Origin of the sequence: Rhodoferax koreense (assembly GCF_001955695.1) — a bacterium.
Classification (GTDB): Bacteria; Pseudomonadota; Gammaproteobacteria; order Burkholderiales; family Burkholderiaceae_C; genus Rhodoferax_B; species Rhodoferax_B koreensis.
This window is the reverse complement of record NZ_CP019236.1, coordinates 451,119-506,547: the sequence shown is the minus strand read 5'-3', so window position 1 is coordinate 506,547 and position 55,429 is coordinate 451,119. Positions and strand designations below refer to the sequence as shown.

The window sequence follows — 55,429 nt, the reverse complement described above, 5'->3', positions numbered from 1 at the left end:
CGGATCTCAGCAGCCACCTGGCCAACACGTTGGCGGTCAGCACCCTTGATGACGATTTCGGTCGGTGCCGGCGTCGCCACGGTGATGCCAGCCGGCATATCCTTGTTGACCGGGTGCGAATAGCCCACGGTCAGGTTCAGCTTGCTGCCCTGGGCTTGCGCCTTGTAACCCACGCCGATCAGCGTCAGCTTCTTCTCGAAGCCCTTGGTCACACCCACCACCATGTTGTTCACGAGCTGACGCATCGTGCCGGACATGGCATTGGCTTCACGCGACTCGTTGGCCGGCGCGAAAGTCAGCTTGCCAGCGTCGTTGGTGATCGTCACCAGTGCGTTCTGCACCAGGGACAAGGCACCACCACTGCCTTTGACATTGATTTGATCGCCCTTGATCGACACATCCACACCAGCGGGGATGGAGACGGGCATTTTTGCTACGCGAGACATTTGCTATTTCTCCTGCTTAAGCGACGTAGCACAAGACTTCGCCGCCAACGCCGTTCGCGCGGGCCTTGCGGTCGGTCATCACACCTTGGGGCGTGGTGACAATCGCGACACCGAGGCCGTTCATGACCGAGGGAATCGCGTCGCGGCCCTTGTAGACGCGCAGGCCAGGACGGCTCACGCGCTCGATGCGCTCGATGACCGGACGGCCAGCGTAGTACTTCAGCGTGATTTCGAGTTCGGTCTTGCCGGCGTCGGTCTTCACTTGGAATCCGTCGATGTAGCCTTCGTCCTTCAGAACTTGGGCAATCGCAATCTTCACCTTCGAGGAAGGAATCGATACGGTCGTCTTGGCCACCATTTGCGCGTTACGGATACGCGTCAGCAGGTCGGCGATGGGATCACTCATACTCATGTTTGATTACTCCTGCCCTGCTTACCAGCTGGCCTTGACCACGCCGGGGATGTCACCGGCAAAAGCCAGTTCGCGGATCTTGGCGCGAGCCAGGCCGAACTGACGGAAGGTGCCGCGAGGACGACCGGTAATGGCGCAACGGTTACGCTGACGCGTCGGGTTGGCATTACGCGGAAGCTTCTGCAAAGCCAGACGCGCTTCAGCACGTTCCTCTTCGCTCTTCTTGGCATCGTTGGAAACTGCCTTCAGTTCCGCGTGTTTGGTTGCAAACTTGGCGACCAGGCGGTCACGCTTGAGTTCACGTTGAATCAAAGCTTGTTTAGCCACACGTCACCTCAGTTCTTGAACGGAAAACGGAAACCGGCGAGCAGCGCCTTGCACTCTTCGTCGCTCTTGGCCGTCGTCGTGATGCTGATATTCAGGCCACGCAAGGCGTCAACCTTGTCGTACTCGATCTCAGGGAAAATGATCTGTTCCTTGACGCCGATGTTGTAGTTGCCACGGCCGTCGAAAGCACGACCGGAAATACCGCGGAAGTCACGCACGCGCGGCAGGGCCACGGTCACGAAACGATCGAGGAATTCATACATCTGCACGCCGCGCAGGGTCACCATGCAACCAATGGCCTGGCCTTCGCGGATCTTGAAACCGGCGATGGCCTTCTTGGCCTTGGTCACCACAGGCTTCTGGCCTGCGATCTTGGTCAGGTCGCCCACGGCGTTGTCCATGACCTTCTTGTCAGCGACGGCTTCGCTCACACCCATGTTCAGGGTGATCTTGGTCAGACGCGGCACTTGCATCGGCGACGTGTAGCCGAACTTGGCCATCAGATCGGGAGCGATTTTCTCGCGATAGTGTTGTTGCAAACGTGCCATGGTCATGCCGCCTTGATTTCTTCGCCGCTGGACTTGAAGACGCGGGTGCGCTTGCCGTCGGCCAACAATTTGATTCCAACGCGATCGGCCTTGCCGGTTGCCGCATTGAAGATAGCCACATTGGACTGGTGGATCGGCATGCTCTTTTCAACGATGCCACCGGTCGTGCCCTTGAGGGGATTCGGCTTGGTATGCTTCTTGACGAGATTGATGCCGTCGATCACCAGGTAGGAATCATCCTTGCGCAGCGACACCGTGCCGCGCTTGCCCTTGTCGCGCCCTGCGAGCACGATCACCTCGTCGCCTTTGCGAATTTTGTTCATGTCGCGTCCTTACAGAACTTCGGGAGCCAGAGACACGATCTTCATGAACTTTTCAGTGCGCAGTTCGCGGGTCACTGGTCCGAAGATGCGGGTGCCAATGGGCTCCAGCTTTGCGTTGAGCAACACTGCTGCGTTGCCGTCGAATTTGACCAGCGAGCCGTCCGCACGGCGGATGCCCTTGGCCGTGCGCACCACCACTGCGCTGTAGATCTCGCCTTTTTTGACGCGACCACGTGGAGCAGCTTCTTTGACGCTGACTTTGATGACGTCGCCCACACTGGCGTAGCGACGCTTGGAGCCGCCCAGCACCTTGATGCAAAGAACGGACTTCGCGCCGGTGTTGTCGGCCACATCTAACCGGGATTCAGTTTGGATCATTTCAATTTTTTCCCAACTTGCACCAGTTGTCGTTGGCGCTCAACCTGAAGTCGAACGCTGCGGAACACCTGATCAGTCTTGGGCCCGTCGTCCACGCCACGAACCACTCGTGGCGCTTCTTATTGGGCAGAAGCATCGCTTTTTGGAGCGAAGCCTTCGATTATGCATGTGGCTCGAAAAGTTGTCAACTACTGTGTTCGCGCTGACGGCTTGCGTGTGGCTACATGGCACGCCGCGGGCGGAGTTTCGGGAATCCATCGGTCAGACGACCGAGGACTGCTATATTCTTCATAGCTGACTATGCAGAGACCGCCTCTCTTTTCTCATGATCGACTCCAAATCCCGCCCTCCCTCTGGCGTGACGCTGCGTCAGTTGCGTGCCTTCGTCGCCGTGGCGCAGGACGGCAGCATCACCCGCGCCGCGCAACGCCTGCACCTGACGAGCTCCGCGCTGTCGATGCTGATCAGCAGCCTGGAGGGCGAGTTGGCGGTGCGCCTGTTCGAGCGCACGACGCGGCGCATGGCGTTGTCGGACGCCGGTGCGGAACTGCTGCCATCGATCGAGAAAGTGTTCGACAACCTCGATGCCGCGTTCGACGGCCTACGCCAGTTTGCCGACCGGCGCAGCGGCCGTTTCGCCGTGGCCACCTCGCCGCTGCTGGCCGCCACGCTGCTGCCCACGCTGCTGGCGAGCTTCCGCCTGCGCTTTCCCAGCATCGAAGTCAATCTGTTCGACCTGACGCCCGACGGCATCGCCCAGGCCGTGCGCAGCGGCCAGGCCGATTTCGGCGTCTGCACCGCCGACGAGGACATTCCCGACCTCGTAGCCACCGCGCTGTACCAGGATCGCCTGATGCTGGCCTGCACCGCCGGCCATCCGCTGGCCCAACGGCGCGAAGTGCGCTGGACGGAACTCGCTGGCGAGCCTTTGGTCTTGCTGCGCCACGGCAGCGGCCTGCGCACGCTCGTGGAGCGCGGCTTTGCCGAAGTCAACGAAACCCTGCGCCCGGCCTTCGAGGTCGCCCATGTCGGCACGGCGGTGGGCCTGGTCGAGGCCGGACTGGGCATTTCCATCCTGCCCTCCTACGCGCTGCACCGGACACGCGCCGTGGACGTGGTGGCCGTGCCGATGACGGCACCGGTGGTGCAACGCAACATCGTGGCATTGACCGCGCCGCAGCGCCGGCTCTCGGCCCCGTGCGAGGCTTTTCTCGCGCATTTCCGGCAGGGTATGACGGCGGCCGCAGTGCCCGTGGCACCGGCCCGCAAAACTGCGAAGAAGCGATGACCAGCGTTTAGTCGAACAGCGCCCAGGTGGCGCGGGTCATTGGCGCCTTGGGATTCATCCACTCGATGATCACATCGAAATGGTTGCGGCCGGCGATCTCCATCGCTTCGACCGCACAGCCGTGCGTGCGGCAGGCCTCGGCGTATTGCGTCGATTGGCGCTTGAATTCGCCCGTGTCCGCTGCCGCCGCAGCGATCAGCAGTCGTGTGCCGGTCGGTGGCAAGAGATGGATCGGGCTCAAGGCGCGTGCGCGCGCCTCGTCGAGTTGCAGCCACTGGTTGGGCCGCGTCTGCTGCACCGGCGCCAGATCGAACAGGCCGCTGATCAGCGCCCCGCCCTGCACAATCCGGTCGGGTAGCCCCAGGTCGGCCTGCCAACCGGTGGCCAGCAGCATGCCACCGAGGTGGCCACCGGCCGAGCTGCCGGCCACGACGATGCGATTCACGTCCACGCCATGTTGTCCGCCATGGTGATAGAGCCAGGCCATGCCACGCCGGCACTGCGCGACGATCTCTTCAAGAGGCACCTGCGGCGAAAGCCCGTAGTTCAACGAAGCCACGGCGATGCCGCGCTCGGTGAAGCTCTTCGCCATGAACACCGAGTCTTCCTTCGCCAATGCACGCCAGTAGCCGCCGTGAATGAACACGAACAGCGGCGCGTCCGCCCGGCCCGGCACGGGAAACAGGTCGAGCCGTTCATCCGGGCTCGTTCCATACGCCACGTCCCGCACGCAGGGCAGCTGCGCGTACATCGGTGTGGAGGCATCGTGGTACTCCCGGAGGAACACATCCACATCGGCCACCGTGCCGCGTGCGTTGTACTGGCGGTCGAGTTCTTCAGCGTCCATGCGCTGCCAGGGAAATTCAGACACCGAGCGTCTCCTTCATCACGTCCTTCGCCGCCAGCAGGCTCGCCGAACTGCCGCTCCACACCGTACGACCCTTTTCCAGAATGAAATGGCTGTCGGCGATGCGCAGCAGCGGGCCGATGTTCTTGTCGATCACCAGCACGGCCAGGCCGGTGTTCTTCAGCGATTGCAGGCAATCCCAGATCTCGCCGCGCACCAGCGGCGCCAGGCCTTCGGTGGCCTCGTCGAGGATCAACAGGCGTGGATTCGTCATCAACGCGCGGCCGATGGCCAGCATCTGCTGCTCGCCACCGGAAAGGTTCGCACCAAGGTTGCCGGCCCGCTCCTGCAGCCGGGGGAACAGCTTGTAGACGCGCGCCAGCGTCCACGGGTCTTTGCGGTTCAGCCGGTTGTGCGCGGTGGCGACCAGGTTCTCGTAGACCGTGAGATTGGGAAACACCTGGCGCTGCTCCGGTACCAGGCCGATGCCCAGACGCGCGATCTTGTAGGACGGCCAGCGCGACACGTCCTGGCCTGCGAATTCGACCCGGCCCTTGCGCGAGCCCATGATGCCGGTGGCGGCGCGCACCGTGGTCGTCTTGCCCATGCCGTTGCGGCCCAGCAGGGTGACGAATTCGCCCTCGGCCACGGACACGGCCGCGCCGAACAGCGCCTGCGCGTCGCCGTAACAGACCTCGAGATCGCTGATTTGAAGAAGTGAATTCATATGGGCAAGGTCTCGTCACCCAGGTAGGCCGTGCGCACCTCTTCGTTGGCCCGGATCTCGGCCGGGGTGCCGGTGGCGATGATGCGGCCGTAGACCAGCACCGAGATGCGGTCGGCCAGCGCGAACACCGCATCCATGTCATGTTCGACGAGCAGCATGGCGTAACGTCCCTTCAAGCTTTGCAGCAGCGCCACCACCTTGCCCGATTCCTGGTGGCTCATGCCGGCCATGGGCTCGTCGAGCAGCAGCAGCTTGGGCTCGACGACGAGCACCATGGCCAGCTCGAGTTGTCGCCGCTCGCCGTGCGCCAGGTCGGCCACGGGGGATTCGGCGCGGTGCGCGAGCCCGGCCTGCTCGATGGCCCGCAGGGCTGGCGCGGTGAGTTCGGCCTGGCGCAGCATCGGCTTCCAGAAGCCGAAACTGTGGCCGCAATGCGCCTGCATCGCCAGCGCCACGTTCTCGAGCACCGTGAATTCGGGGAACACCGAAGTGATCTGGTAGGAGCGCGACAGGCCACGCAGTGCCCGCTGCGCGGGCATCAGCGCGGTCACGTCCTGGCCGTCGAATTCGATGCTGCCGCTGTCGGGCCGGGCCTCGCCGCCGAGCTGGCCGATCAGCGTGGTCTTGCCGGCACCGTTGGGGCCGATGATCGCGTGCAGCTCACCCCGCCCCAGCGTCAGCGAAACGTGGTCGGTGGCGAGCAAGCCGCCGTAGCGCTTCACGAGACTGTCGATCTTGAGGATCGGGGTCATCGCACCGCCTCCGCCTTGATCGCACGCCGCGCCCGGCGGCCATCCCAATCGAGCAGGTAGCCGTAGACGCCGCGCCGCGCGGTCAGCACCACCAGCACGATGAGCGGGCCGAGCACCATCTGCCAGTGGTCGGTCATGGTCTTCAGCACCTCTTCGCTGAACAGCAGCACCAGCGCGCCAAGCAGCGGGCCGAACACCGTGCCCATGCCGCCGAGCACCACCATCACGATGAGTTCGCCGGACACCGTCCAGGCCATGTACGCCGGCGAGGCGAAACCCGTGAGATTGGCATACAGCAGGCCGGCCACGCCGCTGATGACGCTGGCCAGTACATAGGCCGTGAGTTTGTAGCGCAGCGTCATGAAGCCCATGGCCTTCATGCGCCGCTCGTTGATGCGGCAGCCGCGCAGCACCATGCCGAAGCGGGCGCCCACCAGCCGGTACATGCCGAACAGCACCGCCAGCACCAGCGCCAGCGCCACGTAGTACAGCGTGACCGGCGAGCCCAGGCTGAACAGGCCGAAGTCGCTGCGCAGCGTGACCGACAGGCCGTCATCGCCACCGTACTGCTTCAGGCTCACGAACAGGTAATAGAACATCTGCGCGAAGGCCAGCGTGATCATGATGAAGGCAATGCCCGAGGTGCGCAGTGAGATCAGCCCCGTGACCGCGCCCACCGCCGCGCAGGCCAGCACCGTCACGCCGAGCTGCATCCAGCCGTTGCCAATCTCGTGCTGTGCCAGGATGCCGACCGCATAGGCGCCCAGGCCCATGTAGAGCGCGTGGCCGAAGCTCACCATGCCACCGAAACCGAGCACCAGGTTGAGACTGATGGCGGCCAGCGCAAACACCAGCACGCGGCTCACGAAGGTCAAGGCGAAAGGTTCGCCGGCCAGGCGTGCGTATTGCGGCACGAACAGCAGCAGCAAGACCACGAGCGCCACGAACCATCTGGAATAGGAGACGCTGCGCATCATTGGTTCTTCACCGGAAAAAGACCTTGGGGTTTGAGCGCCAGCACGGCAGCCATGAAGATGCAGATCAGCATCGATGCCAGCGCGGGACCCGCCGCCTGGGCCGTGCTGCGGTCCAGGATGCCGCGCAGCAGCATCGGCAGGAAGGCGCGGCCGGCCGTGTCGATCAGGCCCACGATCAGCGCCGAATAGAACGCCCCGCGCACCGAACCGATGCCGCCGATCACGATGACGATCATCGCGGTGATCAGGATGGGCTCCCCCATGCCGGGCTGCACCGACAGGATCGGCCCGCTCATCAGCCCCGCCACTCCGGCCAATGCGGCGCCGAGCGCGAAGATCGCCGCGTTCAACAGCTTGATGTTGATGCCGAGCGCGGCCACGATGGTGGGGTTGCTCGAACCCGCACGGATCAGCATGCCGACGCGCGTCTTGCTGATCAGCAGGTAACAACCCAGCGCCACCAGCAGCCCCACGGCGATGATGGCGAAGCGGTAGGCCGAATAGGAGATGCCGAAGAGGCTCACCGTGCCCGACAGCGCCTGCGGCACGTTCATGTAATACGGCGACGCGCCCCAGATCCAGCGCGCCAGCTCGTTGAAGAACAGGATCAGGCCGAAGGTGGCCAGCACCTGGTCGAGGTGGTCGCGCGCATACAGCCGCGCGGCCACGATGCGCTCCATCGCGAAGCCCAGCGCCGCGCTGCCGGCGATGCCCACCAGTGCCGCGATGACGAAGGATTCGGACCGCACATACGCCGCCGCGGCGAAGTAGGCGCCCATCATGTAGAGGCTGCCATGCGCGAGGTTGACGAAGTTCATGATGCCGAAGACCAGCGTCAGCCCGGCGGACAGCATGAACAACAACACCCCCAGCTGCAGGCCGTTGAGCATCTGGACGGTGAAAAGGGAAAGGCTCATGGCAGCAGCGAGGGCACGTGAAGGCGGGATGTCGAAGCGACGAAAACGGAGGTGAGACCTGCGCGGTCTCCTACTTCATCGCGCAGTCCTTGAAATACGCGTCCGCATGGTCCTTCAGAACCACGCCCTTGTTCACGAAGGCCGCCTGGCCGCTCGCGTCCTTGGCCACGTCCACGCGGTAGTAGTTGCGCACCGGGAACTGGTTGGTGTTGAACTTGAACGGGCCGGCGACCGACTTGAACTCGGCCGACTTGATGGCTGCACGCAAGGCTTCCTTGTCGTCGGCCTTGCCACCGGTCTTGGTCAGCGCCGCATTGAGCAGCATGGCGGCGTCGTAACTCTGTGCCGCGTACAGCGATGGCACGCGGTTGTACTTCTTCTTGAAGTCTTCCACGAACTTCTTGTTCTGCGGATTGTCGATGTCCGGGCTGTACGGCGAACCCGTGACCACGCCCACGGCGATCTCCTTCAGTGCGGGCAGCGTCGTGCCGTCCACGGTGGAGGTCGACAGCAGCGGCACCTTGCCCAGCAGCCCCGCCTGCTGGTACTGCTTGACGAAGTTCACGCCCATGCCGCCGGGATAGAACACGTACACCGCATCGGGCTTGGCCGCCTGCAGCTGGGCGATCTCGGCCGAGTAGTCGGGCTGGTTGACCTGCGTCATCACCTCGTCGATCACCTGGCCCTTGTAGAAGCGCTTGAAGCCGGAGATGGCGTCCTTGCCGGCCTGGTAGTTGGGCGCCATCATGTAGACCTTCTTGTAGCCCGAATCGGTGGCGTACTGGCCCATGGATTCGTGCAGCGAATCGTTGTTCCAGGAGGTCGAGAAGAACATCGGGCTGCAGCCCTTGCCGGTGAGCGGCGTCGGACCGGCGTTCGAGCCGACCAGCACCACGCCCGCCTCGGTGATCGGCTTGTGCACGGCCATCATCACGTTGGAGAAGGTCACGCCGGTGATGATCGCCACCTTGTCTTTCTCGATGAGCTTCTGGGCCATCTGCACGCCGACGTCGGGCTTGAGCTGATCGTCTTCCTTGATGACCTGCACCGTGGCACCGCCGAACTTGCCGTTCAAGTGCTCCACGCCCAGCATGAAGGCGTCGTACTGGTCCTGGCCCAGCGCGCCCGCCGGGCCCGACAAGGTGCCCAGAAACCCGATCTTGACCGCCTGCTGCGCATGCACCGACAAGCCGCAGGCCGCCAGGCCCAGCAGCACGATCATGCGGTTCAACTTGAATTTCATTTGGCTTTCCTTGGCTGTTAAAGAGAACACGGAAATTGTTTAGTCCTAATTAGTTTAGACATAAACAAATTACTGTCAATAGCGGGTTATCACTCACTCCACCCCGCCCCCCTGCGCCGCTGCGGCCGCCTCGCGCAACGAGTGCCAGGCCTGCCAGTCGCGCCCGGGGTGCACGGTGCCGCAAGCCGGGCACGCACGCAACTTTGGTGCCGACCCGTAAAAATCGGCATAGATGCGCGGCAGGTCTTCGACGATGCTCTGCAACTGCACCTCGCTGCGGTGCACCAGGCCGCCGCATTGCGCGCAGTACCATTCGAAGGCGTCGATCACGCCTTCGGGGCGCGTGCGCTCGATCACGGTGCAAAGGCTGTCCGGATCGGGGCGCTGCGGCGAATGGCGCACGTGCGGCGGCAGCAGGAAGATATCGCCTTCGTGCAGGTCCACCCGTTCGTATTTACCCCTGTCGGCGATCAGCAGATGTGCGCTGCCGCGAAACTGGTGGAAATACTCTTCGTACGGATCGTCGTGGAAATCGGTGCGCTGGTTCGGCCCGCCGACCACGGTCACGATGAAGTCGGTATCGCGCCAGACCTGCTGGTTGCCCACCGGCGGCTTGAGCAGATGCCGGTGCTCGTCGATCCAGCGCGGGAAGTTGATGGGTTTCCTCATGGTGTTCTCCTGAGTGAATGGAATTAGATGACCAGGGATGCGCCGCGGCTCAGGATGCTGCGCACCAGGCTGTGCGCCGTCATCACCGAAGTGCGCGGGTTGCGGGGATCGGGCTGGCCGACGATGCGCAGGGCGATCGAGCCGCCGGACGAACTGGCTTCGATTTCGTGCACGTTGCCTTCGGCCGCGGGGTCGGCCAACATCTGGACCTCGGTCGCTTCGAAGCCCAGGCCGGCCAGCGCCACTGTCGCGGCCACGTTCGCGTTGCGCGGGAACTTCAGCGCGGCCTCGCGCGCCGTGCCGTGGAAGAAGGTGAAGGCGCCGGTCAATGCGCCCAGGTCGCAGGCGGCTTCGGCTGCGCTGCCCGCCCAGGCGGCAGGCGGCTTGCGCGACCGGTACAGCACCCGCTGCAGCCCGGCGCCGCGCGCTGCGGCCAGCCAGTCGATGCCGCCGATCGCGCCCGCGGGCAGCATCAGTTGCCGGCCGGCCCGCCGCGCGGCGTCCAGCAGGCGCTGCTCGCGCGTGGCGTCGGCGAGCGACCCCACCGACGACAGCAGCAGGTCGATACCGGCGCCGAGCACCTCCGCACCGAAAGCATCGACGGCCTGGTGGCCGGCGCATTCCACCACCAGGTCGGGGCGCCGCGCCAGGGCTTCAGCCAGGCTGGTCACGAGCAGGTCGGCCATATCCGGCGCCTGCGCCGCAGCATGCGCACGGTCGCGCACCAGCACCGCGACCACTTCCACCGTCGACGGCAACAGCCGCCGCACAGCCTGGCCGATGGCTCCGTATCCAATCAACACGATGCGTTGAGCCATCACACTTCAGCCTTTGAAACAGAGCCAATAGACCAGGCCCGCGGCCAACGCCACGGCCACCGCGCGGGCCCAGGCCTGGACCGGCGGCCTGGCCGATGCGGCAGGCGCTACGGGCACCTCCGCCACCGGCGAAGGCACATCCGCCTGCGGCGGCCGGGCGGCCAGCTGCGCGGCGAACCGTTCGAAGAAATCCTCGCTCATCTTGCGCACCGTGGCCTCGATGAGCCGGGAGCCGATCTGCGCCAGCCGGCCCCCGATGTGCGCATCGGCCGACCAGTCGAGCCGGGTGTGCGCGCCGCCGTCCTGCGCCGTAAGCAAGACCCTGGCCGAGCCTTTGCCGAAGCCGGCAACGCCGCCCTGTCCCGCGAACTGCAGGGTGCAGCTCTGCGGGGCGACCACTTCGGCCAGCGTCATCGTGCTGGCGAAGCGCGCCGACACCGGGCCAATGCTGATCTTCACCATGCTCTTGTACTCGGATTCGCCCAGGCGCTCGAACCGTTCGCAGCCCGCAATGCAGGCACGTAGCACCTCCGGATCGAGCAATGCCTGCCACACGTCGGCGGCGGGATGGGAAAGTAGTTGGTGGCCTTCGTAGTTCATGGAAGCGTGCTGCTGATGTCTTGGACGGCGCGGCGCGTGAGCACGCCGGCCAGGTGGGCCCGGTATTCGGCGGTGGCGTGGATGTCGCCCGAGGCCTCGGCCGGGTCGATCGCCAGGCCCTGCAATGCAGCGGCCTCGAAACGGCGCGACAGGGCCTGCTCGGCCGCGGCCCAGCGCCAGATGCCGTTGCCCAGGCCTGTCACGGCCACCCGCACGCCATCCACGTGGCGCGCCACGGCCACGCCGGTGAGCGCGAAACGCGAAGCCGGCTGTTCGAACTTGAGGTAGCGGGCCTGCGCCATCGCAGGAAACCGCACGCCGCAGACCACCTCGTCGGCTTCGAGGGCGGTGCCGAACAGGCCGGTGAAGAAGTCGTCGGCGGCGATCTCGCGGCGGTCGGTGCAGACGGTGGCGTTCAGCGCCAGCACGCCCGCGGGCCAGCAGGCAGCCGGGTCGGCGTTGGCGATCGAGCCGCCCAGCGTGCCGCGGTTGCGCACCTGCTGGTCGCCGATGCCACCGGCCAGCGCGGCGAGCACAGGCGCGCGTTCGCGCACCAGCGCTGACGCCGCCACGCTGGCGTGGCAACACATGGCGCCGATCCACAGGCCAGTACCCTCCGCGCGCAACTCTTTCAGCGCCGGCAGGCCCTGCAGATCTATCAGCAACGTCGGTGCGGCAAAACGCAGCTTCATCGCCGCCAGCAGGCTCTGGCCGCCCGCCAGCAGCTTGGCCTCGGCGTCGCCGCGCAGGCCGTCGAGCACCTCGCCCAGCCGGGCCGGCCGCCGGTATTCGAAGCCGTTCATGCGCCCCGCCCTTCCAGTGTGCGCATGTGGCGCAGGCCTTCGCACACCGCGTCCACGATGCCGCGGTAACCCGTGCAGCGGCACAGGTTGCCCGAGAGCGCACAACGCACGGCTTCGGGCTCGGCCGGCACGCCTTCCGCTGCCATGGCGACGCCGCGCATCACCATGCCCGGCGTGCAGTAGCCGCATTGCAGCGCATGGTGCCGGCCGAACGCCTGCTGCATCGGGTGCAGGCCGCCGTCGGTCGCCGCCAGCCCCTCGATGGTCGTGACGGCGCCGCCATCCACCTGCGCCACCAGCAGGTTGCAGGACTTGGTGGCCGCGCCGTCGACGAGCACGGTACATGCGCCGCACTGCGCGGTGTCGCAGCCCTGGTGCGTGCCCGTCAGGCCCTGGTGTTCGCGGATGAAATCCACGAGCAGCGTGGATGGCGGCAGCGTGGCCTCGACCACGCGGCCATTGATCTGCAATGTGACCGGAAGGCGCATGTCGTCCTACTTCGCCAGTCCGCTGCGCGCGAAGGCCTCACGCGTGGCCGCCTTTTCGGCCTCCGTGAGGTTCAGCAACGGCCGGCGCACCGGCCCGCCGACCTGGCCCAGCAGCTCCATCCAGTATTTGGTGTAGGCCTGCGGCGTGCCGCTGGGGCGGGCCGAGCGGAACGCGGCGCGTGCCGGTTCGAGGCTGTTGCGCACCTGGCGTGCCTCGGCGGTCTTGCCTTCGAAGGCCAGCCGCGTGTATTCGTTGATGCGCTGGTCGTTCGCGGTCTGCAGCAGGAAGGGCGGTGTGGAGCACAGGTAGAGCCGCCAGCCGAGTTCGACGATGTTGTCCAGCCATTCCTCTTCCGACGCGGTGCTGACGATGATCTTGTTGCCCGCCAGCTCGGTGAGCCTGGCGTAGAGCGCGCGGTCCACGCTGTACTTGATGGCCACGATGTTCGGCAGCTCGGCGATGCGTGCGCAGAGCTCCGGACTCATGACGTAGCCGCAGTCCGGATGGTTCCACAGGGCGATGCCGATGTCGAGCTGCTCGCTGAGGTGGCGGTAGTATTCGTAGACCGTGGCCTCGGCGTCATGGTGGAAATGCAGCACCGGGCTGTGCACCACGATGTAGTCGGCGCCGATGTCCTGCGAATGCCGCGCCAGGTCGAGCACCACGTCCAGGTTGGTGTCCGAGCACGAGGTCACGATGCCGCAATGCCCGGCCGCTTCTTCCACCGCGAGCTCGAAGGTTCGCTTGCGCTCGGCCACGGACATCGAGAAGAACTCGCCCTGCTTGCCGCACACGAACAGCCCGCCGAGCTGCAGCGTCTGCGCCCAGTGGCGCATGTTGCGGCGGAAGCCGGCCTCGTCGAGCGACAGGTCGTCGCAGAACGGCGTGGCCGTGGCGGCCCAGACGCCGCGGAAGTTTTCGCGCGCATAGCCCTTGGCTTCGGATTTCTTGTATTTCATGGTTCGGACGTCACGGAGTTGTGTTGCATGGCCCGCCACAGGCGTTCGGCCGTGAGCGGGAATTCGAGTTCTGGTTCACCGAGCGGTGACAAGGCGTCGGCCGCGGCGTTCAGCAATGCGGCCGGCACGCCGATGCAGCCGGCCTCGCCCACGCCCTTGGCGCCCAGCAGGTTGGCATCGGTGGGCACGGCCAGGCTTTCGATTTCGATGGGCGGCATGTCGTCGGCACGCGGCACGGCGTAGTCCATCAGCGAACCGGTCACGAGCTGGCCGTCCGCGTCGTAGACGATACGTTCGAGCATGGCCTGGCCCAGGCCCTGCGCCAACCCGCCGAGCAACTGCCCTTCGGCCAGTTGTGGCGAGATGATGCGGCCCGCGTCGTCCACCCAGACGATGCGCTCGATCGTCGGCCGGCCGGTATCGACGTCAATGGCCATGCGCGCGATCACGCAGCCGTAACTCCAGGCCTCGGTGGGCGCGGTGTAGCGGGCATTGGCCACGATGGGCAGCGCCTCGCCCGCCTCGCGCCGCGCCAGGGCCTGACGTGCGGCCTCGACCACGGCACTGCCGCCGATGGCCATGCTGCGGCTGGCCAGCGCGCCGATGCCGTCCGGGCAGGTGGCCGTGTCGCCATGGTCCACCGAGACCAGGGCCGCGTCGATGCCGAGCACTTCGGCGGCGATCACGGCATAACTCGTCTGGTGGCCCTGGCCCTGCGCGGCCGAGCCACTGGCCACGCGCACACGGCCATCGGCCTGCAGCGTGACGCGTGCAGACTCCCAGCCCTGGCCGCAAGGCTCCACATACATCGCGATGCCGACGCCCACCACCTCACCCGCGGCGCGGCGCATGGCCTGGGCCCGGCGTTCGGCCGCATAACCGAAGCGCGCGCAGGCCCGCTCCAGTGCGGCGCGGTAGTCGCCAGCGTCGAAGGATTCGCCGGTGGGCGTGGCATACGGCATGGCCTGGGCCGCCAGCAGGTTGCGCAGGCGCAGCTCGACCGGGTCGATGCCAGCCGCGCGCGCCGCCTTCTCCACCAGGCGCTCCATCAGCAGCGCGGCTTCGGGCCGGCCGGCGCCGCGGTAGATGTTGACCGCCGCCGTGTTCGACTGGGCCGCACCGGCTTCGATGGCGACACTGCCCACCCGGTACGGGCCGGGCAGGATGCGCGCGGCGTTGCGCATCGGCGCCACGGCGCTGAACGGCAACCAGGCGCCGAGCGGGAAACGCAGCTGCGCCGCCAGGTGCACGAAGCGCCCCGCCGCATCGAGCCACAGCGCGCCCTGCAGCTGGGCCCCGCGGCCCTGCGCAGCGGAAGTGAACTCGTCGGAGCGCGACGACACCCACTTCACCGTCGCCTTCAAATGCCGGGCCGCGAAGGCGATCACCAGGTCTTCCGGGCAGACCGAAGCCTTGGCGCCGAACGAGCCGCCGACGTCGGGCGCAATCACGCGCACCTTGTCCTTTGGCAGACCCAGGGTGTGCGCCAGGTCGTCGCGCGCACGGGCGGGCGACTGCGAGGGCAGCCAGACCGTCAGGCTGCCATCGGCCTCGCTCCATGCCGCCACGGCCGCGCGCGGCTCGAGCGACATGGCGACGACACGCGGCTGCTGCTGGCGCACGGCCACGCGGTGCACGGCCAGCGCCTCCGCCGCAACGCGGTCGCCGGCTTCATGACGCACCGTGGTGACCCGCGGCGCGCCGTCGGCCAGGTCGGCCTGGGCCGGCAAGGCTTCGTAGTCGACGAACACCCGTTCCGCTGCCTGCTGCGCGGCCTCGAGGCTGGTCGCGAGGACCAGCACGATGGGCTGGCCGACGGCATCGACACGGTCCATCGGCAGCAGCCAGGATGCGGGTGCGTTCAAGCCAGGCAGCAACGGATTGGGTGGGGGCATCGTGCGCCCCGCGAGTTGCGCGGCACCGAGCACCGCGATCACACCGTCCGACGCTTCTGCCGCGGATGTGTCGATGCCCAGCAGCTTCGCGCTCGGGTGCACGCTGCGCACGAACACGGCATGCAGCATGCCGGGGCGGGACACGTCATGCACGTAGTGGCCACGGCCTGTCAGCAGACGATGATCTTCGACCCGCGCCAGGCCGTCGGGCCTGGTGCCTGCCTGTGTGTGGGCATCGAATGGAGTCATGGAGCGTTGTCTGGAAGAAGATTCACGCTCCGGATTACAGCCGGCCGCAGCCGGGGTCACAAGTGGTATTTATTGAACGATTGTTCAGGTGGGATTGAGAGTCCCGACTCACTCCGGCAAGGTCAGATACAACGCGGCCAGCCGATCAAAGGCCTCGGATTGCGGATCCACGCCGGTCTCCTCTCGCAGGATCCCCGCCACCGCCCCGGCCATCGAGGCCGCGAGCCGGGCATCCAGGAACAGCAACCGGGAGCGCCGCGCCAGCACGTCTTCCACGGTCCGCGCGTACTCGAAACGCGCCGCGAACCGCACCATGCCTTCGGTCAGGCCACCGCCCAGGGCGTTGCCGGAACCCGGCATGGCCTGCACTTCGTCCTGTTCGCTGCCGTAGGCGGCGATGCCGGGTGCGTCGCTGATGCGGCGGTGTACGGGCGCGTCGCCGTCGCGGCCGCCGCCCACCAGGCGCAGGTCGGCCGTCACACTGTCGTGCAGCGGCTGCAGCAACTGGGCGGCCAGGCACTTGTCCAGCACGTCCTCGGCCATGGCGCGGTAGGTGGTCCATTTGCCGCCGGTCACGGTGACCAGGCCGGTCTTGCTGACCAGCACCGTGTGTTCGCGGCTCAAGCCCTTGGTGTTGTCGCCATCATCGTCCTGTGGCTTGACCAAAGGACGCAGGCCGACCCACACGCTTTTCACGTCGGCCCGCGTGGGCGCGCGGCTCAGGTAACGCGCGGACTCGCGCAGGATGAATTCGATCTCTTCCTTGAACGGGCGCGGCTCGCGGTCCAGGTCGTGGCGCGGCGTGTCGGTGGTGCCGAGGATGGTCTTGCCCAGCCAGGGCACGGCGAACAGCACGCGGCCGTCGGTGGTCTTGGGCACGAGCAGCGCATGGTCGGTGGGCAGGAACTCGCGATCCACCACCACATGGACGCCCTGGCTCGGCGCGACCATGGGCTGCGTCTTGCGCCCCACGGCTTCGCCGTCCTTCTGGCGGAAATCGTCGACCCAGACACCCGCAGCATTGACGATGCAACGTGCGCGGATGGTGAAGCGCGCGCCGCCTTCGCGGTCGGTGCAACGCAGGCCGACGAGTTGGCCCTCTTCGTGAATGAGTTCATCGGCCGCGCAGTAGTTCACCAGCAAGGCGCCGTGGGAGGCGGCGGTGCGCGCCAGGGCCAGCGCCAGGCGCGCGTCGTCGAACTGGCCGTCCCAGTATTTCACGCCGCCCTTCAGGCCCGCGGGCTGCGCGGTGGGCAGGTAATGCAGGGTCTTGCTGCGGCCCAGGAATTCCGTGGGGCCCAGACCGGCCTTGCCGGCCAAGGCGTCGTACATCTTCAGGCCGATCCCGTAGAACGGCGTCTCCCAGAACTTGTACGAGGGCATGATGAACGGCAGCGGCTGCGCCAGGTGGGGCGCGTTGTGCAGCAGCGTCGTGCGTTCGTGCAGCGCCTCGCGCACGAGCGCGATGTTGCCTTGCGCCAGGTAACGCACGCCGCCGTGCACGAGCTTGGTGGCGCGCGACGAAGTGCCCTTGGCGAAATCGTGCGACTCGACCAGCACCACGCTGTAGCCGCGCGAGGCCGCGTCCAGCGCCACGCCCAGGCCCGTGGCTCCACCGCCGATGATGGCCACGTCGTACGACCGAGGCTCGGCCAGGCGGGCGAGCAGCTCGGCGCGGCGGGTGGGCAATGGGCTGGCGGAAGGTGTGGAAGGGGTCATAACGGTTCGGTGACGGCGAAGGCGGCAAAGGCGGAAAAGCGAGACCTTGAAAAGCCATGAAAAGAGGCCGCGGGGCGAAATGGCCGCGCGGCCTCAGGGGCGCTATTGTGGGCGCTGCATCAGCGGGCCTTGCCGTCCTTCCAGGCCTTCAGCAGCGTGTCGTAGGCGATGGTCTCGCCCTTGGGCTTCTCGTTGGCCAGCTTCTTCCAGGGCGCATGGTCGTCGCTCAGGTATTTGGCCGGGTCGCCCTTGGGGTTGAGCTTGGGCGCGCAGTGGGCCATGCCGGCACGCTCCAGCCGCGCCATCACGTTGTCCATCTCGTCGGCCAGGTTGTCCATGGCTTTCTGCGGCGTCTTCTCGCCGGTCACGGCCTCGGCCACGTTCTTCCACCACAGCTGCGCGAGCTTCGGATAGTCGGGGACGTTGGTGCCGGTGGGCGTCCAGGCCACACGCGCGGGGCTGCGGTAGAACTCGATCAGCCCACCGTACTTGTTGGCGTTCTGCGTGAAGTAGTCGGAGCGGATGTCGCTGTCGCGGATGAAGGTCAGGCCGGTGATGGACTTCTTCAGCGAAGTGGTCTTGGCGGTGATGAACTGCGCGTAGAGCCAGGCCGCGGCCGTCTTGTTGGCGTCATGGCCCTTGAAGAAGGTCCACGAGCCCACGTCCTGGTAGCCGTTCTGCATGCCCTGCTTCCAGTAGGGGCCGTTCGGGCCGGGCGCCATGCGCCACTTCGGCGAACCGTCGTCGTTCACCACCGGCAGGCCCTTCTTGGTCATGTCGGCGGTGAAGGCCGTGTACCAGAAGATCTGCTGCGCGATCTGCCCCTGCGCCGGCACCGGTCCGGATTCGCCGAAGGTCATGCCCATGGCTTCCTTGGGCGCGTATTTCTTCATCCAGTCGATGTACTTGGTGAGCGCGTACACGGCGGCCGGCGAGTTGGTGGCGCCGCCGCGCGACACCGACGCACCAGTGGGTGTGCACTTGTCGTCGGCCACGCGGATGCCCCATTCGTCGATCGGCATGCCGTTGGGGATGCCCTTGTCGGCCGCGCCGGCCATCGACAGCCAGGCATCGGTGAAGCGCCAGCCGAGCGACGGGTCCTTCTTGCCGTAGTCCATGTGGCCGTAGATCGGCTTGCCGTCGATGGTCTTCACGTCGACGCTGAAGAACTCGGCGATGTCCTCATAGGCACTCCAGTTCAGCGGCACGCCGAGTTCGTAGCCGTACTTGGCCTTGAACTTGTCCTGCAGGTCCTTGCGCGCGAACAGGTCGGCGCGGAACCAATACAGATTGGCAAACTGCTGGTCGGGCAGCTGGTAGAGCTGGCCGTCGGGCGCGGTGGTGAAGCTCGTGCCGATGAAGTCCTTCAGGTCCAGGCCGGGGTTGGTGAAGTCCTTGCCGGCGCCCTTCATGTATTCGGTGAGCGACATGATCTTGCCGTAGCGGTAGTGCGTGCCGATCAGGTCGGAGTCGCTGATCCAGCCGTCGTAGATCGACTTGCCCGACTGCATCGAGGTCTGCAGCTTCTCGACCACGTCGCCTTCCTGGATCAGGTCGTGCTTGACCTTGATGCCGGTGATCTCCTCGAAGGCCTTGGCCAGCGTCTTGGATTCGTATTCGTGCGTGGTCAGCGTCTCGGAGACGACCGACACTTCCTTCACGCCGTTGGCCTGCAGCTTCTTGGCGGCTTCGATGAACCACTTCATCTCGGCCATCTGCTGGTCCTTGTTGAGGGTGGACGGCTGGAACTCGCTGTCGATCCACTTCTTGGCCTCGGCCTCGCCCGCCCAGGCATGGCTGGCCATGGCACACACGGCCGCGACGGCCCAGACGGAATATCGCAATTTCATGACTTGTCTCCTCGTTGGCTGACCCCCTTGGTGAACGACGTCTGGCCCGGCTTCGGGGGTGAACAAAGCCGAATCCTCGAACACTTTCAACCCTTGCGCATCACGATGGCCAGCAGCAGCATCGAGACCACGAAGCTGATCCAGATCGACGGATCGCCGTCCAGCTTGAACCACTCGGCGAACTTGCCGCTCAAGCCCACGAAGGCCAGGTTCACATAGGCCGCGAGCAGCAGGCCGATGAACAGGCGGTCGCCGCGTGTGGTTTCCATCGGCAGCCAGCCGCGGCGCAGCGTGGTCGGCGACTTGATTTCCCAGACCGTCATGCCGGCCAGCATCAGCACCACACAACCGAAAAATATGGCGACCGGCAAGGTCCAGGCCATCCACTCGAACATGTTGCTCTCCTTGAGATCAGACCCGCCCCATGGCGAATCCTTTTGCGATGTAATTGCGAACGAACCAGATCACGATGGCGCCGGGCACGATGGTCAGCACGCCCGCGGCGGCCAGCGTCGCCCAGTCCATGCCGGACGCGCTCACCGTGCGCGTCATGGTGGCCACGATGGGCTTGGCGTTCACGCTGGTCAGCGTGCGCGCCAGCAGCAGCTCGACCCAGCTGAACATGAAGCAGAAGAACGCCGCCACACCCACGCCGGCCTTGATCAGCGGCAGGAAGATGGTGAGAAAGAAGCGTGGGAAGGTGTAGCCGTCGATGTAGGCCGTCTCGTCGATCTCGCGCGGGATGCCGCTCATGAAACCTTCCAGGATCCACACCGCCAGCGGCACGTTGAACAGCAGGTGCGCCAGCGCCACGGCCAGGTGCGTGTCCATCAGTCCGACCGTGGTGTACAGCTGGAAGAACGGCAGCAGGAACACGGCCGGTGGCGTCATGCGGTTGGTCAACAGCCAGAAGAACACGTGTTTGTCGCCGAGAAAGCTGTACCGGCTGAACGCATAGGCCGCCGGCAGCGCTACGGTGAGCGAGATCACCGTGTTCATGCCCACGTAGATCAGGCTGTTGATGTAGCCGTCGTACCACGAAGGATCGGTGAGGATGGTGTGGTAGTTGGCCCAGGTGAACTGTTGCGGCCAGAGCGAGAAGCTGGCCAGGATTTCCGAGTTCGTCTTGAACGACATGTTGACCATCCAGTAGATGGGCAACAGCGCGAACAGCAGGTACGCGATCAGGAAGATCGTGCGTTTCTGGAATTTCGCTTTATTCATTTCCACCCTCCTTCTCTTGCGTACCGACGCGCTGCATCCAGTTGTAGAGAATGAAACACAGCAGCAGGATGATCAGGAAATAGATCAGCGAAAACGCCGCCGCCGGCCCCAGGTCGAACTGGCCCACGGCCTTCTGCGTGAGGAACTGCGACAGGAAGGTGGTGGCATTGCCCGGCCCGCCGCCGGTCAGCACGAAGGGCTCGGTGTAGATCATGAAGCTGTCCATGAAACGCAGCAGCACGGCGATCATCAGCACGCCGCGCATCTTGGGCAGCTGGATGAAGCGGAACACCGCGAACTTGCTCGCGCCGTCGATGCGCGCGGCCTGGTAATACGCGTCGGGAATGGAGCGCAGGCCGGCGTAGCCGAGCAGCGCCACCAGCGGCGTCCAGTGCCACACATCCATCAGCAGCACCGTGAGCCAAGCATGCGTGGCATTGCCGGTGTAGCTGTATTCGATGCCCATGCCCTGCAGCGCCGCGCCCATGAGGCCGATGTCGGAACGGCCGAAGATCTGCCAGATGGTGCCGACCACGTTCCACGGGATCAGCAGGGAGAGCGAGACGATCACCAGCACCGCCGACGCCTTCCAGCCCGTGGCTGGCATCGCCAGCGCCAGCAGGATACCGAGTGGCAGCTCCACCGCGAGCACGGCCATCGAGAAGGTGAGCTGGCGCAGCAGCGCGGCATGCAGCTCTTCGTCGCGCATCACCGCGACGAACCATTCGGTGCCGACGAAGACGCGGCGTTCGGGCGAGATGATGTCCTGCACCGAATAGTTGACCACCGTCATCAGCGGCACGATGGCGGAAAACGCCACGCAGACCAGCACCGGCAGGATCAGGAACCAGGCCTTCTGGTTGACGGGTTTGGTGGTCACGCTCATGGGCGAACCTCCGTGCTGCGCAGTGCGGTGCTCATGGCACGATCTCCTCGTTCTGGTAGAAGCAGGTGTGAGGCCCGAGCAGCTTGAGCCACACCGTGGCGCCCACCGCAGGCAGCGTGGCCTCGCTGCCGAGCTTGGCCTTGATCGGCTGGCCCGCCAGGGTGGCGGTCAGCATGAAATGCGTGCCCACGTCCTGCAGCTTGTCGACGACACAAGGCAAGGCACCGGGCTCCTGCGGCGCGGCCAGCCGGACGTATTCGGGGCGCACACCCAGGCGCAGTGCGCCTTCGGGCAAGGCGCGCGGCAAGGGCAGGCGCAGGCCGGCCACCAGCAAGGCGCCGCCCTCCACGTTGGCCGGCAGGAAATTCATGCCGGGCGAGCCGATGAAGTTGCCGACGAAGGTGTGGCTCGGCCGTTCGAACAAGGCGTCGGCCGAGCCGACCTGCACGGCGCGTCCGCGCGTCATCACCACCACCTGTTCGGCGAAGGTCAGCGCCTCCACCTGGTCGTGCGTGACGTAGATCAGCGTGAGCTTGAGCTCGCGGTGGATCTGCTTCAGCTTGCGCCGCAGTTGCCACTTGAGGTGCGGGTCGATCACGGTCAGCGGCTCGTCGAACAGCACGGCCGACACGTCGGGCCGCACCAGGCCGCGGCCAAGCGAGATCTTCTGCTTGGCGTCGGCGGCCAGGCCGGCGGCGCGCTGGTTGAGCTGGCCGCTCATCTCGAGCATCTCCGCGATCTCGCCCACACGCTTGTCGATCTGCGCCTGCGGCAGCTTGCGGTTGCGCAGCGGGAAGGCCAGGTTCTCGGCCACCGTCATGGTGTCGTAGATCACCGGGAACTGGAACACCTGGGCGATGTTGCGCTCCTGCGGCGTGGCCCGGGTCACGTCGCGGCCGTCGAACAGCACCGTGCCCTGGGACGGCGCGAGCAGGCCCGACATGATGTTGAGCATGGTGGTCTTGCCGCAGCCCGAGGGCCCGAGCAAGGCGTAGGCGCCGCCGTCGGCGAACTCCATCTTCAGCGGCAGCAGCGCGTAGTCGCTGTCGTGCTGCGGATTGGCGCGGTAGGCATGGGCCAGGTCGAGGGTGATGCGGGCCATCAGACGAGCCCCCGGAAAGCCGGCGCGCGCAGCAGGCTGCCGGTCGCGTCGAACACATAGACCTGCGCGGGATCGAGGTACAGCCGCAGCGCCGCGCCGAGCTCGAAATAATGCACGCCGCCGAGCTGCGCGACGAGTTCGCCCACGACCGTGGCCACGTGCACGAAGGTGTCGGAGCCCGAGATTTCGGCGAGTTCGACATGGCCGTCCAGCGCCACGTCGCCCGGCCGCTCGTCCACATGCAGGGCGCTGGCGCGCAGACCGGCCGTGACTTCACCGGTTGCGGTGTCGGGCAGGTCCATCGCCAGCATGGGCCCGGCATCGAGCACCACGCCGCCGGCCGCGCGGCGGCCCGCCACCAGGTTCATTGGCGGATCGCTGAAGGCCCGCGCCACGCGCAGCGATTGCGGCCGGTGGAAGACTTCGGCCGTGGGACCGTACTGCAGCAGCTCGCCCGCGTCGAGCACGGCCGTGTAGCCGCCGAGCAGCAAGGCCTCGCCGGGCTCGGTGGTGGCGTAGATCACGGTGGAGTCGCCGGCCGCGAACAGCGCGCCGAGTTCGTCGCGCAGTTCCTCGCGCAACTTGTAGTCGAGGTTGACCAGCGGCTCGTCGAGCAGCATCAGCGGCGCGGCCTTGGCCAGCGCGCGGGCCAGCGCCACGCGCTGCTGCTGGCCGCCGGAAAGCTCCGCCGGGTAGCGGTCGAGGAACATGTCGATGTGCAGCTTGCCGGCGAGTTCGTCCACGCGCTGCGCGATGTTCGTTTCACCGCGCAGCTTCAGCGGCGAGGCGATGTTGTCGCGCACCTTGAGCGAGGGGTAATTGATGAACTGCTGGTAGACCATGGCCACGTTGCGCTCGCGCACCGGCTGGCCGACCACGTCGACGCCGTCGACCAGCACGCGGCCCTGCGTGGGTGCGTCCAGTCCGGCCATGATGCGCATCAGGCTGGTCTTGCCGGCTTGCGTGGCACCGAGCAACACGGTGACCGCACCCGGCTTGGGCGCCAGGCTCATGGCATACAGCCAGGGCTGGGCACCCACTTTCTTGCTCACGGCTTCCAGCGACAACTGCATCGGTACGTCCCTCTTTGGCTTCCATTATTTTCGGTTTTGCGAATTATTGTTCGCTTGTGTGAGCTATTTCCTAGTACGAACCCTTAGAAATTTTCTTTTCCTTTCGTTTTACAGTCGATGCAACCGTCAATACCGACCTGTTGTCACACGGCCGTCACCGTTCCGAGCACGCCATGAGCCCCAACCCCCGTCAAATCCTGCTGTTGCAAGCCGTCCAGGCCCAGGGCTCGGTCATGCTCGACGACCTGGCCGCCAAACTGGGCGTCACCCTGCAGACCATGCGCCGCGACGTGCAGCGGCTGGCCGACGAAGGCCTGCTCACGCGTTTCCACGGCGGCGTGCGCGTGCCAAGCTCGACCACGGAAAACATCGCCCACCAGCAGCGCGAAAACCTGCATGCCGCGGGCAAGGCCCGCATCGCCCGCGCCGTGGCCGCCGAGGTGCCCAACGACTGCTCCCTGATCCTCAACATCGGCACCACCACCGAGGCCATCGCCAAGGCGCTGCTGCAGCACAGCGGCCTGCGCGTGATCACCAACAACCTCAACGTGGCCATCATCCTGAGCGCGAATCCGCGGTGCGAAGTCATCGTGGCCGGCGGCGTGCTGCGCGGGCGCGACCGCGGCGTGGTGGGCGAGGCGGCGATCGATTTCATCCGCCAGTTCAAGGTGGACATCGCCCTCATCGGCATCTCGGGCATCGAGGCCGACGGCTCGCTGCGCGACTACGATTTCCGCGAGGTGAAGGTGTCGCAGGCCATCATCGCCCACGCCCGCGAGGTGTGGCTGGCCGCCGACCACAGCAAGTTCAACCGCCCGGCCATGGTGGAGGTGGCGCAGCTCGCGCAGATCGACCGCCTGTTCACCGACGCGCCGATCCCCGAACCGTTTCCCGCCTTGCTCGCCGAGGCGCAGGTGCGCTGCCACATCGCGGCCTGACACCTCTTTTCCAGAAGCCACAAACCGCCATGACCTACCTTCTCGCCCTGGACCAGGGCACCTCCAGTTCCCGCAGCATCGTCTTCGACGCCGAAGGCCACATCAAGGCGATGGCCCAATTGGAGTTGCCGCAGATGTTCCCGCAGCCCGGCTGGGTGGAGCACGACCCGATGGAGATCTGGCGCACCCAGCTCGCCACGGCCCGCCAGGTGCTGGCCGAGGCCGGTCTCAAGGCCGGCGACATCCATGCCGTGGGCATCACCAACCAGCGCGAGACCACGCTGGTGTGGAACCGCCGGACCGGCCAGCCGATCCACCACGCCATCGTCTGGCAGGACCGCCGTGCCGAGCCCACCTGCGCGCAGTTGCGCGCGCGTGGCCTGGCCGACACCATCCAGCAAAAGACCGGCCTGCTGATCGACGCCTATTTCTCCGGCACCAAGCTCAAGTGGCTGCTCGACAACGTGCCGCAGGCGCGCGACATGGCCGCGCGTGGCGAACTCGCCTTCGGCACGGTGGACAGCTGGCTGATCTGGCAGCTCACCGGCGGCCGGGTGCACGCCACCGACGTGACCAACGCCGCTCGCACCATGCTGTTCAACGTGCACACCAACGCGTGGGACGCCGAGTTGCTCGAAGCCCTCGACATCCCGCCGGGCCTGATGCCCGAAGTGCGCCCCAGCAGTTCGCATTTCGGCGACATCCAGCCCGAACTGCTGGGCCAGGCCATCCCCATCGGCGGCGTGGCCGGCGACCAGCAAAGCGCGTTGTTCGGCCAGGCCTGCTTCAAGGCCGGCATGGCCAAGAACACCTACGGCACGGGTTGCTTCATGCTGATGCACACCGGCAACGGCTTCCAGACCTCACACAATGGCCTGATCACCACCAGTGCCGCCCAGACCACGACCGCCACCGAATTCGCGCTCGAAGGCAGCGTCTTCGTCGGCGGCGCCGTGGTGCAATGGCTGCGTGACGGCCTGCACGCGATCCAGAGCAGCAGCGAGGTGCAGACGCTGGCGCAAAGCGTGCCCGACTCCGGCGGCGTGGTCATGGTGCCGGCCTTCACCGGCCTGGGCGCGCCCTACTGGCAGCCCGAGGCCCGCGGCACCATCACCGGGCTCACGCGCGGCACCACCATCGCCCACATCGCGCGCGCCGCACTGGAAAGCATCGCCTACCAGAGCGCTGCGCTGTTGCAGGCCATGAGCCGCGACGCGGTGCAGGCCGGCGCAGCGCCAGTGGCCGAGTTGCGCGTGGACGGCGGCGCCTGTGTCAACGACCTGCTGATGCAGTTCCAGGCCGACCTGCTCGGCATCCCGGTGATCCGCCCGGCGGTCACGGAGACGACGGCGCTCGGGGCGGCCTTCCTCGCGGGCCTTTCCACCGGTGTCTACGCCAGCACCGAAGAATTGTCGAGCCTGTGGCGCGCCGAACGCCGCTTCCTGCCGACGCTGAGCCCGCAGCGGGCCTCGGGCCTGATGGGTGAATGGGAACGCGCGGTGCGGCAGGCGTCGCTGACCTGAACCAGCCGTTGGGCGGCGCGCCCAGCCCCTCACCCGGCTGAGCGGCCATTAGACTGGCGCCATGCCCTGCGCCCAAAACGCCCGCTTCGCCATCTCCCGTCGCCACCTGTTGATCGGCGGCACCAGCGCGGCCCTGCTGTCGGCCTGCGGCGAACCGCGACAGGCGGCATTCCAATCCACGCCCGGCATGCCCAGCCTGCGCTTGATCGGCGAGACCACGCTGGCGCACCGGCTGGCCTTCAAAGGCACGACGGTCGGCGGCCTGTCGGGCCTGGACTACGACGCCGGGCAAGACCTGTGGGTGGCCATCAGCGACGACCGCTCCGAACATCAGCCCGCACGCTTCTACACGTTGCGGCTGGCCATTTCCGCTCAAGGCCTGGCCGCGCCGGAACTGGTGGACACCGTGCCGCTGCGCCAGCCGGACGGCCGTACCTATCCAAGCCGCCGCCAGAACCCGCGGGCCGAGGTGCCCGACCCCGAGGCGATCCGCTGGCGGCCGCAGACGCAGACCCTGCTGTGGACCAGCGAGGGCGACGTGCGTCGCGGTGGCGATCCGGCCCTGTTCGAGATGGCGGCCGACGGCCGGGAACTGCGCCGTTTTGCGCTGCCCGCCCATTTCCGGGCCGATCCGTCGGGCCAGAGCGGCCCGCGCGACAACCTCGCTTTCGAAGGCCTCACGCTCACGCCCGACGGCAGCGCAGCCTGGGTGGCGATGGAAAACGCGCTGGTGCAGGACGGCCCCGAGCCCAGCGTCGGCGCGCCGGGTGGCCCGTGCCGCGTCACGCGCTTCGACCTCGCGACCGGCCAGGCCACGGCCCAGCGCGCCTATGTGCCGGATGCGATCCCCCAGGCACCCGCGCCCGCCATCGGCTTTGCCGATAATGGCGTGAGCGAGATCCTGGCGGTGGACGCCGACCGGCTGCTGGTGCTCGAGCGCGCCTACATGATGGGCGTGGGCAATTCGCTGCGGCTGTACCTTGTCGATACGCGCCAGGGCAGCGACACGCTGACCGAGGCGCGATTGATGCCGCCCTCCCCGGCTACGAACTGGTCGCCGATGCCCAAGACATTGCTCGCCGATTTCTCGGCCTTCGTCGGCCCCCAGCCGGACGGCCGGCCCGGCCTGAGGCGACTGGACAATACAGAAGGCATGGCCTGGGGGCCGCGCCTCACGGGTGCGAACGGCCAACCCGGCCACCGCACCCTGGTCTTTGTCAGCGACGACAATTTCAATCCCGCCCAGACCACGCAACTGATCGCCTTCGAATTCCTGGAAACCACACCATGACCAGCAACACCCCCCCGACCACTCCCGCGCACATCGCCTTCATCGGCGGCGGCAACATGGCCAGCGCCATCATCGGCGGCCTGATCCAGCAAGGCCTGGCCGCCGACCAGATCACCGTCGTCGAACCCTGGGCCGAAGCGCGCGCCAAGCTCGCCGCCGACTTCGGCATCACTGCGCACGAGGCGCCCGGCCCGGCGCTGGCCCAGGCCGGCACGGTGGTCTGGGCCGTGAAGCCGCAGACCTTCAAGGAAGCCGCGCTGCAGGTCCGCGCCCACACCCCGCAGGCGCTGCACCTGAGCGTGGCTGCCGGCATCCGCAGCGAAAGCATCGCCCACTGGCTCGGCACCGAACGCGTGGTGCGCGCCATGCCCAACACGCCGGCCCTGGTCGGCCAGGGCATGACCGCGCTGTTCGCCCGGCCCGGTGTCACGGCGCAGGACTGCCGCAGCATCGAAGGCGTGCTGGCGCCGACCGGCGAGGTGTTGTGGGTGGCGGAAGAAGTGCAACTCGACGCGGTGACGGCGCTGTCAGGCTCCGGCCCGGCCTACGTGTTCTACTTCCTGGAGGCCATGGCCCAGGCCGGCACCGACATGGGCCTGCCGCGCGAGCAGGCCTACCAGCTCGCCGTGGGCACCTTCGCCGGCGCCGCCGAGCTCGCGCGCCGCTCCACCGAGCCACCCGAGGTCCTGCGCCAGCGCGTCACCTCCAAAGGCGGCACCACCTTTGCGGCCATCACGCGCATGGAGCAGGCCGACATCAAGACGCAGTTCATCCAGGCCATGCGCGCCGCCGAGCAGCGCGCACGCGAGCTCGGAGACGAGTTCGGCGCGGGCTGATGCAACTCCACTACCTCGATTTCGACTACAGCGAAGACGACGCCGGCAACGGCGTGTTCGACGCCATGGCCGCGGCGTGGCCGGAGCAACTCGCGGCGCTGCATGCCGAGGTGGCGACGGTGCTCGGATGGGCGCATGCGCAGTTCGGCGAGCCCGGGCCGATCGACGAGGAGGCGGACTGGGACGTGGACCTGGGCAGCCTGGTCGAGACCAGCGAGCGGCAGACCCTGGCCTTTGACCCCGTGGCGCAGCGGCTCACCGCCGTGCCCGGCGCACCCGGCCAACCGCGGCATACGGTCAGCGTTTCGATCAGCGGCAGGCCGGCTTTCTGCGCGGCGCTGCGCGAACGCTTCGGGCTGGACGGGCCCTGACCCGGCAAAGACGGCGTTTTCCGTAGCCAGACGCAGGCGCCGTCCGACAGGGTGGCAAGTTCGGCCGGCCCCAAGCTTCAGACGGCGTGTTGCAACCTTTCCGACTGAACCGAATGCCGATCTCCGCGTCCGCCGTGCCTGCCATCGAATCTCCACCCGCGTCGCTCGCCCCGGCCGCAGACACGGCATCGCCGAGGCCGAGGCGCCGCGGTTCGGCGCTGTCGCTGGAGGGCTGGCGGCAGTTCGTTAAGGTGGCGATGCCCTACTGGCTCGGCGGACGCCGCCGGGCCGCCTGGTCGCTGCTGGGCCTGCTGATCGTGCTGATGCTGTGCGAGACGCAGCTGGCGGTGATGCTCAATGACAAGACCGGCGAGATGACCTCGGCCCTGGCCGCGCGCGACAGCCCCCGCTTCTGGGACGCGGTGCGGGCCTGCCTGCTGGTGCTCTCCTTCGCGGTGCCGGTGTACGCCTATTACTACTACCTGCGCGATGCGTTTTCCAACCACTGGCGGCGCTGGATGACGGGCCAGTTCCTCGACGGCTACCTCGGCCGGCGCAAGTATTACGCGCTCAATGCCGGCAGCGGCATCGACAACCCCGACCAGCGCATCAGCGAAGACATCAACACCTTCACCGGCCGCTCCATCAACTTTTTGCTGATCTTCCTCGGCTCGCTGATGCAGCTGGTGGCGTTCAGCACGGTGCTGTGGTCGATCTCCCAGGTGCTCGTCGCCTTTCTGGCCCTCTACGCGTTTCTCGGCACCTTCGTGGCGCTGTATGTGTTCGGCACGCCGCTGATCCGGCTCAACTTCTGGCAGCTGCGGCGCGAGGCCGACTTCCGCTTCGGCCTGATGCGGCTGCGCGAGAACGCCGAGTCGATCGCCTTCTACCGCGGCGAGGCGCAGGAGCGGGCCCAGATCGATGCGCGCTTCGACGCGGCGTTCAAGAACTACAACCGGCTCATCCGCAAGCAGCGTTCACTGAACCTGTTCCAGCGCGCCTTCAGCCAGCTCACGCTGGTGATTCCGGTGGTGATCCTGGCCCACGGCGTGTTGTCGGGCGAACTCGAGGTCGGCCGCGCGGTGCAGGCCGCGGGCGCATTCGCCGCCGTGCTGGGCGCGGTGTCGCTGATCGTCGACAACTTCGAGAGCCTGAGCCGCTTCGTGGCCGGCATCGACCGGCTGCATGGCCTGTCCAACGCCCTGGCGCAGGACGAGGCCGGCGCTGGCCCGGCCGCGCCCGAGATCACGCTCAAGGTCGGCCCGCAGTTGGCCATCGACCGGCTCACCCTGCACACGCCGCAGTTCGGCCGCCTGCTGGTGAAGGACCTGAGCCTGCGCCTGGCGCCGGGTGAAAGCCTGCTGATCACCGGGGCCAGCGGCTGCGGCAAGAGTTCGCTGCTGCGCGCCATGGCCGGCCTGTGGAAGAGCGGCAGCGGCACGGTGTGGCAGTTGCCGATGGCGGAGGTGTTCTTCCTGCCGCAGCGGCCCTACATGCAGATCGGCACGCTGCGCAGCCAGTTGCTCTACCCGGCCACGGCCTCGGACTGCAGCGATGCGCGGCTGTGCGAAATCCTCGACGAAGTGCGGCTGCCGTCACTGGTGGCGCAGGTCGGCGGGCTCGACGCTGTGCACGACTGGGAAAAGCTCTTGTCCACCGGCGAACAGCAGCGCCTGGCCTTCGCGCGCGTGCTGGTGCGCCAGCCCCGGCTGCTGATCCTGGACGAGGCCACGAGTGCGCTCGACAGCGCGACCGAGGCGCTGCTCTACCAGCGGCTGCAGGCCAGCGGCGTGACGCTGGTGAGCATCGCCCACCGCGCGGCGGTGCTGCGCTTCCACAGCCATGTGCTGCAGCTCGCGGGAGACGGCGGCTGGTCGCTGTGCGAGGCCCGCGACTACCGCTTCGACCACTGAGACCGGTTTTTCAGTTCAGCAAATAAGCGCCCACCACACCGGCGAACACCGCGAAGCCGACCCAGTGGTTCAGCCGGAAGGCCTTGAAGCAGCCCTCGCGCGTGCGATCGCGGATCATCGTGAAGTGCCACGCCGCCTGCGCCGCGGCGGCGGCAATGCCGAGGTAGAACACCGGGCCGGGCACCAGGTGCCGCAGGCCCAGCACCCAGACCCCCAGGAAGACGGCGTAACTCAGCATGACGACAGCCACGTCCCAACGCCCGAGCGTGATGGCCGAGGTCTTCATGCCGATCTTGAGGTCGTCGTCGCGGTCGACCATGGCGTATTCGGTGTCGTAGGCCAGCACCCAGAACAGGTTGCCCAGCAGCAGCAGCCAGGCCAGCGGCGGCACGCTCGCCCACCAGGCGGCCAGGCTGAAGCCGCGCCAGGCGCCGGCATCGAATACCGACCAGGCGGGTCCGCCGTGCACCGCGGCGAACGCCATCGGCACGCCGAAACTGAAGGCCACGCCGAGCACAGCCTGCGGCATCGAGACGAAACGCTTGGCGTACGGATAGACCAGCGCCACGGCCAGCGCCGGCACCGACCACACGACGGTGGCGACATTGGTGGTCAGCACCAGCGCGAACGCGGCCAATGCCAGCACCGCGCCGAGCCACAGCGCCTCGCGCACCGAGACGCGGCCGCTGGTCACCGGGCGCTGGGCCGTGCGCTTGACGTGGCGGTCGAAATCGCGGTCGGCCACGTCGTTGACGCAGCAGCCGGCGCTGCGCATGAGGATGGTGCCGAGCACGAACACCGCCAGCAGGTGCCAACCCGGAAAGCCGCCGGCCGCCACCCACAGCGCGGAAAGCGAAGGCCACAGCAGCAGCAGCCAGCCGGCGGGCCGGTCCCAGCGGATCAGCTGCAGATAGAGCTGGAATTTGGAAGGTGCAGGATTCATCGTCAAATCAGCGTCTGACGCAGTGATTATCTGCGCCAACTGCTCTTCTTTTTGTAGCTATCAGGCCGGAGGCAGGCCGAGCTGGCGCAGGTCGAGCCGGCCGTCCAGCACCGGCGGGCACCACAGGTAGGCGCCGGAGACGGGTTTGGAGAAGCCGAACAGCGCGTCCGTCTCGCCGTCGTCGTAGCCGGCCATGCGCCGCATCTGCGCCTCGAAGGCCGCATGCGAATGGCCGAAGGCCACGAACAGCAGCCCGAACTTGTTGGCCAGCGCCCAGGGCATGGAGCGGCGCAGCACGAAGGCCTCGGGGTCGAAGCTTTCCTGCGCCGTGCGCTTGACGTGGGCGGTGATGGGCGCGTCCTCGATTTCCTCGTTGTCGAGGATGCGGCGGCCCATCACATGGTCGCGCACGTCGGCCGTCATGTCCTCGAAGGCGTCGAGGTCGTGCACCCACTGCTGCACGGCCACGTAGCTGCTCTGGTCCAGCCCCGCGCCCTGCCCGCTTACCAGCGCCGCGGCAATCGCGGCCTCGCCTTCGGGGTTCTCGGTGCCGTCTTCATAACCGCTGAGGTCGCGGCCGTGCGCGGCCGTGGGCTCGCCATGGCGGAAGGCTTCGACCAGCCGGTCGAGGTGGAACGCGGGCGCGAGGGTCCGCTCGAGCTTGCGCGTGCGCAGCACGAGTTCGCCACGGTCGCTGCCGCGCAACCAGCACCACAACGCGGTGGGTGTGCTCGGCACCTGCACGCCGTGGTCGGACAGGACCGGCATCTCGGCCAGCCCCGGCACCGAGGCGCCCAAGGCCTTGACCAGCAGCGGGCCGACGCCGACGACAGTGCTTTCGCCATCGGTCAGCTCGGCGAGCCGGCCCATGGCCTGGACCAGCGCCGCGCGGTCGACATCGGCGCCAAGCGAAAAGAACACATACCGCGCCACCGGCGGAATCGGCGCCATCACGCCGGGCTGGACGAACTTCAACGTGGTTTCCATTTTTTCTCGGGATCGCAGGACAAGGGATTCAGGACAATCTTTTCACACCCGGCAGCTCGCAGGCATAGATGGCGTTGCGCAGGGCGGCGATGGCCTCGTAGCGCGTGAAGCTGCGGCGCCAAGCCAGCACCACGCGGCGCGTGGGCGGATCGCCGTCGAACGGCAGGTAGCGCACGTAGGCGTCCTCGTCGCGCTTGCGCTTGTTGCGCACGCCGTCGGCGCTGAGCGCGTCGCGCGGCACGCTCAGCCGCGGCACGAGGGTGACGCCCATGCCGGCGGCGACCATGTGCTTGATGGTTTCCAGCGAAGAGCCTTCGAAGCTCTTGCGGATGCCTTCGGCGTCGCTGGAGAAACGTGCGAATTCGGGGCATACCTCGAGCACGTGGTCGCGGAAGCAGTGGCCGCTGCCCAGCAGCAGCATGGTTTCGCGCTTGAGCAGCTCGGCGTTCACCGTTTCCTGCTTGGCCAGTGCATGCGCGGCCGGCACCACGGCCAGGAAGGGCTCGTCATAGAGCGCGGCGATGGCCAGGCCGGTGTCCGGGAAGGGCTCGGCCATGATGGCGCAGTCGATCTCGCCGGTGCGCAGCATCTCCAGCAGCTTGACGGTGAAGTTCTCTTGCAGCATCAGCGGCATCTGCGGCGTGTGGGCGATGGTCTGCTTCACCAGGTCGGGCAGCAGGTAGGGCGCGATGGTGTAGATCACGCCCAGGCGCAGCGGGCCGGCCAGCGGGTCCTTGCCGCGCTTGGCGATTTCCTTGATGTTGGCCGCCTGCTCCAGCACGCTTTGCGCCTGGCGCACGATTTCCTCGCCCAGCGGCGTCACGGTGACCTCGTTGGCGCTGCGCTCGAACAGCTTGACGTCGAGTTCCTCCTCGAGCTTCTTGATCGCCACCGACAGCGTGGGCTGCGACACGTAGCAGGCGTCGGCGGCCTTGCCGAAGTGTTTCTCACGGGCCACGGCGACGATGTACTTGAGTTCGGTCAGGGTCATGGCTATGCATTGTCCACCACGCCCTCCCGGAAGGTCCATCGCCGCAAAGCGGAGGCAGGCACAAAGCACATCTTGTTACAGTCCAGGCCACGATAAACAATTTGAGGAGACAGTTGATGAGGTTTTTTCCGGCAACGGTCAGCGGGCGGCTGGCGTGGGGTTTCGCAGCGATGCTGCTGTTCATGGCGCTGAACATCGGCGTGGCCTGGGTACAGCTCGAACGCCTGGGTGCCACTTCGGAGCACCTGACCGACCAGCTCGCCACGCATGAACGCGAGGCCCGGCAATGGCAGGCGCTGCTCGGGCGCGAGGCGCTGACGGCCAACGGCATGCTGGTGACCAGCGACCCCGGCAAACTCAAGCCGCTGACCGACGCGCTGAAGGCCGACGGCGCACGCATCACGGCGCTGTACACCGCCTACACGCAAGGCACGGACGAGGCCGACGCGCGCGCCAGCATGACCAACGCCCACAAGCGCTACACCGCGGCCATGGCCGATTTCATGCAGGCGCTGGATTCGGGATCGAGCGACTTCATGCGCTCGGAGTTCTACGACAAGCTGCTGCCCTCGGTGCTCGAATACCAGGGACTGCTGGAAAAGCTGGCTCAGCGCCAGCAGGCGCAGATGGACCTGGGCCGGGCCGACGCCAAGACCCAGCGCATCAACGGTATCCGGGTGATGCTGCTGGTCGGGCTGGTGGCCTGCGCCGTCGGCAGCCTGCTGGCCTGGCGTCTGGCCGGCGGCATCCGCCGTTCGCTGGCGGACGCGGTGCGGGTGGCGCATGCGGTGGCCGAAGGCGACCTGTCCACCCAGGCCGCTGTGGCGGGCCAGGGCAGCGAACTGCAATTGCTGTCGTCGGCGCAGGAGCGCATGGGCACGCGGCTGCGCACCACGCTGGCCAGCATCCAGGCATCGGCCGACGCGGTGCAGCTCGGCGCGCGCGAAATCGCCACCGGCAACCAGAACCTGAGCAACCGCACCGAGCAGCAGGCCGCGACACTGGAGGAAACCTCGGCGGCCATGGAGCAGATGGCCCAGGTGGTGCACGACAACGCCCACACCGCCACCGAGGCCTCGCGGCTGGCCGAATCGGCGAGCGAGAACGCCGTGCGCCGCAGCGCGCAGATGGCCGAGCTGGTGGGCAGCATGAAGGAGATGGCGGCCGGCAGCGGCAAGATCGCCGAAATCACCGCCGTCATCGACAGCATCGCCTTCCAGACCAACATCCTGGCGCTGAACGCGGCGGTGGAAGCCGCGCGCGCCGGCGAGCAGGGCCGCGGCTTCGCGGTGGTGGCCAGCGAAGTGCGCAGCCTGGCCCAGCGCAGCGGCACGGCGGCGCAGGAAATCCGCGGCCTGATCGCCGACAGCGTGCAGCGCGTGGACGCCGGCGCCGGCCTGGCCTCGGCCGCGGGGCAGTCCATCGGCGAACTGGTCGAAGGCGTGCAGGCCGTGGCTTCCATGCTGCAGCAGGTGGCCGCCTCCACCGGCCGGCAGAGCCAGGAGCTCGACCTGATCAACCAGGCCGTGGCCTCGCTGGATCGCATGACCCAGCAGAACGCCGCCATGGTGGAGGAAAGCGCCGCCGCCGCCAGCAGCCTGCGCGACGAGGCCGACCGGCTGAAGGAATCCGTGGCCGTGTTCCGCTTCGCCTGAATCGCCCAACGGCCCGGAACACATCTTTACAAGGCGGAGGTTGTCATTTGACATCTTCGCTGGCTAGCATGCGCGGGCATTTCCACCCCAGATCAAACACAAAAAGGAATAGGCACCATGAGCGAACGCAAGCACTTCACGGACATCCCGTCCATTGACGCAACCCCGGAACAAACCACCGGGCCGGAACTGAACCGCCGCCATTTCCTGGGCGGCATGGCCACGGTCGGCGTCGGCGCGTCGCTCGCCGCCTGCGCCACCGACGGCACGCGTGGCGCCAGCGCCATGGGCGGCGGCGTACTCGACGATGCACTACGCAAGAACGTCAAGACCGTGGTCGTCATCTACGGCGAGAACCGCAGCTTCAACAACCTGTTTGCCGATTTCCCCGGCCTGGAGAAGCCGCTGTCATCGCTCAAGCCGGGCGATTTCGCGCAACGCGACCGCGACGGCAAGCTCCTGGGCAAGCTGCCGCCGACCTGGGGCGGCGTGGTCCAGGTCGGCAACCAGATCGTCGAAGGCGTGGGCTACGAGGTCGGCAAGCAGTACCAGGTCGACCTGCCCAACGCACCCTATGCCATGAAGGGCCCGCAGGGCGAGGCGCTGCCGCTGGGCCTGGTGACGCGTGACCTCGTGCACGCGTTCTATCACAACCAGATGCAGATCAACGGTGGCAAGAACGACGGCTTCTGCGCCTGGACGGACGCCGGCGGCATCACCATGGGCTACTACGCCGACACCCGCTTCAACCTGCGCCTGTGGGACATCGCCCGCGAGTTCGTGCTGTGCGACAACTTCTTCCAGGGTGCCTTCGGCGGCTCGTTCCTGAACCACCAGTACCTGGTGACCGGCACCGTGCCGTTCTACCCGAACGTGATGAATTCGCCGGCCCGCACCCAGGTCGCCAAGCTGCAGAGCAACGACCCGACCGACTACCGCCTGGCGCCCGCCGAAGGCAGCCCGGCGAGCTGCATGGACGGCCCGCCCAAGTTCAGCCCGAACGCGCTCACGCCCGACGGCTACGCCGTCAACACCATGATGCCGCCGTACTGGCCCACTACCACCCGCGACCCCGCCAACCCCGCCTATGCCGCGCCCAACCAGCCCCAGGTGCTGGTGCCGCAGGTGCACCAGCACATCGGCGACAAGCTGGACCAGAAAGGCGTCGACTGGGCCTGGTACGGCGGCGCCTGGCAGGCCACGCTGGACCAGTACAAGGACTCGAACGGCATCCCCAAGATCCCGAACTTCCAGTACCACCACCAGCCGTTCAACTACTTCAAGAACCTCGGCCCCGAGAACCCGGCCGCCCGCGCCAAACGCCTGCGCGACGGCGGCCTGGGCGACGAGAGCCGCACCAACCGCTTCTTCGCCGACATCGAAGCCGGCAAGCTGCCGCCGGTGACCTTCTACAAACCCCAGGGCAACCTGAACATGCACGCCGGTTACGCCGACGTGACCTCCGGCGACCGCCACATCGCCCACGCCATCAAGCTGCTGCGCGCCAGCCCGCAGTGGGAGAACATGGTGGTCGTCGTCACCGTGGACGAGAACGGCGGCTGGTGGGACCACGTGGCGCCGCCCAAGGGCGACCGCTGGGGCCCCGGCACACGCCTGCCGGCGCTGGTGATATCGCCCTTCGCGCGCAGGGGCACGGTGGACCACACCATCTACGACACCGGCTCGATCCTGCGGCTGATCACCCGCGTGTTCGGGCTGGAAAAGCTCGATGGGTTGAAGGAACGGGATGAGGCGATGCAGGCCAGGGGGCAGCAGCCGATGGGGGATCTGACGAACGCGCTGCAGTTTGCGGCGTAAGGCTTCATCAGGCGTCCAGAATTCGAGACACACGGAGCCTCCGTCCGGGCCGAGCCTGACGAAGCGCCTGGCGACGGCAAGCAGGCACTTCGACAAGCTCAGTGCGAACGGTCGAGGTTATCTCGAGGTGCTCAGTCCGGAATCACCGCCCCCACCACCGCGCCGGTCGCCTTGACACCCGTCTTCACCACCACGGCGGTGGTGGTGACCACGGCATCGGCCACCGCCACCACGGCGCAGCCCGTGCAGGTCCAGAGCACCATCACCACCAATCCCCAACACCGCAGCAGGCGGCCGTTGCATCGCCCCATAGACACCACTCTTTCGATTCAAGCCTTCAGGTATTCTGCCTTGCCGCCGAGCCAGCGGGCCACGTGCAGCTCGGCCAGGCGCGGATGACGCGCCAGCATGGCGGGCGCGATGTCGCGGGCCCAGGCGAGCAGATCGGTATCCGTGGCGAGGTCGGCGAAGCGCAGCAGCGGCGCACCCGACTGGCGCGCGCCGAGGAATTCGCCGGGGCCGCGAATTTCCAGGTCGCGCCGGGCGATCTCGAAACCGTCGTTGGTCTCGGCCATGGCTTTCAGGCGGGCACGCGCGACCTGGCCCAGGCGCGGGGCGTCGCCGGTCGAGTACAGCAGCACGCAGGCCGAGGCCGCAGCGCCACGCCCGACACGGCCGCGCAACTGGTGCAGCTGGCTCAGGCCGAAACGTTCGGCGTGTTCGATGACCATCAGGCTGGCGTTGGGCACGTCCACGCCGACCTCGATCACCGTGGTGCTGACCAGCACGGCCATCACGCCCTCGGTGAAGAACTGCATCACCGCTTTCTTCTCGGCCACGGGCATGCGCGAATGCAGCAGGCCGACCATCACACCTGGAAGCGCTGCGCTGAGGGTTTCATGGGTTTCGGTGGCGTTGCGCAGATCGAGCGCCTCGCTCTCCTCGATCAGCGGGCAGACCCAGTAGACCTGGCGGCCCTGGTCGAGCTGGGCGCGGATGCGGTCGATGACCTCGTCGCGGCGCTGGTCGTGGATGACCTTGGTGACGATCGGCGTGCGGCCCGGCGGCAGCTCATCGATGGTGGACACGTCGAGGTCGGCGTAATAACTCATGGCCAACGTGCGCGGGATCGGCGTGGCGGTCATCATCAACAGGTGCGGCTCGAAACCCGACGACCCCCACGCTCCGCCGCTGCGCGGGTCGCTGCCCCCCGAGGGGGCGCGTTCCAGCTTGAGGCGGCCCGGCGCTGGAACCTCGTCGTCGACCAGTCCACTGCTGTGCATCTTGTCGCGCAGCGCGAGCCGCTGGGCCACGCCGAAGCGGTGCTGCTCGTCGATCAGCGCCAGCGCCAGCCGGCGGAACACCACGCGCTGCTGGATCACCGCATGGGTGCCGACCACCAGGGCGGCCTCGCCGCTGGCGATCAGGGCCAGCATGCTGTCGCGCTCCTTCTTCTTCTGGCTGCCGGTGAGCCAGGCCACCTTCAGGCCGCGCGGCGCAAGCAGCGGCTCGAGCCAGCCCACGAGCTTGCGGAAATGCTGGTCGGCCAGGATCTCGGTGGGCGCCATGAGTGCGCACTGCCAGCCGGCGTCGATGCAGATGGCCGCGGCGAGGGCCGCCACCACGGTCTTGCCGGCGCCCACATCGCCCTGCAGCAGCCGGTTCATCGGCACCGGCCGGGCCAGGTCTTCCGCGATCTCGGTGCCGACGCGGCGCTGCGCGGCGGTGAGCGCGAACGGCAGCACGGCCAGCAGTTGTTCGTGCAGCGAGAGGCCGGCCTGTCCCTTGCCGGGCCGCGGGGCGACCAGCGGTGGCGCCCGCAGCCGGTCACGTTCGCGCTTGGCGAACAGCTGCGACAACTGCTGGGCCAGCAGTTCCTCGGCTTTCAGCCGCTGCCAGGCCGGGTGGCTGCGGTCTTCCAACGCGGCCAGTGACACATCGGGCGTCGGGTGATGCAAAAAAAGGAGCGCATCACGCAGACTCCATATGCTCGGATGACCATTTTTACCTGAAATTTCCGGCCCGTAACCAGGCAGGTCCGGCGGCAAGGTTTCACTGAAGTCCGCGCGGCCCAGCCCGCCTTGCACGGCGCGGCGCAGATAGGCCTGCGGCAGGCCGGCAACCGTCGGGTAGACCGGCGTCAACGCATCGGGCAACTCGCCACCGGCCGGCTGGAACTGCGGGTGCAGCATCTGCCGGCCGAGGAAGCCGCCACGGATCTCGCCGCGCACCCGCACGCGCGCACCGACCGCCAGCGCCTTCTGGTGCGAGGGGTAGAAGGTGAAGAAGCGCAGCGTGCAGGTGTCGGAGCCGTCGTCCACCGTCACCAACAGTTGACGCCGCGGCCGGAGGCTAATTTCCGTGGCCGTGACCTCGGCCTCGATCTGCACGGTTTCGCCCTCCCGTGCGTCGGCCAAGCGCCGGATGCGGGTCTCGTCCTCGTAGCGCAGCGGCAGGTGCAATGCGAGATCGATGGGACGCCTGAGGCCGAGCTTCTGCAGGGCCTTCTGGGCGGGGGACATCGGTCGTGCAGCGGGGGCGCGGGTGGGCGCTGCACGCGGCACGGCCTGCGGGTTTTCGGGCATCGCAGGATTCTGCCCTCTCGCCGGCCTGGCCGGGCCGGATGCGCTTCCTGGTCATCCGACACAGAAAAATACATTTTCACGCGGTCCAAGCGGCGGCATACTTGCAATCAGTTTTATCAGTTTTGAGGGTTAGACGGTCAATGCTCAAACGCATCCGCACCCAGCAACTCGTGCTGGGCATGCATCTCAGCGAATTCTGCGGTTCGTGGATGGAGCATCCTTTCTGGCGCACCAAATTCGTGCTGACCGACCCCGCGGACATCGACCGCATCCTCGCCAGCAGCATTCAGGAGGTGTGGATCGACGCCAGCAAGGGCCTGGACGTGCCACCCGACGCACCGGTGATCCTGGAGGCCAGTTCGGCCGACGCCATCGACCAGGTGATGCAGGCCAGCGCCACCGGCCAGCGCGACACGGCCGAAGTCGCCACCGCCGTCGAACTGGAGCGCGCCGCGCGCATCTGCGCCAAATCACGCCAGGCGGTGACCGCCATGTTCAAGGAAGCCCGGCTCGGCCAGGCGGTGGACACGGCCGTGGCCCTGCACGTGGTGCAGGAGATCACCGACTCCGTGGCCCGCAACGGCGAGGCGCTGATCGGCCTGGCCCGCATCAAGACAATCGACGACTACACCTACATGCATTCGGTAGCGGTGTGCGCGCTGATGGTGGCCCTGGCGCGCCGGCTGGGCCTAGACGAGGCGCAAACGCGCTCGGCCGGCCTGGCCGGGCTGCTGCACGACCTGGGCAAGGCGGCCATGCCGCTTTCGGTGCTGAACAAGCCCGGCAAGCTCACCGACGAGGAATTCACGCTCATCAAGAGCCATCCGGCCAAAGGCCACGCCATGCTGCTGGCCAGCAACAACACCGACGAGACGGCACTGGACGTGTGCCTGCACCACCACGAAAAGACCGATGGCACGGGCTACCCCGAAGGCCTGCGCGGCGACGAGATCAGCCTGTTCGCGCGCATGGGCGCAGTCTGCGACGTGTACGACGCCATCACCTCCAACCGACCGTACAAGTCCGGCTGGGACCCGGCCGAATCACTGCGCAAGATGGCCGGCTGGGCCGAGGGCCACTTCGACCCCAAGGTCTTCCAGGCCTTCGTGAAAAGCCTGGGCATCTACCCGGTCGGTTCGCTGGTGCGGCTCGGTTCCGGCCGCATCGCGGTGGTGATGGAGCAAGGCAGCGGCTCGCTGCTGCTGCCGCGGGTCAAGGTGTTCTTTTCCATCAAGAAGGACGAACGCATTGCGCCGGAACTGGTGGACCTTTCCGCACCCGGCTGCAGCGAGAAGATCGTCGGCCGCGAGGACCCGGCCTACTGGCGCTTCCAGGACCTGAACCAGCTCTGGTCGGGACGGCCCGGGCAGCCGTGGTAAGTTCCGGGCTTTTCGCGGGCCTGTCCAGCCCTGCGCCCTCGCCATGTCCACGCGTCCATTCACCCTCAGCGATTTCGATTTCATCCTGCCCGAGGCGCTGATTGCCCAGCACCCCGCCACCGAGCGCAGCGCTTCGCGCCTGCTCGACGGCACGGCGGCCCATCCCGTCGACCGCGTCTTCCGAGATTTGCCCGGTCTGCTGCGCGCAGGCGACCTGCTGGTGTTCAACGACACCAAGGTGGTGAAGGCCCGGCTGTTCGGCGAAAAAGCCAGCGGCGGCAAGGTCGAGTTACTGGTCGAACGCGTGTTGACCGGCAACCAGGTGGCCGCCCACATGCGCGTGAGCAAGAAGCCCGAGCCCGGTGCGACCATCTCGCTGGCCGGCAAGGACGAAGAAAGCGGCTTCCGCGCCACGCTGCTCGGCCGCTGGCCCGATGCCGACGGCACCCTGTTCCGCTTCGTGTTGTCCAACGACGCCGGCGACGACCCCTACACCCTGATGGAGCGCCACGGCCATGTGCCGCTGCCGCCCTACATCACCCACACCGATTCGGCCGAGGATGCCGAGCGTTACCAGACCGTGTTCGCGCGGGCGCCCGGTGCGGTGGCCGCGCCCACGGCGGCGCTGCATTTCGACGCGGCGGTGCTGGCCGGGCTCGACGCCCGCGGCGTGCAACGCGCCAGCGTGACCCTGCATGTGGGCGCCGGCACCTTCCAGCCGGTGAAAACCGAGAACATCGCCGAGCACCAGATGCACAGCGAGTGGTACGAAGTGCCTGCCGCCACGCAGCAGGCCATCGCCGAATGCCGCGCGCGTGGCGGCCGCGTGGTGGCCGTGGGCACGACCAGCGTGCGTACGCTCGAGTCCTGGGCCGCATCGGGCCTGGCCAGCGGCGACACCCGCATCTTCATCACGCCGGGATTCGACTTCCAGGTGGTGGACGTGCTGATCACCAACTTCCACCTGCCCAAAAGCACGCTGATGATGCTGGTGAGCGCCTTTGCGGGCTACGAACCCATCATGGCGCTGTACCGGCATGCGATCGCCCAGCAGTACCGGTTCTTCAGTTATGGGGATGCGATGCTGCTGGAGCGCAAAAGCGTGGATGGCGCCGCCGCCTGAAACGGCCGCCCCCGGATCATCGACAATCCGGGGCATGCTCCAGTTCGAACTTCTCACCACCGACCCGACCTCCCACGCGCGCCGCGGCACGCTCACGCTGAACCATGGCGTGGTGCAGACGCCGATCTTCATGCCGGTGGGCACCTATGGCACCGTCAAGGGCGTGATGCCGCGCAGCCTGGAGGAGATGGGCGCGCAGATCATCCTCGGCAACACCTTCCACCTGTGGATGCGGCCCGGCCGCGAGGTGATGCAGAGCTTCGGCGGGCTGCACGGCTTCGAGAAGTGGAACAAGCCCATCCTCACCGATTCGGGCGGCTTCCAGGTGTGGAGCCTGGGCGCGATGCGCAAGATCACCGAGGAAGGCGTGCACTTTGCCTCGCCGGTGAACGGCGACAAGCTGTTCATGTCGCCCGAGGTCAGCATGCAGATCCAGACCGGGCTGAATTCCGACATCGTCATGCAGCTCGACGAATGCACGCCCTACGAGACCAAGGGCCACCTCACCACCGAGGCCGAGGCGCGCAAGTCGATGGAGATGAGCCTGCGCTGGGCCCAGCGCTCCAAGGATGAGTTCGCGCGGCTCGAAAACCCGAACGCGCTGTTCGGCATCGTGCAGGGTGGGATGTTCAAGCACCTGCGCCAGGAATCATTGGAGGCGCTGGTGGCGATGGACTTCCCCGGCTACGCCGTGGGCGGCGTGAGCGTGGGCGAGCCCAAGGACGAGATGCTCGACATCATGGCCCACACGCCGCATCGCCTGCCGGCCCACAAGCCGCGCTACCTGATGGGCGTGGGCACGCCGGAAGACCTGGTGCAGGGCGTGGCCGATGGCGTGGACATGTTCGACTGCGTGATGCCCACGCGCAATGCGCGCAATGGCACCATCTTCACGCGCTACGGCGACCTGAAGCTGCGCAACGCGCGCCACAAGACCGACCACCAGCCGCTGGACGCCACCTGCACCTGCCACGCCTGTGCCGGAACTTCGGGCGTCAGCTGGGCCGACGGCGGCCGCGAAGGCTTCAGCCGCGCCTACCTGCACCACCTGGACCGCTGCGGCGAAATGCTCGGCCCGATGCTCACCACTGTGCACAACCTGCACTACTACCTGAACCTGATGCGCGAGGTGCGCGAGGCGCTGGACGCGGGCACGTTCGCGGCGTTCCGGGCGCAGTTCAAGGCCGATCGCGCGCGCGGGGTGTAACCCTCATGTTGGCCTGCATGCGCCGGTCAACGCACCGTATCCACAACGTCATGAAGCCTTCACGCGACACGGCGAGAATCTTCGGCCAAGCCGGTGCCTCACCGCGGCTCATCCAAGCCAGAGCAGCCATGAAACATCTTCCGCTACCGTCGCGCACCCCATGGAATCACTGAACCTGTCGTTGTTCGGCCTCATGGCAGCGGGCTTCGACGCCGATCCGTTCTGGCTCGCGGCGGCAACGACGGTCGCAGAAAAATCGGGCTGGCTGTGCGTGGCCGTGTTCGCCTGGGCCGGCTGGCGCGCGCCCGCAGAACGCTGGCGCATCCTGTTCATCCTGCTGGCTGCGGGCGTGGCCTCGGTGCTGGCGCGCAAGCTCGCGCAATCCATCGGTCTGCCGCGGCCTTTCATGCTCGGGCTGAGTCCGGACCACATCGAACACGGCGCGCGAGGGGCATTGCCGAGCACCCATGCCACGGTGATGTTCACCATGGCGTTCATGTTCCTGCAGCGACCGCTGCTGCGACCCACGGGCTGGCTGCTGTTCGGCGTGGCTTTGGCGACTTCCTGGGCGCGCATCTACGTCGGCGTGCATTTCCCGCGCGACATCCTCGCCGGCCTGGTGTTGGGTGCGCTGCTGGCGCTGGGCTTCGACGCCGCGCTGGGTGCAATGCGGCGCAGGCTGCCCGCGTTCGAGCTGCTGGCCTTCCTCCGGCCGCTTGGGGCCCGGCTCTCGGCCGTGGTCTGTGGCGACCGCTTCAGCCTGTATTTCGTGCTGCTGTTCACCGCCGCCGCCTTCGGCATCGGACTGCAGGCGCCCGACGTCTTTCCGTTGACTTTCTTCCAGGAAGGCGGGGCGGTGGCAAACGGCACGCTGTTCTTCTACGCTGCCGCCCTGTTGATGGTGGCCACGCTGCGCCTGCCTTTCGTCCGTCATGCCGACAAGCTCGCCACGGTGATCGTCCTGCTGGCCTGCACCGCCCGGGAAGCCGGCCTGCCCGCGCCGGACATCGGCATGCGCCTGCTGCGCGCAGGTTTCGGCGACGGCGATGCATCGGCGCCGAAGGTCCTGATCGTCGCCACGCTGGCCGTGGTCGTGGTGGCGGCGGCGTGGCTGGCGCGGCGCTACCGGCAAGGCAGGCGATTCGCCCTGGCCCGGCAACAGTGGCGCACCGCGGCTTTCACGGTGTTGATGGCCACGCTGGTCGCGGTCTTCACAGCCGCGCTCGATAGCCTGCCGGAAATGGCGGCCAGCTTCGCGGGCACCTCGCAGGCTGGCCTGGGCCGCTCCTTGGTGGCACTGGAGGAACTGCTGGAGCTTGCCTTGCCGATGCTGCTGATGCTGGCACTGTTCCAGGCGGGGCGCGGGCAGCGCGGGCCCGCTTCGCGCCGTTGAACCAGCGCCGGCCTTTGCCGCCGGCATTTGCTCGAATTCCGTCTTAACAAGCACGGAATCCTTCGTTGGCCCGCAGGCCATCGGCTCCTACATTGAAAGGCCGATCAGCTTTCGAACCCACGGAGATTCCATGAACGACCGCCTGCGCACCGCCCAAGTTTCCCGCTCCCAAGCCGTCAAGGCACGGCTCGACCATCCGGTGATCGACACCGATGTCCACGTCAACGACTTCGCGCCAGCGATCGAAGACTACGTGCACCAATACGGCGGCAGCGCGCTGGTGGAGGCGCTGCGCAAGGCGCTCGGCGGGCGCTTCGCCACCAAGAGCGCCGCCGGCAAGGACTGGTACCAGCAGACGGCCGAAGAGCGCCAATACAACCGCACGTTGCGCGCACCCTGGTGGGCCCGCGTGACGCGCAACACGCTGGACCTGGCCACCTACACCCTGCCCGACCTGCTGGCCGAGCGGCTGGCCGAACAAGGTGCCGACTACTCGGTGCTGTTCCCGAACGACGTGCTCTCGCCCGCCGCCGCCGGCAGCGAATTCCGCCAGCCGCTGCACCGCGCGATTAACCACTTTCACGCCGACCTGTACCGCAAACACGCGCACCGCCTCACGCCCGTGGCCGGCATCCCGATGCACACGCCGAAGGAAGCCATCGAGGAGTTGGAGTTCGCGGTGAACACGCTGGGCCTGAAGGTCATCAACATCCCCGGCGGCGTGCGCCGGCCGATCCGCGCGGTGGCCGACAAATACCCGAAGGCCGAGCATCCCGAAGTCGCCCAACACGCCACCTACACCGATTTCTTCGGCATCGACAGCGAACACGACTACGACCCGTTCTGGGCCAAGGTGGTTGAGCTCGGCGTGCCGGTGACCACGCACTACGGCAGCCAGGGCTGGACCGGCCGCCAGTCGATCAGCAACTACATGTTCAACCACGTCGGCCACTTCGCCGACGGCTCGCAGGCCTTCGCCAAGGCGCTGTTCTTCGGCGGCGTGACCAGACGCTTCCCGGGCCTGCGCGTGGGCTTGCTCGAAGGCGGCGCCGACTGGGGCTCCCACGTCTACACCCACTTGGTGGACCGCTGGGAAAAGCGCAACCGCCACGCGGTGCAGAACTACAACCCCGCGCATGCCGACATCGAGCTGCTGGCTTCGCTGTTCGAGCGTTACGGCCAGGACCTGACCAAGGGCAAACCGGTCAACCGCGAGACGCTGCTGCGCGACAGCCTGGGCATCTCGGCCCTGCCGCACAGCCGCGACCCGGTAGGCGACGAACTCGATGACTTCAAGGCCGCCGGCATCGAGAAGGTGGAAGACATCCGCGACCGCTGGGTGAACAACTTCTTCTTCGGCTCCGAAGCCGACGACCGCACCGTGGCGGCCGCCTTCAACCACAAGGTGAACCCGCTGGGCGTGAAGATCAACGCGATCTGGTCTTCCGACATCGGCCACTGGGACGTGCCCGACCTCACCGAACCGCTGGCCGAAAGCTGGGACCTGGTGGAGCAAGGCGTGATCACCGCCAGCGACTTCAAGGCCTTCACCTTCGGCAATCCGTACAAGTTCTACACCGAGGCGAATCCGCGCTTCTTCGAGGGCACGGACATCGCCGACAAGGTGAAGAACCGCGCCGCTTAAGGCCACCCCATCCCGTTCGTACTGAGCCTGTCGAAGTACAGCCGGTTACCCAGAAAAAGTGCTTCGACAGGCTCAGCACGAACGGGGATCAAAGACCGCCCGATGGCAACCGCACATCCCTGAAAGATTTTTCCATGTCCAAACCCTTCTCCAGACTCCGCCGCATCACCCTGGCCGCGGCCACCCTTGCGCTCTCCTTCGCCTCCTTCTCCGCATCCGCCGCCCCCCAGGTCATCCGCATCGGCGTGGCCACGGCCGGCGGCGGCGAACCCGTCACCTGGGGCGGCTCGCCCGGCGGCGTGGTGCGCGTCAACCAGTGGCTGGAAAAGGAATTCAAGGCCTCCGGCGTCCAGGTCGAATGGCTGTTCTTCAAGGGCGCCGGCCCGGCCGTCAACGAGGCGCTGTCGAACAAGCAGATCGACTTCGCCTACCAGGGCGACCTGCCGCAGGTGATCGGCCGCGCCAACGGCCTGAAGACCAAGCTGCTGCTGGTCAGCGGCGCGCGCAACAACCTCTACGTGGCCACGCCGCCGCAGTCCGAGATCCGTGGCATCAAGGACCTGAAGGACAAGACGGTTTCGATTTTCCGCGGCACCAACGGCCACCTGGTGGCGATCAACGTGCTGGCCGCCAACGGCCTGGCCGAGCGCGACCTGAAGACCGTGAACCTGGACGCGGGCAGCGCGCAGGCCGCACTGGTGTCGAACGGCGTGGACGCGGTGTTCGGCGGATTCGAACTGTTCAAGGTGCGCGACCAGGGCCTGGCCAAGGTGGTCTATTCCACCCAGGGCCAGGATCCGGCCTTCACGCGCCAGGCGGCGCTGCTTGTGCGTGAAGATTTCGAAAAGGAGAACAAGGCCGAGGTCCAGCGGGTGGTGGACGTGTTCGTGCGCGCGGCCGACTGGTCGTCCGACGAGAAGAACCGTGCCGAGCTGTTCCGGCTCTGGGCGCTGAGCGGCACGCCGCTGGCTTCCTGGGAGGCCGAATTCGACAAGCAGGAGCTGGCCCAGCGCAACTCGCCAATACCCGACGACTTCATCGTTGCCCGTTACAAGGCGGTGGTGGACGACGCGGTGAAACTCAAGCTGATCCGCCGCGCGGTGCCGGTGGACGGCTGGTTCGATACCAGTTACCTGAAGGCCTCGCTCAAGAAGTTCGGACTGGAACAGCGCTGGGCCGAATACGACGCCCGAGGCCGCGCCAAAGCGGGCGGCGCGTCTGTCGCATCGCGCTGAGAGACCGAAGGAGCGATGCGATGACGCAGACCGCCACCACCTTGCCGGGGCCGGCACCCGAAGACACCGCCACCTCGGCCCCAGCCAGCGCCGTGTGGCACAGGCTGGGGCGTTGGGCAGAACCCCTGTGGTTGCCACTGGTCTTGCTCGCGCTGTGGGCCCTGGGCGCGGCGCAGGGCTGGATCTCGGCCCAGGTGCTGCCGCCGCCCGAATTCGTCGTCGACACGCTGCGCGACCTCGCCACCAGCGGTGATCTGTGGCTGCATGTGTCGGCCAGCCTGCAGCGTGTGCTGGTGGGCTTCGTGGCAGGCAGCCTGATCGGCCTGGCGCTCGGCACGGCCATGGGCCTGTCGCGCAGCGTGGAAGCCTATGTGCTGCCGACCTTCAACGCGCTGGTGCAGATCCCGGTGCTGGCCTGGCTGCCCTTCGTGCTGTTGCTGGTGGGCATCGGCGAGCCGCTCAAATACATCCTCATCGCCAAGGCGGCCATGGTGCCGGTCGCGCTCAACACCCTGCAGGGCTTCCGGCAGGCGCCAGCGGGGCTGCGCGAGGTGGGCGAGGTCTACGGCTACACCCGGCGCCAGCAGGTGCTGGAAATCGTGCTGCCGACCGCCGTGCCGACGCTGTTCACCGGCATCCGGCTCGGCTTCACCAAGGCCTGGCTGTCGCTGGTGGTGGTGGAACTGGTGGCGTCCAGCGAAGGCCTGGGCTACCTGATCGTCTATGGGCGCCAGTTGTTCCAGCTTGACCTGGTGATGGCCGCGGTGATCGTGGTCGGCGCCATCGGCTTCGCCATCGACAGGGCGCTCGACTTCACCGAGCGCCGCTTCGTCGGCGGCCGCGCCGCCACGCCACAGGGAGCCGCATGATGGGCCGATCGCTCGACGCTGCCGAACTCGCCACCGTTGCGCCGCTGGCCCTGCCGGGCAGCCGCCGATGGCGCGGCCTGGTGCTGCCGGTGGCTGCCGTCGCGCTGTGGTGGCTGGCCTCGAAACTGGACCTGGTGAACTCGGCCTTGCTGGTCTCGCCGCTGAAGGTGCTGGACACGGGGTGGGAGCTGGTCAGCACGGGCCGGCTCTGGCTCGCGCTGCGGGCCAGCCTGGCCCGCGAACTCACCGGCTTCTTCATCGGCACGGCCTCGGGCTTGCTGCTCGGCGCCTTGCTCGGCCTGTGGCCGCGCTTCAACCGCATGGTCGGCCCGAGCTTCAACACCTTCAAGCAGATCTCGCTGTTCGCCTGGATTCCACTGATCTCGGTGTGGTTCGGCCTCGGCGACGTGGCCAAGGTGGTATTTCTGTCGTTGGCCGCGCTGGTGCCCGTGGTGGTCAACACCACGGCAGGCATCCGCGGCACGCCGGAAAGCCTGCTCGAGGTGGCACGGGTCTATGGCTACACGCGCTGGCAGACCGTGACGCGGGTGGTGCTGCCATCGGCCATCCCGTCGATCTTCACCGGCGTGTACCTCGCACTCATCTATTCCTGGCTGGCCACCATCGGCGCCGAATACCTGCTGGTGTCGGGCCGCGGCGTGGGCAACCTGCTGATCGAAGGCAGCGAACACTTCCAGATGGACCTGGTGATCTTCGGCATGGCCGTGATCGGCGTGGTGGGCTGGCTGATGAACGCATCGGCGCGCGCTCTGGAGCGGCGCATTTTCAAAGGAAGAACGACATGACGGCAGAAACCCTGGTGGCCAACGAGCTCGACATCCGAGGCGTCGGCAAACGCTACGCCAGCACCCAGGCCGCAGGCGGCACGCTGCAGGTGCTGCAGAACATCGACCTGCACATCCCGAGCGGCCAGTTCGTGAGCATCGTGGGCGCGAGCGGCTGCGGCAAATCCACGCTGCTGCGGCTCATCCTCGGGCTCGACGCCGAATACGAGGGCCAGATCCTGCTGGACGGCGCCCCCATCACCGGCACCGGCCGCGAACGCGGCATCGTGTTCCAGGACCACCGGCTGTTCCCCTGGCTCACGGTGGCGCAGAACATCGCGGTCGGCCTGCGCAACGCGCCGTTCACAGAAGGCCAGAAACGCCAACTGGTGGCCGAGCACGTGGCCCTGGTGGGCCTGGAAGGGTTCGAACGTTCGTATCCGCACCAGATCTCCGGCGGCATGGCGCAGCGCGTGGCCATTGCGCGCGGCCTGGTGAACCGGCCGCGCGTGCTGCTGCTCGACGAACCCTTCGGCGCCCTGGACGCACTCACGCGATCGAAGCTGCAGGGCGAGCTGCAACGCATCTGGCAGAAGGAAAAGATCACCATGCTGCTGGTCACCCACGACGTGGAGGAAGCCGTGTTCCTTGGCGACCAGGTGGTGGTCATGCAGCCGCACCCGGGCCGCATCCGTCGCACGGTGCGGGTGGACCTGCCGCATCCACGCAACCGCAGCGACCCGGCCTTCATCCGCTTGCGCGACGACGTGCTGAGCGACTTCCTCGACCCCAAGGAGCGCGGTCCGAGCGAGGTGTTTCCGGCTGCCACGCCCCCCGCCATCTTTCCCGTGCCGGGCCGGCCGTTGCAACTGGCCTGGTAAACGACCCTCAACCGAGACCACACATGCCCAAGACCCAACGCCAGATCAAGCTCGGCGCCTTTCTCATGCCCACCGGCCACCACATCGCCGCCTGGCGCCACCCGGGCGCGCAGGCCGACGCGGGCAGCAACTTCCGCCACTACGTGGAACTCGCCAGGAAGGCCGAGGCCGCGAAGTTCGACGCCATCTTCCTCGCCGACTCGGTGGGCGTGCGCAGCAGCCAGCTCGATTCGCTGTCGCGCACCGCGCGTAGCGACAACTTCGAACCCCTGACCCTGCTGTCTGCGCTGGCCGCGGTGACCGAGCGCATCGGCCTGATCGCCACCGTCTCCACCAGTTACAACGAGCCCTACCACGTGGCGCGCAAGTTCGCCTCGCTTGACCAGATCAGCGGCGGGCGCTCGGGCTGGAACCTGGTCACCTCCAGCGGCGTGGGCGAGGCCACGAACTTCAACCGCGAGGAGCACTTCGAACACGCCGAGCGCTACCGCCGCGCGGCCGAGTTCGTTGAGGTGGTCACCGGCCTGTGGAACAGTTGGGAGGACGACGCCTTCGTGCGCGACCAGGCCAGCGGCACCTACTTCGACGAGGACAAGCTGCACGTGCTGCACCACAAGGGCGACCACTTCCAGGTGCGCGGCCCGCTCAACGTGTCGCGTTCACCGCAGGGCTGGCCGGTGGTGGTGCAGGCCGGCGCCTCGGACGACGGCCGCGCGCTCGCGGCCCGTACGGCCGAAGTCATCTTCGTCGCGCACCAGACCTTCGAGGAAGCCAAGACTTTCTATGCCGACATCAAGGGCCGGCTGCCGCAGTACGGCCGGCACGCCGACGACGTGAAGATCATGCCCGGCATCTTTCCGGTGGTGGGCCGCACACAGGCCGAGGCGGAAGACAAGTTCGCGCAGTTGCAGGATCTGATCGACCCGGTGGTCGGCGTGTCGCTGCTGGCCAATGTGATCGGCGGCTTCGACCTGTCGAAATACCCGGTGGACGGCCCGCTGCCCGAACTGCCCGAAACCAACGGCCCGAAGAGCCGGCAACGCCTGCTGCTCGACCTGGCGCGGCGCGACGGCCTGACCATCCGCCAGCTCTACCTGCGCATCGCTGGCGCGCGTGGCCACCAGCAGGTGGTGGGCACGCCGGAGACGATTGCCGACCAGCTGCAGCAGTGGTTCGACGAGGGCGGGGCCGATGGCTTCAACATCATGAGTCCGTGGCTGCCAGGCGGGTTGGACGACTTCATCACGCTGGTGCTGCCCGAGCTGCGCCGGCGCGGCCTGGTGCGTACCGAATACGAGGGGACCACGCTGCGCGAACACCTGGGGTTGAAGCGGCCGGTGCATCCGGCAGCGGCGGCAAGGGCCTTTTCTCCACCCGTTCGTGCTGAGCCTGTCGAAGCCGCGCATCCATAGACAAGCCCTTCGACAGGCTCAGGGCGAACGGGGTTGAGTGACCGTTCGTACCGAGAACGGCGTTGAACGACCGTTCGTGCTGAGCTTGTCGAAGCACATTCGATCACTCCAGAGCACCGCCTCATACCCCCGGCAAGGGTCGAGCCGCCCTCGTGCCGCAAGCGTGGCAGAACTTGGCGAATGCGCTCTTGCGCGTGCCGCATTGCACGCAGCCGGCATGCAGGCCGATGCCGCAATGCGGACAGAAGTCGTTGGCCGGATCCTTCAAGTCCACCGCGCGCTCACACCCAGGGCAAACGCCCTTGGCGAGCCGGCCCAGCGCCACGTCGTAGTCCAATTCCTCGCGCCGCACCACGTCCGGCAGCGCCTCGGCCTGCTTCTGCCGCTCGAGGTAACGATTCAGCCCGACGATGGCCTGCCGGCCGACGAGCACGGTGATGACGATGCCGACGATGTAGCGCACGTAGCCGCCGTAGCTCGGCAGATAGGGCACGAGTTCCACGAAGAACGCGAACAGCGCGAAGTAAATGAAGCCCCACACGAAGGGCCAGGCCGTGCTCTTGCGTTTCTTCACGAACAGCCAGCCGGCGATGGCCAACAGCGGCAAGGTCAACAGCAGGCGATAACCGAAGACCCTCAATTCCTGCTTGCGCAAAGCCTGGCTCAGCCCCTGCTGACCGGCCTCCTCGACCTTGGCCAATTGGTCGCGCGTGCGCTGCAAGTTCTGCCGCGTATCGAGATCTTTCTGGTCCAACTCTTCCACCACGGCCTGGGCCTTGCGCTCACGCGCGCGTAGGGCCTCGAGAGCCTGTGTGCGTTTCACCAGTTCCTGGTCCTGCTCGGGGCGTTCAGTCGCGCGGCGCGTGGTGACCCATTGGTCGAAGGTCTCGCGCGCGGCGCTGGAGTCTGATTCGGCCACCTGCAGCTTCAGGCGCGCCTGCTCGAGCGCGTCCTGCACTTCCTTCTCGGTCTTCTCCCCGGCCTGGATGGCCGTGCGCGCCTGCTGCGCTGCAGACTTGTCGACGAAGTCTTCGAGCGTGAGTGTGTTCTCGACCTGCGGCAGGTCACCCACCACGGTGCTGCCCAGGCCGATGAGGAAACTTGCGAACACCAGCGCCACCAGCCACAGGCCGCGGCGGAACCATTTCTCGGACAGTCGGAGTGATTTGCTCATGATGAACCCTTGTTGTGGCTTGTGGCAGCGCTTATAACGTATGCACGCCGGACGCCGCCGGGGTATTTTTTACAAACCGATCTGCACGGCCGCCGACCCGAGGCCCGCGCGCGGCAACCAGTCGAGCACCGAATCGGCAGTCACGGTTTCGATGCGGTCGGCAAACCGTTTTTCGTTCGGATGATCGTCGAAGGCGATGTTGGCCGAGCCCACCCTGGCTCCGAGCCGCGTCAGCGGGCCGAGTCGGAGCGTGGTCGGCTCGTAGCCGTTGAACTGCAGCCAGGCCTGGGCCTGCGTGCGGTTGCGCACGCCGGTCGGCGCCACGGCCAACGCCAGCGTTTCAACCGCCCACTGGTTCGACTGCTGGTACTTCTGGCCCCAGGCGTAGGCCACCATGCTGTAAGCCGGCTGGTGCATGGCACCCAGGCGCGTCCGGTCCTGCAGCACAGGCCACAGCGCGGCCTGCACGGCCGGTGCGGGCACGGCCCAGGCAGCCTCGAAACGCCACGGGTCGTCGAGAAAAAACTCACCCAACCCTTGGCGGTACAGGTGCGACGTGGCCGAGCCGCACTCGTTGAGCTTGTGCACCACGCGCCACGGGCCGGCATCGGTCTTGATGGCGAAGGCCATGTGCGAATAACGCAACTGGTATTTCGTCAGGTCTTGCCCGGCGCGGGCGAGCAACACGACACGCGCGCCGCTGGCGTCGAGCGCCTGCGACACCTTGGCCGCCAGCGCCATGCCGCGCTCGATGGACTGCGGGGTGGCCGCATGCGCCTCGCAGGCGCGCCCCGCATGGGCCGGCAGCCAGAGCGAGGCCAGCAGAAAAGCGATCAGTTTCGTCAGGTAGGCAATGGGCTTCATGGCACGGTCCTTCACATCAGGCGTTCGTTGTGCAGCAGCGCCTTGCCCAGTTCGTTGGGAATGAAGGCCAGCACCTCGCCAGCGGCCGACAAGACCACGCCCGTGCCGATCACGCTGCACACCACCACTGCGCCCACGCCGGTCGCCACCGCCGACGCGCCGCGGCCCACCACCTCGACGCTGGCCTGTGCGCCGTCGGAGGCGCGCTCCAGCAGGTAGACCGTGCCGCGCGCCGACGCGGTGACGGCCTTGACCGTCAGCACCGCGCCGCCGGCCGACAGCGCCACCGGCAGCACCAGCACGGCGCCCGCCGCGACCGAACCGGCTGCGGCCGAGCCGACGACCGAGGCCACGGGCAACAGCGACAACGCGGCCGATGCCTCGCTTTGGGCACGCGCCGGCGAGGCCACCAGGCTGCCTGCGATGCAGGCGAGCGAGAACAACAGGGAGGCGATGGTTTTTTTCATGGGGTGCTCCGATGAAGCGTGGGTTCCAACTTGATTCACCCTTGAACGCGATCGGCCTCGAAGCGGTCGCGCAGCGACTTGGCCAGTGTGAACGCCGTGGTCACCAGGTAGAGCCAGCTCACGCCGAGAAACGCCTTGTAGGTGACGTTGATCTCCATGCGCGCCAGGCCCCAGCCGGTGAGCCCCATGGCCATGGCGAAACCGCCCCAGACCACTGGCTTCCACATCGGCGTGTCGTTGCTGCCTGATTCGGTATCGCGCACGAACTTCGCCAGCACGAACACGGCCGACAGGCAAAACAGGTAGCCCATCACCATGAAGGCGCGGTCCAGGTCCTGGCCGGGCAGCCAGGCCAGGCCCGTGGCGCAAAGGAACACCGCCGCGCCGAAGGAGAGCCACACCTGGAACTGCCAGGCGCGCGTATCACGGCGGATGGAAACCGGGGCGGAGGAAGCGTAATTGGAGGAAGTCATGGAAGTCTCACGGCTGGTTGAAGGTGGGCGGATCATCCTGCCGGTCGGCTGGTCTGGGCATCGAATATCTGGCCTGGTAGAGACCAGATGCCTCCCTGGTATCCCCTGGCGATACTTTCATGTGACAAAGGGCAGTGCCGCCCAGGCCCAGGCCGCATCGTGTCCAATAGCCCCATGGAACAACACCCGGAACACGAAGACACCACCCAGCAGCGCCTCACCGATCTCGAAATCAAGGCCAGCTTCACGGAAGACCTGCTCGACAAGCTCGACCAGGTCATCGTGCGCCAGCAGCAGCAGATCGACCTGCTGATGCGCGAGGTGACCCTGCTTCGCCAGCCGCCGACCGAAGGCGACCTGAGCCGCTCCACCAACGCACGCGACGAACTGCCGCCGCATTACTGAACCGAACCCGTTCGCAGCATGAAATCCAACTTCTTCCGCACCGCCCTGGTGCTCGGCCTGCTGTCCGCGATCGGCCCGTTTGCCATCGACATGTACCTGCCGGCGCTGCCCTCCATCGGACAGAGCCTGAACGCGTCGATGGGCGCGGTGCAGCTGAGCCTGATGGCCTTCTTCATCTCGCTGGGCGTCGGCCAGATCGTCTACGGCCCGGTGTCCGACATGGTGGGCCGCAAGGCGCCGCTGTATTTCGGGCTGGTGCTGTTCGCCGCCGGCAGCGTGGGCTGCGCACTCGCGCCGGACATCCAAACGCTGGTCGTGCTGCGGTTCATCCAGGGCCTGGGCGCCTGCGCCGGCATGGTGGTGCCGCGCGCGGTGGTGCGCGACCTGCACACCGGGCATGACGCGGCGCGGCTGATGTCGCTCTTGATGCTGGTGTTCAGCGTCTCGCCCATCCTCGCGCCGCTGGCCGGCAGCCTGCTGATCGAGTGGGCGGGCTGGCGCAGCGTGTTCTGGGCCGTCACGGTGGCCGCCGTGCTCGGCCTGCTGCTGATGGCCACCAGCCTGCCCGAGACCCGGCCGCCCGCGCAGCGGGTGGACAGCAGCGTGGGCAGCGCGCTGCGCGGCTACGGCGTGCTGCTGCGCGACCGGCACTTCATGGGCCTGGTGCTGATCGGCGCCTTCGGCATCTCGAGCTTCTTCGCCTACCTGGCGAATTCGTCCTTCGTGCTGATCGACCACTACGGCC

General features: G+C 67.0%; 56 protein-coding genes (2 of these 56 only partly in view). 21 read left to right on the top strand and 35 right to left on the bottom strand.

Going from position 1 to position 55,429, the window contains the following annotated elements; translation table 11 throughout:
• The 6 genes in view from rplF to rplN are tightly spaced (at most 21 nt apart) and all read right to left on the bottom strand, a layout consistent with a single transcriptional unit that may run on beyond the window.
• Positions 1–446: the 5' portion of a 50S ribosomal protein L6 gene (rplF, locus tag RD110_RS02410; protein WP_076196353.1), read on the bottom strand. 88 nt of this gene lie to the left of the window's left edge; only the first 446 of its 534 coding nucleotides appear in the window; its start codon is at positions 444–446; the stop codon falls past the left edge of the window.
• Positions 447–462: 16 nt separating this feature from the next.
• A complete protein-coding gene (gene rpsH / locus RD110_RS02405; protein WP_076196351.1) occupies positions 463–858 on the bottom strand; it encodes a 30S ribosomal protein S8 in 396 nt (131 codons plus the stop codon).
• Positions 859–879: 21 nt separating this feature from the next.
• Positions 880–1,185: a 30S ribosomal protein S14 gene (gene rpsN, locus RD110_RS02400; RefSeq protein WP_076196349.1), complete on the bottom strand. Its 306-nt coding sequence runs from the start codon at positions 1,183–1,185 to the stop codon at positions 880–882.
• An 8-nt stretch (positions 1,186–1,193) separates the two neighbouring features.
• Positions 1,194–1,733, bottom strand: a complete 540-nt coding sequence (gene rplE, locus RD110_RS02395) for a 50S ribosomal protein L5 (RefSeq protein WP_076204268.1) — start codon at positions 1,731–1,733, stop codon at positions 1,194–1,196.
• A gap of 2 nt (positions 1,734–1,735) precedes the next feature.
• Positions 1,736–2,056, bottom strand: a complete 321-nt coding sequence (rplX, locus tag RD110_RS02390; RefSeq protein WP_076196347.1) for a 50S ribosomal protein L24 — start codon at positions 2,054–2,056, stop codon at positions 1,736–1,738.
• 9 nt (positions 2,057–2,065) lie between these two features.
• Positions 2,066–2,434 (bottom strand): 50S ribosomal protein L14, encoded by a 369-nt coding sequence (gene rplN / locus RD110_RS02385; RefSeq protein WP_028250829.1) that lies wholly within the window; start codon positions 2,432–2,434, stop codon positions 2,066–2,068.
• Between the two features lie 325 nt (positions 2,435–2,759).
• On the opposite strand from rplN, the gene RD110_RS02380 reads away from it, so the two are divergent.
• Entirely contained in the window at positions 2,760–3,722 is a 963-nt protein-coding gene (locus tag RD110_RS02380) for a LysR family transcriptional regulator (protein WP_076196345.1), read from the top strand.
• Between the two features lie 7 nt (positions 3,723–3,729).
• Here the strand turns inward: RD110_RS02380 and RD110_RS02375 are convergent, their stop codons facing one another.
• The 20 genes from RD110_RS02375 to RD110_RS02280 form a co-directional block, all read right to left on the bottom strand.
• A complete protein-coding gene (locus tag RD110_RS02375) occupies positions 3,730–4,593 on the bottom strand; it encodes an alpha/beta hydrolase (RefSeq protein ID WP_239467153.1) in 864 nt (287 codons plus the stop codon).
• Complete coding sequence (locus tag RD110_RS02370) at positions 4,586–5,296, bottom strand: ABC transporter ATP-binding protein (protein ID WP_076196341.1); 711 nt, start codon at positions 5,294–5,296, stop codon at positions 4,586–4,588. The genes RD110_RS02375 and RD110_RS02370 overlap by 8 nt, the downstream gene beginning before the upstream one ends.
• Positions 5,293–6,048 carry an ABC transporter ATP-binding protein gene (locus tag RD110_RS02365; protein ID WP_076196339.1) on the bottom strand — a complete coding sequence of 252 codons (756 nt, stop codon included), beginning with the start codon at positions 6,046–6,048 and terminating at the stop codon, positions 5,293–5,295. The genes RD110_RS02370 and RD110_RS02365 overlap by 4 nt, the downstream gene beginning before the upstream one ends.
• Positions 6,045–7,022 (bottom strand): branched-chain amino acid ABC transporter permease, encoded by a 978-nt coding sequence (locus RD110_RS02360; protein WP_076204265.1) that lies wholly within the window; start codon positions 7,020–7,022, stop codon positions 6,045–6,047. Before RD110_RS02360 ends, RD110_RS02365 begins: the two co-directional genes overlap by 4 nt.
• Entirely contained in the window at positions 7,022–7,942 is a 921-nt protein-coding gene (locus RD110_RS02355; protein ID WP_076196337.1) for a branched-chain amino acid ABC transporter permease, read from the bottom strand. Before RD110_RS02355 ends, RD110_RS02360 begins: the two co-directional genes overlap by 1 nt.
• Before the next feature lie 70 nt (positions 7,943–8,012).
• A complete protein-coding gene (locus RD110_RS02350; protein ID WP_083686066.1) occupies positions 8,013–9,185 on the bottom strand; it encodes an ABC transporter substrate-binding protein in 1,173 nt (390 codons plus the stop codon).
• A gap of 93 nt (positions 9,186–9,278) precedes the next feature.
• Positions 9,279–9,854 (bottom strand): 3-hydroxyanthranilate 3,4-dioxygenase, encoded by a 576-nt coding sequence (locus tag RD110_RS02345; protein WP_076196335.1) that lies wholly within the window; start codon positions 9,852–9,854, stop codon positions 9,279–9,281.
• 23 nt (positions 9,855–9,877) lie between these two features.
• The gene (locus RD110_RS02340; RefSeq protein WP_076196333.1) at positions 9,878–10,672 is read right to left on the bottom strand and encodes an aspartate dehydrogenase; all 795 of its coding nucleotides are present in this window, start codon (positions 10,670–10,672) and stop codon (positions 9,878–9,880) included.
• A 6-nt stretch (positions 10,673–10,678) separates the two neighbouring features.
• Entirely contained in the window at positions 10,679–11,272 is a 594-nt protein-coding gene (locus RD110_RS02335; RefSeq protein ID WP_076196331.1) for an SRPBCC family protein, read from the bottom strand.
• Positions 11,269–12,075 carry an FAD binding domain-containing protein gene (locus tag RD110_RS02330; protein WP_076196329.1) on the bottom strand — a complete coding sequence of 269 codons (807 nt, stop codon included), beginning with the start codon at positions 12,073–12,075 and terminating at the stop codon, positions 11,269–11,271. Before RD110_RS02330 ends, RD110_RS02335 begins: the two co-directional genes overlap by 4 nt.
• Complete coding sequence (locus RD110_RS02325; RefSeq protein ID WP_076196327.1) at positions 12,072–12,563, bottom strand: (2Fe-2S)-binding protein; 492 nt, start codon at positions 12,561–12,563, stop codon at positions 12,072–12,074. Before RD110_RS02325 ends, RD110_RS02330 begins: the two co-directional genes overlap by 4 nt.
• A gap of 6 nt (positions 12,564–12,569) precedes the next feature.
• Positions 12,570–13,523, bottom strand: a complete 954-nt coding sequence (locus tag RD110_RS02320) for a dihydrodipicolinate synthase family protein (protein WP_076196325.1) — start codon at positions 13,521–13,523, stop codon at positions 12,570–12,572.
• Complete coding sequence (locus RD110_RS02315) at positions 13,520–15,667, bottom strand: xanthine dehydrogenase family protein molybdopterin-binding subunit (protein WP_076196323.1); 2,148 nt, start codon at positions 15,665–15,667, stop codon at positions 13,520–13,522. Before RD110_RS02315 ends, RD110_RS02320 begins: the two co-directional genes overlap by 4 nt.
• A 108-nt stretch (positions 15,668–15,775) precedes the next feature.
• Positions 15,776–17,386, bottom strand: coding sequence for a glycerol-3-phosphate dehydrogenase/oxidase (locus RD110_RS02310; RefSeq protein ID WP_076196321.1), 1,611 nt, complete (start codon positions 17,384–17,386; stop codon positions 15,776–15,778).
• A gap of 119 nt (positions 17,387–17,505) precedes the next feature.
• Complete coding sequence (locus tag RD110_RS02305) at positions 17,506–19,236, bottom strand: ABC transporter substrate-binding protein (RefSeq protein WP_076196319.1); 1,731 nt, start codon at positions 19,234–19,236, stop codon at positions 17,506–17,508.
• Between the two features lie 86 nt (positions 19,237–19,322).
• Positions 19,323–19,631, bottom strand: coding sequence for a DUF2160 domain-containing protein (locus RD110_RS02300; protein ID WP_076196317.1), 309 nt, complete (start codon positions 19,629–19,631; stop codon positions 19,323–19,325).
• A gap of 16 nt (positions 19,632–19,647) precedes the next feature.
• Complete coding sequence (locus tag RD110_RS02295) at positions 19,648–20,460, bottom strand: carbohydrate ABC transporter permease (protein WP_076196315.1); 813 nt, start codon at positions 20,458–20,460, stop codon at positions 19,648–19,650.
• Positions 20,453–21,346 (bottom strand): carbohydrate ABC transporter permease, encoded by an 894-nt coding sequence (locus RD110_RS02290; protein WP_076196313.1) that lies wholly within the window; start codon positions 21,344–21,346, stop codon positions 20,453–20,455. Before RD110_RS02290 ends, RD110_RS02295 begins: the two co-directional genes overlap by 8 nt.
• A gap of 31 nt (positions 21,347–21,377) precedes the next feature.
• Positions 21,378–22,448: an ABC transporter ATP-binding protein gene (locus RD110_RS02285; RefSeq protein ID WP_076196311.1), complete on the bottom strand. Its 1,071-nt coding sequence runs from the start codon at positions 22,446–22,448 to the stop codon at positions 21,378–21,380.
• Complete coding sequence (locus tag RD110_RS02280) at positions 22,448–23,521, bottom strand: ABC transporter ATP-binding protein (protein ID WP_076196309.1); 1,074 nt, start codon at positions 23,519–23,521, stop codon at positions 22,448–22,450. The genes RD110_RS02285 and RD110_RS02280 overlap by 1 nt, the downstream gene beginning before the upstream one ends.
• A 173-nt stretch (positions 23,522–23,694) precedes the next feature.
• Between RD110_RS02280 and RD110_RS02275 the strand changes: the two genes are divergently transcribed.
• The 6 genes from RD110_RS02275 to RD110_RS02250 all read left to right on the top strand — a co-directional run bounded on the left by RD110_RS02275 (position 23,695) and on the right by RD110_RS02250 (position 30,393).
• Positions 23,695–24,459 (top strand): DeoR/GlpR family DNA-binding transcription regulator, encoded by a 765-nt coding sequence (locus RD110_RS02275; RefSeq protein WP_076196307.1) that lies wholly within the window; start codon positions 23,695–23,697, stop codon positions 24,457–24,459.
• 29 nt (positions 24,460–24,488) lie between these two features.
• Positions 24,489–25,982: a glycerol kinase GlpK gene (gene glpK / locus RD110_RS02270; RefSeq protein WP_076196305.1), complete on the top strand. Its 1,494-nt coding sequence runs from the start codon at positions 24,489–24,491 to the stop codon at positions 25,980–25,982.
• A gap of 61 nt (positions 25,983–26,043) precedes the next feature.
• Positions 26,044–27,273: an esterase-like activity of phytase family protein gene (locus tag RD110_RS02265; protein ID WP_076196303.1), complete on the top strand. Its 1,230-nt coding sequence runs from the start codon at positions 26,044–26,046 to the stop codon at positions 27,271–27,273.
• Positions 27,270–28,109 carry a pyrroline-5-carboxylate reductase gene (proC, locus tag RD110_RS02260; RefSeq protein WP_076196301.1) on the top strand — a complete coding sequence of 280 codons (840 nt, stop codon included), beginning with the start codon at positions 27,270–27,272 and terminating at the stop codon, positions 28,107–28,109. The genes RD110_RS02265 and proC overlap by 4 nt, the downstream gene beginning before the upstream one ends.
• Positions 28,109–28,480, top strand: a complete 372-nt coding sequence (locus RD110_RS02255) for a hypothetical protein (protein WP_076196299.1) — start codon at positions 28,109–28,111, stop codon at positions 28,478–28,480. The genes proC and RD110_RS02255 overlap by 1 nt, the downstream gene beginning before the upstream one ends.
• A gap of 113 nt (positions 28,481–28,593) precedes the next feature.
• Positions 28,594–30,393 (top strand): ATP-binding cassette domain-containing protein, encoded by a 1,800-nt coding sequence (locus tag RD110_RS02250; protein ID WP_083686065.1) that lies wholly within the window; start codon positions 28,594–28,596, stop codon positions 30,391–30,393.
• Between the two features lie 10 nt (positions 30,394–30,403).
• On the opposite strand, the gene RD110_RS02245 is transcribed toward RD110_RS02250, so the two are convergent.
• The 3 genes from RD110_RS02245 to RD110_RS02235 are packed head-to-tail and all read right to left on the bottom strand — an operon-like array spanning position 30,404 to position 33,314.
• Positions 30,404–31,336, bottom strand: coding sequence for a UbiA family prenyltransferase (locus RD110_RS02245; RefSeq protein ID WP_076196297.1), 933 nt, complete (start codon positions 31,334–31,336; stop codon positions 30,404–30,406).
• A gap of 60 nt (positions 31,337–31,396) precedes the next feature.
• Positions 31,397–32,311, bottom strand: coding sequence for a Dyp-type peroxidase (locus tag RD110_RS02240; RefSeq protein WP_157900347.1), 915 nt, complete (start codon positions 32,309–32,311; stop codon positions 31,397–31,399).
• 40 nt (positions 32,312–32,351) lie between these two features.
• A complete protein-coding gene (locus RD110_RS02235) occupies positions 32,352–33,314 on the bottom strand; it encodes a hydrogen peroxide-inducible genes activator (RefSeq protein ID WP_076196293.1) in 963 nt (320 codons plus the stop codon).
• A 116-nt stretch (positions 33,315–33,430) separates the two neighbouring features.
• Between RD110_RS02235 and RD110_RS02230 the strand changes: the two genes are divergently transcribed.
• Positions 33,431–34,969 (top strand): methyl-accepting chemotaxis protein, encoded by a 1,539-nt coding sequence (locus tag RD110_RS02230; protein WP_083686064.1) that lies wholly within the window; start codon positions 33,431–33,433, stop codon positions 34,967–34,969.
• Between the two features lie 117 nt (positions 34,970–35,086).
• Positions 35,087–36,787 carry an acid phosphatase gene (locus RD110_RS02225; protein ID WP_076196289.1) on the top strand — a complete coding sequence of 567 codons (1,701 nt, stop codon included), beginning with the start codon at positions 35,087–35,089 and terminating at the stop codon, positions 36,785–36,787.
• A 131-nt stretch (positions 36,788–36,918) separates the two neighbouring features.
• Here RD110_RS02225 and RD110_RS28785 read toward each other — a convergent pair whose 3' ends face one another.
• Together RD110_RS28785 and recG are read right to left on the bottom strand one after the other, a co-directional pair.
• On the bottom strand, positions 36,919–37,050 hold the full coding sequence (locus RD110_RS28785) for a hypothetical protein (protein ID WP_275425860.1): 132 nt from the start codon (positions 37,048–37,050) through the stop codon (positions 36,919–36,921).
• 66 nt (positions 37,051–37,116) lie between these two features.
• Positions 37,117–39,309, bottom strand: a complete 2,193-nt coding sequence (gene recG, locus RD110_RS02215; RefSeq protein WP_239467152.1) for an ATP-dependent DNA helicase RecG — start codon at positions 39,307–39,309, stop codon at positions 37,117–37,119.
• A gap of 203 nt (positions 39,310–39,512) precedes the next feature.
• On the opposite strand from recG, the gene RD110_RS02210 reads away from it, so the two are divergent.
• The 10 genes from RD110_RS02210 to RD110_RS02165 all read left to right on the top strand — a co-directional run bounded on the left by RD110_RS02210 (position 39,513) and on the right by RD110_RS02165 (position 51,301).
• A complete protein-coding gene (locus RD110_RS02210) occupies positions 39,513–40,751 on the top strand; it encodes an HD-GYP domain-containing protein (protein WP_076196284.1) in 1,239 nt (412 codons plus the stop codon).
• A 43-nt stretch (positions 40,752–40,794) separates the two neighbouring features.
• Positions 40,795–41,874, top strand: a complete 1,080-nt coding sequence (queA, locus tag RD110_RS02205; protein WP_076196282.1) for a tRNA preQ1(34) S-adenosylmethionine ribosyltransferase-isomerase QueA — start codon at positions 40,795–40,797, stop codon at positions 41,872–41,874.
• A gap of 34 nt (positions 41,875–41,908) precedes the next feature.
• On the top strand, positions 41,909–43,081 hold the full coding sequence (gene tgt, locus RD110_RS02200; RefSeq protein WP_076196270.1) for a tRNA guanosine(34) transglycosylase Tgt: 1,173 nt from the start codon (positions 41,909–41,911) through the stop codon (positions 43,079–43,081).
• Between the two features lie 160 nt (positions 43,082–43,241).
• Positions 43,242–44,474: a phosphatase PAP2 family protein gene (locus RD110_RS02195; RefSeq protein ID WP_076196268.1), complete on the top strand. Its 1,233-nt coding sequence runs from the start codon at positions 43,242–43,244 to the stop codon at positions 44,472–44,474.
• Positions 44,475–44,604: 130 nt separating this feature from the next.
• A complete protein-coding gene (locus RD110_RS02190; RefSeq protein WP_076196266.1) occupies positions 44,605–46,119 on the top strand; it encodes an amidohydrolase family protein in 1,515 nt (504 codons plus the stop codon).
• A gap of 134 nt (positions 46,120–46,253) precedes the next feature.
• On the top strand, positions 46,254–47,354 hold the full coding sequence (locus RD110_RS02185) for an ABC transporter substrate-binding protein (protein WP_076196264.1): 1,101 nt from the start codon (positions 46,254–46,256) through the stop codon (positions 47,352–47,354).
• A 20-nt stretch (positions 47,355–47,374) separates the two neighbouring features.
• The gene (locus tag RD110_RS02180; RefSeq protein ID WP_083686063.1) at positions 47,375–48,223 is read left to right on the top strand and encodes an ABC transporter permease; all 849 of its coding nucleotides are present in this window, start codon (positions 47,375–47,377) and stop codon (positions 48,221–48,223) included.
• On the top strand, positions 48,220–49,029 hold the full coding sequence (locus RD110_RS02175) for an ABC transporter permease (RefSeq protein WP_076196262.1): 810 nt from the start codon (positions 48,220–48,222) through the stop codon (positions 49,027–49,029). The genes RD110_RS02180 and RD110_RS02175 overlap by 4 nt, the downstream gene beginning before the upstream one ends.
• Positions 49,026–49,889: an ABC transporter ATP-binding protein gene (locus RD110_RS02170; RefSeq protein WP_076196260.1), complete on the top strand. Its 864-nt coding sequence runs from the start codon at positions 49,026–49,028 to the stop codon at positions 49,887–49,889. The genes RD110_RS02175 and RD110_RS02170 overlap by 4 nt, the downstream gene beginning before the upstream one ends.
• Before the next feature lie 23 nt (positions 49,890–49,912).
• Positions 49,913–51,301 (top strand): LLM class flavin-dependent oxidoreductase, encoded by a 1,389-nt coding sequence (locus RD110_RS02165; RefSeq protein ID WP_076196258.1) that lies wholly within the window; start codon positions 49,913–49,915, stop codon positions 51,299–51,301.
• Positions 51,302–51,422: 121 nt separating this feature from the next.
• On the opposite strand, the gene RD110_RS02160 is transcribed toward RD110_RS02165, so the two are convergent.
• From RD110_RS02160 to RD110_RS02145, 4 genes are all read right to left on the bottom strand, one after another.
• Positions 51,423–52,475 carry a double zinc ribbon domain-containing protein gene (locus RD110_RS02160; RefSeq protein WP_076196256.1) on the bottom strand — a complete coding sequence of 351 codons (1,053 nt, stop codon included), beginning with the start codon at positions 52,473–52,475 and terminating at the stop codon, positions 51,423–51,425.
• 69 nt (positions 52,476–52,544) lie between these two features.
• Positions 52,545–53,339: a DUF2145 domain-containing protein gene (locus RD110_RS02155; protein WP_076204255.1), complete on the bottom strand. Its 795-nt coding sequence runs from the start codon at positions 53,337–53,339 to the stop codon at positions 52,545–52,547.
• An 11-nt stretch (positions 53,340–53,350) separates the two neighbouring features.
• On the bottom strand, positions 53,351–53,806 hold the full coding sequence (locus RD110_RS02150; RefSeq protein WP_076196254.1) for a hypothetical protein: 456 nt from the start codon (positions 53,804–53,806) through the stop codon (positions 53,351–53,353).
• A gap of 35 nt (positions 53,807–53,841) precedes the next feature.
• Positions 53,842–54,279 (bottom strand): YiaA/YiaB family inner membrane protein, encoded by a 438-nt coding sequence (locus RD110_RS02145; protein ID WP_076196252.1) that lies wholly within the window; start codon positions 54,277–54,279, stop codon positions 53,842–53,844.
• A 174-nt stretch (positions 54,280–54,453) separates the two neighbouring features.
• On the opposite strand from RD110_RS02145, the gene RD110_RS02140 reads away from it, so the two are divergent.
• The gene (locus tag RD110_RS02140) at positions 54,454–54,684 is read left to right on the top strand and encodes a SlyX family protein (RefSeq protein ID WP_076196251.1); all 231 of its coding nucleotides are present in this window, start codon (positions 54,454–54,456) and stop codon (positions 54,682–54,684) included.
• An 18-nt stretch (positions 54,685–54,702) separates the two neighbouring features.
• Positions 54,703–55,429: the 5' portion of a multidrug effflux MFS transporter gene (locus RD110_RS02135; protein ID WP_076196249.1), read on the top strand. Its footprint extends 476 nt past the window's final position; 727 of the gene's 1,203 nt are visible here — the first part of the coding sequence; the start codon lies at positions 54,703–54,705; the stop codon falls past the right edge of the window.

Coding starts and splice junctions, on each gene's coding strand:
- rpsH (WP_076196351.1), bottom strand. CDS start 858: ATGAGTATGAGTGATCCCATCGCCGACCTGCTGACGCGTATCCGTAAC.
- rplE (WP_076204268.1), bottom strand. CDS start 1,733: ATGGCACGTTTGCAACAACACTATCGCGAGAAAATCGCTCCCGATCTG.
- rplX (WP_076196347.1), bottom strand. CDS start 2,056: ATGAACAAAATTCGCAAAGGCGACGAGGTGATCGTGCTCGCAGGGCGC.
- rplN (WP_028250829.1), bottom strand. CDS start 2,434: ATGATCCAAACTGAATCCCGGTTAGATGTGGCCGACAACACCGGCGCG.
- RD110_RS02380 (WP_076196345.1), top strand. CDS start 2,760: ATGATCGACTCCAAATCCCGCCCTCCCTCTGGCGTGACGCTGCGTCAG.
- RD110_RS02370 (WP_076196341.1), bottom strand. CDS start 5,296: ATGAATTCACTTCTTCAAATCAGCGATCTCGAGGTCTGTTACGGCGAC.
- RD110_RS02365 (WP_076196339.1), bottom strand. CDS start 6,048: ATGACCCCGATCCTCAAGATCGACAGTCTCGTGAAGCGCTACGGCGGC.
- RD110_RS02360 (WP_076204265.1), bottom strand. CDS start 7,022: ATGCGCAGCGTCTCCTATTCCAGATGGTTCGTGGCGCTCGTGGTCTTG.
- RD110_RS02355 (WP_076196337.1), bottom strand. CDS start 7,942: ATGAGCCTTTCCCTTTTCACCGTCCAGATGCTCAACGGCCTGCAGCTG.
- RD110_RS02350 (WP_083686066.1), bottom strand. CDS start 9,185: ATGAAATTCAAGTTGAACCGCATGATCGTGCTGCTGGGCCTGGCGGCC.
- RD110_RS02345 (WP_076196335.1), bottom strand. CDS start 9,854: ATGAGGAAACCCATCAACTTCCCGCGCTGGATCGACGAGCACCGGCAT.
- RD110_RS02340 (WP_076196333.1), bottom strand. CDS start 10,672: ATGGCTCAACGCATCGTGTTGATTGGATACGGAGCCATCGGCCAGGCT.
- RD110_RS02335 (WP_076196331.1), bottom strand. CDS start 11,272: ATGAACTACGAAGGCCACCAACTACTTTCCCATCCCGCCGCCGACGTG.
- RD110_RS02330 (WP_076196329.1), bottom strand. CDS start 12,075: ATGAACGGCTTCGAATACCGGCGGCCGGCCCGGCTGGGCGAGGTGCTC.
- RD110_RS02325 (WP_076196327.1), bottom strand. CDS start 12,563: ATGCGCCTTCCGGTCACATTGCAGATCAATGGCCGCGTGGTCGAGGCC.
- RD110_RS02320 (WP_076196325.1), bottom strand. CDS start 13,523: ATGAAATACAAGAAATCCGAAGCCAAGGGCTATGCGCGCGAAAACTTC.
- RD110_RS02315 (WP_076196323.1), bottom strand. CDS start 15,667: ATGACTCCATTCGATGCCCACACACAGGCAGGCACCAGGCCCGACGGC.
- RD110_RS02310 (WP_076196321.1), bottom strand. CDS start 17,386: ATGACCCCTTCCACACCTTCCGCCAGCCCATTGCCCACCCGCCGCGCC.
- RD110_RS02305 (WP_076196319.1), bottom strand. CDS start 19,236: ATGAAATTGCGATATTCCGTCTGGGCCGTCGCGGCCGTGTGTGCCATG.
- RD110_RS02300 (WP_076196317.1), bottom strand. CDS start 19,631: ATGTTCGAGTGGATGGCCTGGACCTTGCCGGTCGCCATATTTTTCGGT.
- RD110_RS02295 (WP_076196315.1), bottom strand. CDS start 20,460: ATGAATAAAGCGAAATTCCAGAAACGCACGATCTTCCTGATCGCGTAC.
- RD110_RS02290 (WP_076196313.1), bottom strand. CDS start 21,346: ATGAGCGTGACCACCAAACCCGTCAACCAGAAGGCCTGGTTCCTGATC.
- RD110_RS02285 (WP_076196311.1), bottom strand. CDS start 22,448: ATGGCCCGCATCACCCTCGACCTGGCCCATGCCTACCGCGCCAATCCG.
- RD110_RS02280 (WP_076196309.1), bottom strand. CDS start 23,521: ATGCAGTTGTCGCTGGAAGCCGTGAGCAAGAAAGTGGGTGCCCAGCCC.
- RD110_RS02275 (WP_076196307.1), top strand. CDS start 23,695: ATGAGCCCCAACCCCCGTCAAATCCTGCTGTTGCAAGCCGTCCAGGCC.
- glpK (WP_076196305.1), top strand. CDS start 24,489: ATGACCTACCTTCTCGCCCTGGACCAGGGCACCTCCAGTTCCCGCAGC.
- RD110_RS02265 (WP_076196303.1), top strand. CDS start 26,044: ATGCCCTGCGCCCAAAACGCCCGCTTCGCCATCTCCCGTCGCCACCTG.
- proC (WP_076196301.1), top strand. CDS start 27,270: ATGACCAGCAACACCCCCCCGACCACTCCCGCGCACATCGCCTTCATC.
- RD110_RS02255 (WP_076196299.1), top strand. CDS start 28,109: ATGCAACTCCACTACCTCGATTTCGACTACAGCGAAGACGACGCCGGC.
- RD110_RS02250 (WP_083686065.1), top strand. CDS start 28,594: ATGCCGATCTCCGCGTCCGCCGTGCCTGCCATCGAATCTCCACCCGCG.
- RD110_RS02245 (WP_076196297.1), bottom strand. CDS start 31,336: ATGAATCCTGCACCTTCCAAATTCCAGCTCTATCTGCAGCTGATCCGC.
- RD110_RS02235 (WP_076196293.1), bottom strand. CDS start 33,314: ATGACCCTGACCGAACTCAAGTACATCGTCGCCGTGGCCCGTGAGAAA.
- RD110_RS02230 (WP_083686064.1), top strand. CDS start 33,431: ATGAGGTTTTTTCCGGCAACGGTCAGCGGGCGGCTGGCGTGGGGTTTC.
- RD110_RS02225 (WP_076196289.1), top strand. CDS start 35,087: ATGAGCGAACGCAAGCACTTCACGGACATCCCGTCCATTGACGCAACC.
- RD110_RS28785 (WP_275425860.1), bottom strand. CDS start 37,050: ATGGTGCTCTGGACCTGCACGGGCTGCGCCGTGGTGGCGGTGGCCGAT.
- recG (WP_239467152.1), bottom strand. CDS start 39,309: ATGTCCCCCGCCCAGAAGGCCCTGCAGAAGCTCGGCCTCAGGCGTCCC.
- RD110_RS02210 (WP_076196284.1), top strand. CDS start 39,513: ATGCTCAAACGCATCCGCACCCAGCAACTCGTGCTGGGCATGCATCTC.
- queA (WP_076196282.1), top strand. CDS start 40,795: ATGTCCACGCGTCCATTCACCCTCAGCGATTTCGATTTCATCCTGCCC.
- tgt (WP_076196270.1), top strand. CDS start 41,909: ATGCTCCAGTTCGAACTTCTCACCACCGACCCGACCTCCCACGCGCGC.
- RD110_RS02195 (WP_076196268.1), top strand. CDS start 43,242: ATGGAATCACTGAACCTGTCGTTGTTCGGCCTCATGGCAGCGGGCTTC.
- RD110_RS02190 (WP_076196266.1), top strand. CDS start 44,605: ATGAACGACCGCCTGCGCACCGCCCAAGTTTCCCGCTCCCAAGCCGTC.
- RD110_RS02185 (WP_076196264.1), top strand. CDS start 46,254: ATGTCCAAACCCTTCTCCAGACTCCGCCGCATCACCCTGGCCGCGGCC.
- RD110_RS02180 (WP_083686063.1), top strand. CDS start 47,375: ATGACGCAGACCGCCACCACCTTGCCGGGGCCGGCACCCGAAGACACC.
- RD110_RS02175 (WP_076196262.1), top strand. CDS start 48,220: ATGATGGGCCGATCGCTCGACGCTGCCGAACTCGCCACCGTTGCGCCG.
- RD110_RS02170 (WP_076196260.1), top strand. CDS start 49,026: ATGACGGCAGAAACCCTGGTGGCCAACGAGCTCGACATCCGAGGCGTC.
- RD110_RS02165 (WP_076196258.1), top strand. CDS start 49,913: ATGCCCAAGACCCAACGCCAGATCAAGCTCGGCGCCTTTCTCATGCCC.
- RD110_RS02160 (WP_076196256.1), bottom strand. CDS start 52,475: ATGAGCAAATCACTCCGACTGTCCGAGAAATGGTTCCGCCGCGGCCTG.
- RD110_RS02155 (WP_076204255.1), bottom strand. CDS start 53,339: ATGAAGCCCATTGCCTACCTGACGAAACTGATCGCTTTTCTGCTGGCC.
- RD110_RS02150 (WP_076196254.1), bottom strand. CDS start 53,806: ATGAAAAAAACCATCGCCTCCCTGTTGTTCTCGCTCGCCTGCATCGCA.
- RD110_RS02145 (WP_076196252.1), bottom strand. CDS start 54,279: ATGACTTCCTCCAATTACGCTTCCTCCGCCCCGGTTTCCATCCGCCGT.
- RD110_RS02140 (WP_076196251.1), top strand. CDS start 54,454: ATGGAACAACACCCGGAACACGAAGACACCACCCAGCAGCGCCTCACC.